Genomic DNA, 57,671 nt, shown 5'->3' with positions numbered 1-57,671 from the left:
CTCCTATCTCCCTAATCGATAAAAACTATGATGCAAAGTTTTAAGATAAAAATTTAAAGAATATCAATTTTTTCAATATCCTTCCCCTCGGTGAAACAGGCATCCTGCCTGTCTGACAGCCTAGAAGGCTGTTTTACGTTATAGGCTTCTCTGAATTTTTCTAACCGCCAATCGGTGATATTTTTCCTGTTATTATTTATTCCAGTCAGCAATATTCCATGTTTTTAAATCCCAAGGGGTTAATTCTACTCCCTGTAAATTATTGCTAACGGCTACGGTATCTCCTCTATGTACGATCGGAACTACTGCTGTATCTTTAATCAGTAAATCGTTTAGTTGTTTAAAAATAGTTGCCCTCTTTTCGGGGTTTAATTCTGTGGTGACAGTCGTTAAAAGTCGATCGAACTCTTGGTTACAATAACGAGAGTAGTTATTTCCAGACCAATTATTGCTCTTTTGGGGTATATTATCACAAGTATAGACTTGAAAGTAGGGAGTCGGATCGGGATTACCGTTACCAGTCGTAAACATTTGAACGTCCGCCGAAAAACGTTCTACGGTGTCGGTATTACTAGGATCACTAGAAAAGAAGACACTAGCATCGATCGTCTTTAATTCTACAGCAACCCCTAAAGATTGCCAACTCTGTTTAATGATTTCTTGGGTTTTTTGCCGTAAAGGGTTAACGGTAGTTTGAAAAACAACCTTCATTTCCACACCGTTTTTATCTCGAATGCCATCACCGTTACTGTCTTTCCATCCTGCATTATCTAATAATTCCTTGGCTTTTTCCATGTTGTATTCAGGGAAGGGAGTATCAGAAACGTAGTTAGGCGGTGCAAGTAAAAAGTTATTGGTGGGTTTTCCTGTTGTACCATAAAGTTGGGTTACGATCGTATTTTTATCGATGGCTAAAGCTAAGGCTTGTCTCACATTACTATCACTGAGAAAAGGATGAGGAAACTGTAAACTTGATTTTTCTCCCTCCGATGTGGCACGATTAGGATCAGTATAGTTTAATAATACCCTTTCACTATTAGAACCGAAATTAGTAACTATATTACCCTTTCCTCCCTTAATTAAATCTTGCAAAATATTAGATTCTACTTGTATGTTATAGGCAAAATCTGCTTCTGCGGTTTGTAAAACTGCCCTAGCGGCGGAAGTAGCATCTCCTCCTCCTTTAATTTCCACACTGTCGAAACTGAGTTTTTCGGGTTGACGATAATGGGGATTTTTTTGATAGATGACAGAATCTCCCGGTTTAAATTGCACCACACTATAAGCACCTGTGCCAATGGGGATAAGATTATATGGAGCTGATCGAGCATTTTCTCCGTTATACTCACTATAAAGGTGACTGGGTAAAATCATCCCCGCACTGCCCACAAACACGGAAAACCAAGCAGGATTTACTTCTTTGAAAGTCACTTTAACGGTATAGTCGTCTAAGGCTTCTACTTTTTCCACATTGAGATATTCTTTGGCATTGACACTGCCTACTTTCGGATTGGTGATAAATTCATAGGTGAATACCACGTCTTTAGCTGTAAAGGGTTGTCCATCTGACCATTTTACATCCTGCCGTAACTTCCATTCGATCGACTTTCCATCTTTAGCAATACCGCCATTTTCTACAGTAGGAATTTCTGAGGCTAATACTGGTATTAATTCACTGTCGGGGTTAAAGGTTGCTAAAGGCTCAAGGGTAATTCTACTAGCTTCTGCGTCTTTAAATCCTGTGGAGAGGTGAGGATTTAAAATAGTGGGTGCTTGCCAATAGATCATTTTTAATAGTTTATCATTCTCTGCCATGGAACTCGAAGCATCAGGATTCGGGGAAGAATTGCAACTAATTAAACTAAAACTGGCAATAACGAGGGAAATGTATTTGATGAAAGAAGAATAAGTCATAATTAATGGAGAATTGAAAATTGAGAATTGAGAATTAAAACATTACTCCCATTGAAATAGGCGGTTCATGATAAAATCCTCAAAATCCATAAATGTTGATTATACTTTAAACGGCTGAAAACTTAAGGAGACTACTCTCGATCGTTATTTGTGGCATAATTTATTCGCCAAATATTATAATATTAGTTATAACAAATTTTTGATAAGACAATGTTTAAATTAAAAGTAACTACCGTCGGTAACTCCACTGGGGTTGTTTTACCCAAAGAAATATTAGCCAAAATGCACATAGAAAAAGGTGATAATCTCTATCTCACTCCTACCCCAAATGGCTTTGAAATTACTCCCTATAATCCCGAATTTGAAAAAGAAATGGACACCGCACGAAAAGTAATGAAACAATATCGCAATGCCTTACGAGAGTTAGCCAAATGAATATTCATTGGTTGTCAGTTTCTTTGGCGATCGCCATCCACCAAGAACAAATCAGCGAATATGGAGGAGCAAATGGTTTAAGGGATAAAGGTTTGCTAGAATCAGCTTTAGTCCGTCCACAAAATCAATATTACTACAATCAAGTTATTGATATTCCCTCCTTAGCCTGTCGTTATACCTTTAGCATAGTCAAAAATCATCCCTTTATCGATGCTAATAAAAGAACTGGTTTTATTGCTGGAATAACCTTTTTAATGCTCAATGGTTATCAATTTATCGCCTCAGAAATAGAAGTAGTAAACATAATTCAAGCCTTAGCCAGTGGCACAATAAACGAAGAAGAATTACAAAAGTGGTTTATAATCGAAAGTAAGCCCATAAGTAACCTCAGTTCGACATAAAGAAAATGATGAAAACTAGACAGGAGGACAAGTGGACAAGTGGACAGGAAGAAAAATTTTCAATATTTGTACATTTTTGAGAGAATTTTATTGATTCACAAGAAATATAATCCCCCTGTCTGCCTGTCTGCCTGTCTTCCAAGTCAGTTCTCACCAATAATTTTATAGTTCACTCAGGTATAATACTACCCTGCTTTTTGAGCAAAAATTCCTAAAACTACGCACTTTTTTATTAACTTAACGATGCCCCAAGTCTTGATTTTAATAGCTTTCTGATTTATTCAGCAAACCCTAAGTAACTAAAATAAATCAGAAAGGTTGTTTTCGGCGACTCGAAAAACTTCTTCATCGCTTTTTTGTTGCCAATCTGTATCTCCGATTTCTGTATAAAAAGCATTATCATAGGGTCTAGTACGAACAACTACAGGCATGGGTACAGCATGACCTAATACTAAAGCCTGTTGTTTGGAGTCGAGTTTGGCTAATACCGATCGTAATCCACTAGCACCAGAAACGCCAGTAAATATTGCGTCTATGTCTTTTTCATCGTTGAGAAGGCAAGTTATTCTTGTGCCTACTTGAGACATTACTTCGTTATCAATGCCTGATGGTCTTTGATCTACAATCAAAAGAGTTACAAAATATTTGCGCATTTCCCGTGCGATCGTACCGAAGATAGTTTGATTGACAATTTTAGAATCGAGAAAACGATGAGCTTCTTCTATGGTAATGACTAATTGTTTCGGTCGATCGAGAATATTTTGAGTTTGTAAGAATTTCTCTGCTTTTTTCACATAGGCGTTATGGATACGGCGAGTAATCATATTTGTAACCAACATATAAGAAAGCATATTGCCTTGAGAGCCAAATTCAATGACAACGTGTTTTCCCCCGTCTAAAAGATCGAGGATTTCCTTGATATAATTATGAGGACAAGCCGATCGCATATATTTAAGACTCTCAAGACGTTTCAATTTTCTTTGTAGTGCCATAATTGAGCCTTGATGTCCTTGTTTTTCGTTACAAAATACCTGAATTTCCTCATTTGTCATGTTTAAGAGTTGATAAATCCAATCTCTGCCGTATTCCGAAGCCAAAACATTAGCATTATCTAAACTCGCTTCCGAGAGGTTTAATTCTCTGGCAATCAATCTTAAATCTTCAATTTCGATTTGATCATAACTTAAATACAATTCGTGGGCATGGGGTACACCTCGGCGATTAGTGGATTCGGCATCAAGGGTATAAATTTCCACTCGATGATGAAAAAGCTGTTTTAAACCCTTTACCATACTAAATTGTTTCCCTTCACTCACGGCAGCCCAACCATATTCGGAGTGCATATCAAACATGAGATTAACGGCGGCTTCTTTGTGAATAATGCCTGAAATTAACAACCGTGTTAAAAATGATTTTCCAGTACCAGATTTGCCGAAAATACCGTTACTTCGTTCCACAAAACGCCCTAAATCCATACACACAGGCACTTCCATATCTAAGGGTTGCCCAATGGCAAAATTACACTTATGAGGATCATTTTCCCACCCAAACACCGATCGAAAATCTTTTTCTGTGGACTCGTAAACCTGACTAAAATGACTAGGAATGGTTTTTACGGGTAATAGTTGTAATTCTGTTTCTATGCCATTTAAAGAGGGAATATTATCAAAATCATTAACATATTTTTCATCATTTGTCAAGGTTAACATTAACATGGGGGCAATTTCGATCGTGCCGTAGGTGTCACTACCTGCTAAGATGTCTAACCAGAAACTATCACTAGGATCGGGAGGATGGGTAAAGATACGAGGGTTAGAAGTACCTAACGACACATCCGTTAACAGACAGAAAAATCTCGATCGAGTTCCTTGTACTACTAAAAATTTTCCTACCCTCATATCTTCTACTGATATATCCGAGTGTAATCTTACCTCTAAACCTTCGCTTAAAGAGCCTTGAATCACTGATCCTAGTGGTTGTGGTTGATTAGATTTCATGCTGTTCGATCGATAACAATAATTTTAAGGTTCATTTGTTCTTCCCTAAAATTATTATACTGAGATTTCACTATTTTATCTTTAGCTGTCAGATTCGATCGAATTAGTGATTTTTGAATCGAGTTTAAGCATTAACACACCAAGGGGAGGTAAACACAAATCAAGGGAATCAGGATAGTTATGGAAGTACCATTTTTCTGTCCATTTACCGCCTAAATTACCCATGTTGCTACCGCCATAGTCACGGGAATCGCTGTTAAAGATTTCTGTGTAAAAACCCTCTTGAGGTACGCCGATACGATAATGGCTATGGGGTTGGGGAGTAAAGTTACAAACGATAACGATAAATTCACCATTTTTGGCACGACGCAAAAAGGCAACCACACTATGACGATTATCACTACAATCAATCCACTGGAAACCTTCTTCCTCAAAATCTAACTCATACAACGCAGGTTCGTTTTTATAGAGGGTGTTAATGTCAGCAAAGAATTTTTTGAGTTGTTGATGTTTTTCGTATTCTAGTAAGTGCCATTCTAAATCTGTCCACACATTCCACTCACTCCATTGTCCAAATTCCATGCTCATAAACATGGTTTTTTTGCCCGGGTGGGCGAACATATAACCGAACACACTCCGTAGATTAGCGAATTTTTGCCATTCATCCCCCGGCATTTTGCCGATCATGTTACTCTTACCGTGAACAATTTCATCGTGGGAAAGGGCTAACATATAGTTTTCGCTATGATGATACCACATACTGAAGGTAATGCTGTTTTGGTGAAATTGACGAAACCAAGGATCCATGCTGAAATAATCTAGCATATCGTGCATCCAACCCATGTTCCATTTCATGTTGAAGCCTAAACCTCCCATATAAGGGGGACGAGATACCATTGCCCATGAGGTGGATTCTTCGGCGATGGAAAGGATACCGGGGAAGTAATTAAAGATAGTACCATTTACTTGGCGCAAAAATTCTACCGCTTCGATGTTTTCTCTACCGCCGTATTGATTCGTTACCCATTCTCCATCTTCTCGATCGTAATCCAGATAAAGCATGGAAGCTACTGCATCAACTCTAATTCCGTCAATGTGATATTTATCAAACCAAAATAGAGCATTAGCAACTAAAAAATTACGAACTTCGTTACGTCCATAATCAAATACTAATGTACCCCATCCTTTATGTTCTCCCTTACGAGGATCACCATGTTCATATAAGTGTGTACCATCAAAGAAGGCTAAACCATGACCATCTTTCGGGAAATGTCCGGGTACCCAATCCACGATAACTCCAATACCTTCTTGGTGACATTTATCGATAAAGTACATTAAGTCTTCAGGGCTACCATAACGGGAAGTAGCGGCATAGTATCCTGTAACTTGATAACCCCATGAACCATCGAAGGGATGTTCGGCAACGGGTAATAATTCAATATGAGTATAACCCAACTCCTTAATATAGGGGATTAATTTTTCAGCAAATTCGTAGTAATTTAAAAATCGGGCGGTGGATTTTAATTCAGATACGGGAACGATTTCGGCGGTTTTTCCATATTGTTTTAAGGGTTGTTCGATCGAAGTATGCAACCATGAGCCTAAGTGCATTTCATACACAGAAACGGGCTGAGTGAGAGGATCAGTATTACGGCGTTTTTCGAGCCATTCTTCGTCATGCCATTGATAAGAGTCCAAATCAGCTACGATCGAGGCGGTTTTGGGGCGCACTTCTTGATAAAATCCAAAAGGGTCTGATTTTTCGTAAATATGCCCTTCCCAGTTTTTAATTTCATATTTATAATGAGTACCGTAGTCGAGAGCGGGAATAAAGATTTCCCAAATCATGTTCTGACGTTTACGCATTTGATGCTCTCGTCCATCCCAAGAGTTAAAATCCCCTAATACCGAGACATTCCGAGCATTGGGCGCCCATACCGCAAAATACACTCCCTTAACGCCATTTTGTTCAATAACGTGAGCACCCAACTTCTCATAAATACGATGATGATTACCTTCGCCAAATAAATGGATGTCAAAATCTGTTAGTTGTACTTCTTTAAACTGATAAGGATCATAAATTACTTTTTCGTGATCTCCTTCTTTTATCCGTAGTTGATAGCTATTTAATTCTTTTGCTTCGATTTCACACTCAAAAAAGTTGGGATGATGGTTCGATCGCATTTCGTACTCTTGACGACTGTCTGGAATAACTACAGAAGCACTGGTAGCTTTAGGAAGATATGCTCGAATTACCCATTGTTTTTTATTCTCTTTTTCTGACAGGAGATGACAACCTAGTATTTCAAAAGGATCATGATGTAAATTATGAACAATCTGATTAACTTGCTCAAAGGTTATAGTTGTAGGCATTTAATTCTCGATATTTAAACTTTTTTTATATTGTTCTAATCATGATACCTAGTTTTGTTATTGTGGGAATCAGTTTTTATATTTAGGGGTTTGCTTCATTGTTTTTTGATGAGGGAAGACTAGGAGACTAATTAGACAGAGAGGGGGAAGAGGGGGAGGAGGGGGAGGAGGGGGAAGATTGATTAATTTATTAATCATAAAATTATATGTAACTTAAATGCGTCTTAGCTTAATCATATCAGAGATGGTCTGTAAGTTTTGATCATGCTTCGATTAAGTTCGGAGTAGGGGTGTAAGGTTTACACCCCTAGAAATGTAAGGTTTACACCCCTAGAAATGTAAGGTTTACACCCCTAGAAATGTAAGGTTTACACCCCTAGAAATGTAAGGTTTACACCCCTAGAAATGTAAGGTTTACACCCCTAGAAATGTAAGGTTTACACCCCTAGAAATGTAAGGTTTACACCCCTAGAGCAGTGGTTACTGAATTTATGATTCTTCATTCTCAATTAATTTAAGAATATCTTTAGGAGATAAACGGTTTTTAAACCAGATTAAACGATGGGGTAAATCTTGAAAATTGACTCCTGCTTTAACTAAATTTAAACGCTCACACACGGCTAAAATTAAGTTATCAATTTCTGCACGACTGACTTGATAAAACTTTTTTTGTAAATAATTAGGATGCCAAAACCCCACAATTTCTAAGAGAAAATTTCGCCCGTCAGGATGCACTAAGCGAAAATCTGGTATCATTACGCTACCGGGTAGGGGAATTAAATCGACTTCTCTTTCTAAGCGCCATTCGGTGTTTAATTTATCCCAATTATTAGCAAAGGATTCTTCTAAAAGGCTGTCATAACTTTGATTGTTGGCATAATGACTGACTAAACCGCATTGATGATTTAGCTGAAAATAAAGAGTTTTTTCGCCACTGCCAAAACTATCTTTCATGCGCAATTTTGCTTCTAAATTCCACTTGCTAACGTGAAGTAAAGCTGGTATCATTTTGGCTAAGGCTAAACCATAACGAGTACTACTCTTAAATAAACTCGTCGGTCCATCGATCGTAATCGTAAAACCAGTGTCAGCATCTCCCTCAATATAGGACATCAACTGAAATAATTTTAAGTACCTAAATAATAGTTTATATTGTCCGGGGTCATTACGATAGGCGTTGATGACAATATTTGTCGCACGGTATAGAATGCCTTGTACTTGAGAAACATTATAACGGTGAATGAGAGCTTCAGGAGTTGGAGCTTCAAATTGGGTGAGGATACGATTTTCTTGTAAGTCTGCGTATAATCCTTGTTCTACTTCTGAGGGTAAGACTTCTTTTTTTAATTCTATCGTTAATTGGGATGCGATCGAGTCTAAAGTTTCTCCTCGATAATCGGGCAAAGGGGTATTTTCTGTTGCGAGGGTAAAGACTTTTTCCCGTAAGATAGTGGGATTAAGAGGGCTAATAATTTCAAACTGAGCAAAACTATTTTTCAATAAATGGGATAAGCCTCGTTTTATCTTATATTCTGGACTATCTCCCTCCAATTCTTGCAATTTTTCTTCTAATTCTCCTTGGGTTTTCCCGACATAATCTTGATAGCAGTATATTAGTTCTAGTGCCATATCCAGAAATTCTGGTTGTAGGGGTAATTTTTTGGGAATGATACCTTGTCCACTATAACGATAAATTAATAAATCACTTTTTAACATAATCCTCTTTGTCTATTAGACATCTCCAGAAAAGATTTTTTATTGGTTTGTAGTAAGGGCTTCAGCCCTCTAAATCAGAATTAATGGAGAAGTCTAATGGGTAATCAGGGTTTGCACATTTGTAACTAAAATAATTCTTACTACTATCTCCTGTCTCCTAACTCCTACCTCCCTCAAAAGACTATGGGGCAATGTCTAAATATGATTGACAATATTTGATTGTCTGCTCGATCGCGCTTGCGCCGCTTTTAGCGATCGAGCTTTCAAAATCCGTTATAATTGGACGGGGTAATCCATTTAATTGTGAAGGTTCGATGGAATTATAGGATGATATAGTTCTTAAAACCCAATCAATTTTTCTCACCGAAAGGGAGGGTTTTCGTTTAACTTGTGGTGTATTTTCAAACAATCGCAACCCCGTAGGTCGATCGACTCTATCTTCACTACGGGGCAATTTTGTAATAATATCTTTTTGATAAAATTCCCCAATTTTTTGAATAAAAAAATCTGAAAAATTTTCTTGATTGACAAGATTAATTAACACAACTTTTATTTGCTCATTGTTGAATATATCTACAAAAATACTGTTAAGATTTTCTTGTTTATCTTTGTTATTTCCTGAAAATATATAATAATAATTATGGGTTTTTTGTCCTTGATTAAGTAAACTATTAACCGTAAAAATACCTAAGTCCACACTATCGGAAATAACCGCTAAATTGCTAGTTTCATCTAACTTTAATACATTATAACTAGGGGAAGAATGACTAATATTTTCCTTACTTAAAGATGCTAATAATTTAGGGTGACGATTCAAGGCATAATCATTAATTCTAATTTTGCCGTCTAATGCCATAACTTCCCCGTTATTGTTTACCCCCAAAGGATTAATCTCAATGGCTTCTAAATCATAGTCGAGAAAAAGACGATACATTTTTTCAACAATTTTACTCACAGATGCGATCGAATTACCAGTTAATCCCATTTGTTTCACCAAACGACGGGCATAAAAAGGCGAAAAATCACCATCAATGACACAGGTTTGGAGATTTTCTAATAAAACGTCAATGTGAATGCCACCATACATCGAACCTAACAAAATGGGCTTTTTCAGAGTATAATCGAGCATAACCGCTAAAAATAGCTCATTTTCAGCATCATAACGAGCCTCCGCTAAAATAACTTCAGGATATTCTCCTTCAATCTGTAAATTAAAAATATATTGAGAAGCGGCAATGGCATCAATGGTATTTTCAACAAACTTCACACCGCCAAATTTTGCCCTTCCACTAGCTAAAACTTGAGATTTTAAAACTATCGGATAAGGTATTAACAGATTTTTTAAATCCTTAGCATGGGAAATCGACTGAGATGGTAATACTGGAATCCCTACCTCTTGAAATAGCTGTTTTGCCTGATATTCTAATAAATCCATGATATTTAATTGATTAATAAAAAATAGTACAAATAGACTTCTGGAAGAAAAGATTTTTTATTAGTTTGTAATAAGGGTTTTAACCTTTCTTTTAACAAATTTTCTCAGATGTCTCATGAAAATTGAAAATTACCTCGTTTTATGATGAACTTTATGATGTTTGTTATATTGGTTCATAGATAGAAAATAGAATTTGTGATTATTTTTATTTTCTCCCTATCTTTCCCGAAAATCTTTTTTCTAATTTATTCAACTTAAAACAACTTATTTTTATCTAACCATAAATAATATGAATATTAATTACTCACCAAAAAAAATATATGTAACTTTAGGTGTTTTAGTTTTATTTACAACTGTGATAATAGTTAATAAAATCTCAGAAAAACCAGCATCTCAAACTATGGTTAATCATAACGACATGAATCATAGCATGGATTTAGGTCCAGCAGATGCGAATTATGATCTTCGTTTTATTGATGCGATGATACCTCATCACGAAGGTGCTGTGATTATGGCACAGGATTTAGCAGAAAAAACCCAGCGCCCAGAATTACAAACATTAGCTAAAAACATTATCGATGCCCAAGAAAAAGAAATTGAGCAAATGAAACAATGGCGTAAACAGTGGTATCCTAACGCTATGACAACTCCCATGGCTTGGCATGGTGAAATGAATCACATGATGGCAATGTCAACAGAGCAAATTGAAGCAATGAAGATGAATGTAGATTTAGGTAGTGCAGATGCTGAGTATGATTTGCGTTTCTTAGAAGCAATGATTCCTCACCATGAAGCGGCGGTGATTATGGCGAAGGATTTAGCCGAGAAAACTCAACGCCCAGAGTTACAACAGATTGCTCAAGATATTTTAGCTTCTCAACAAGCAGAAATTGATCAAATGAAACAATGGCAACAACAATGGTACGAAAAATAGAGTTTATTAATTGTATATTAGACATCGACCATATTTCAGGTAGTAAAGGTTAAAACCTACGAACAAACAAATAAAAAATAGTACTTATGCTGTAATGAAAATTAAAGTTCTGAATTGCCTTGTTTTATACTAAAATTCTCATCTTTTTGTCTCTCTATTTGATTACTTTTTTCTGTAGGGATTATCGAACCAGTCTTTAGATAAAATAGCCTTTTTTGCTAACTTAATAGCTATATCTTTTGATTCTTGTTTTTGTAAATCTGGATCTGGAAGATTAATAATATTAACATGGGTATCATGATCATTATCCACCTCTAAACCTAAGTCTCTAATATCTTTTACCGATAATTTAATAATTCCAAAACATTCATTAATATATTGATAAGATTTTTTCTCTATCAAGTCACAGGATAATCCTTTCTCCCAACGTTGTTTGGTTTTTAGAAAACGTAAAGTAAAAGCCTTTTCATTAATTTCTCTGTCACGATCGAGCCATTGTTTTTTCGTAATCGCTCTATATAAAAGTGTATCATCGGTTAGTCTATTCACAATCTTTTATAAAATATAAAAAGAGTCCTCACTAAAAAGCCATTGAAGAAGTTTTGCAATTAATTTTATTTCAGGTTGTTGAATTAAGTGACTTGTATCTCCTTGTCGGTAATAAACAGAACTTTGAAAACTGTCATCCACAGGAAACTCAAACCAAACTTGCTTATCTAAAACCTTGTTTTTCCAAATTAAATCAACTCCACCTCTACTTTCTACCGAAGCAAAACCATAAGGAAAAGTATCACCTAGTATATGATAAAGTTTAATTAATAATTCAATACAACCAGAAAAAGCATAATCAGAAGGATAATAAATTTCATCTTCATCTTCTTCCTCTAAATCAGGATTTATTTCTTGCAAATCTAAAAGACTTTTAACAGTCATTTGAAAATCTAAATTATTTTCTATATTTTCTAGGTTAAAAATAGACGTTTTTTGAGGAATAACTGCGGGAGAATATTTAACGTATTCAACGGAAGGAATCGATCTCTTTAAATTAGTAGCTGAAATAGATGATTTTTCTTGTACATATTTTACTGGGTAATAATTTTTATTTATTTGATTTTTCTTTGCAATTATTTTTTCGGTATATATTATACTTTTTTGATTTTCCTTTTTATTGATGTCACACAAGATAGAATTGGAAATATAAGAATCAGTCTCATAAATAGGACTTATTATTTGAGTCATAATAATATTACTCTCCTCGATTTAATAAGCAATTATTAATAAGATTTTGATAATTTTCTAAATCTTTTTCCCAAAAATTTAAAAACTGCTTTATTTCTGTTCTTTGTTTCTCTAAATTTCCTAATTCAGAAAAATCTCGGTGAATATTTCCTGAAAATAAAATTACTGACTTATATTCATCAGTTGTTTCAGATTTAATTTTAGCAGGATTAATTGAGATGTTAATTGTATGATCTTCAAAAGGATAATTGAAAGAAAAAGACGGATTTGGATATATGTTCTTAAATTTTTTCCAATCTCCTGAACGTAAAATATATTCTCCAAAATAGTGATCAATTTCTTCTGAATTATCAGCAATAATATGGGATATTAAATTAATTCCTAAAGCATAGTAATTAACATGGGGTAAAACCTCTAAATATTTAATCGCTATATTAGCACTTAAACCTTGATAATTATTATTATTTATTGCCTCATTGAATATTAATCGATCTGTTTGTACTTGAATATTAATTTTATTTTTATAAGTTACTTGAGATATTTCTTCCGTTGTAAAAATAGGTGAACTAATTTCCCAATCTTGGGGAACAATTTGATTGATTTTTAAAAAGTCTGGATTAAGAATACTAGGATTATTATTCCTAGCTATAATGACAATAGAAAATTGTGTTAATTCAAGATTTCCGAACATATCGGATGATTAATTTATTACTAAACAATATTTAAAGATCAAAAAGATAATTACTCGTGAGAAAAATCATCTTTACTATACTATATCAAGTTCAGATGAATATTTACAAATTCTGTGGGTTTGAATCCGTAAAACCCAACCAACAAAACTTGTTTACTAATTATTTTAATAGCCTAAGTCAACGGCGATACGATGGGCGCAACTAAATCCAGAAAATGCCACTGCATTTAAACCCTGCCCCGGAAATGTGCTATCTCCCACACAGTAAAGATTTTTAATTCCTGTACGATTAAAGGGCATTGACAATAAACCGTTTAAACGTTTTGCTGGAATAGGGCCATAACTACCGTTAATTCTCCCCAAAAATTTTCTATGGGTGCGAGGTGTGCCAATTTCCATATAGTCTAAACCTGCGTCTAAGCCGGGGAAGATGGTTTCTAAGCGCTCTATCAATCGCCCTGCGGATTCTTCTTTTTTATATTCGTATTGTTTTCCTGATAACCCTTCCCAATATTCGATCGAACTTGGGGTAAAAGCATGAATGATATGATAACCTTCAGGGGCGAGACTAGGATCGAGTAAAGTAGGTATAGAAACAAAAATTGTACCTTGTTCCGCTTCCAAATTGTGCCAATTTTCGAGAATGATATGATGACATTCAGGATTATGAGCGAAAACTTTGGCTTCTACTCCTAAATGAAGACTGAGGAAACTAGGGGATTGACGATAATTTTTTTGCCATTTTATCTCTTTTTTCGGCTTCTTACTCTTGTCTATCAACTTATCAAAGGTATCCCAACGGGTAGCATTAGAGACGATTCTTCGGGCAAAATATTCTTCCCCATCAACTAATCTCACTCCTTTAGCTTGATTACCTTCGACAATAATTTCTTTCACCTTTGCCTGATACCTAATTTCACCGCCTATTTTCTCTAAACCTTCTGCTAAAGTTTCCCCTATTTTACCCACTCCCCCTTTAGGATAGTTGATTCCGCCGTAATGTCGATCGGAAAATACCATCCCTGCGTTAATCATGGGAGTTAAATCAGCTGGTACAACCGACCAACAATAACACTCCATATCAATAAACTTGAGTAACTCAGAATTTTTAATATATTTTCTCGCCACGTCTCCCACATTCAACGGTAAATATTTCAGTAAACCAAGACAGGATAAGGGATGTTGAAAAAATACCCTTGTTAAATAACGAATTTCCTCTAAAGAGAGTAACTCCATAGAGTTAAGACAGTTAAACACCTGCCAACATTCATCATAAAAAGCCTTTATCCCTTCTTTTTCTTCAGGGAAATGATTATATACTTCTTGCAAAAATTGTTCGTAATCTCTATGGACTTTTAAATCAAGATTATTGGGTAAGTGATAGTGTATTTGTACTGGATCGGCGATGATTTCGATTTTTTGATTAACCCCCGCTAAGGCACGGGTAAGGAGGTTAGTCGTGCCTTTTTCTCCAAAACCGAAAATCATGGAAGCGCCCACATCAAAACGATAACCCTGTCGCTCAAAATATCCGGCACTGCCTCCGGGGATGGTATAACTTTCTAAGACTAAAACTTTTATTCCCTTTGAGGCTAATTGAGTAGCTGTGACTAAACCGCCAATACCCGAACCAATTACAATGACATCATACTGACTCATAATCTCGATCGATAATTTCCCTTATATCTCGCCACTTTAAGTTTAGCCTTTTGTTGTCACAAAAATTAAGATTTTCTTAAAAAAGTCTTTTAGAGGGGAGAGGGGGGAAGAGGGAGGAGAGGGGGAGTTAATAATTGTTAATTATCATTTGTCATTTGTCATTTGTCATTTGTCATTTGTCATTTGTCATTCGTCATTTGTCATTCGTCATTCTTAATTCTTAATTCTTAATTCTTAATTCTTAATTCTTTATCTTCCACCGACAGTGATAGAATCGACTTTAATATGAGGTTGCCCTACGGTAACATAAACACTACCACTGACAGAGCCACAAAAACCCGCCGCTAATCCTAAGTCTTGGGATGACATAGAAATTTTTGTCATGATTTCTTTTGCAGTGCCGATGAGAGTTGCACCTTTTAAGGGTTTAGTGATTTTGCCGTTTTCCACGAGGTAGGCTTCATCAACGCCAAAATTAAACTCCCCTGTAGGACCGACACTTCCACCGCCCATTTTTTTGCAGTAAATGCCTTTATCTACGGAATTAAATACTTCATCGAGGGTATATTTTCCACAATCAATATAGGTATTGCGCATACGAGAAGCGGCGGCGAAACTATAGCCTTGTCTTCTACCGCTACCAGTACGGGGGTGTCCTGTGCGTATTGCACCTGCTCGATCGGCGATAAAGTTCTTTAATATACCATTTTCGATTAAAAGAGTGCGTTGAGGTGGCATTCCTTCATCATCCATGTCGATACTACCGAATGCTTTATCTGTCAAGCCTTCATCCCATGCAGTGAGATTTTCATGGGCAATTTTTTCGCCTTTTTTGTCCATAAAAGGGGTACTTTTTCTTTCGATTTGAGTGGTTTCGAGTAAATGCCCACAGGCTTCATGGAAGATTACTCCGCCGAATTGATTTGCCATGATAACGGGATATTGCCCTGATTCTACATAGTCAGCGTACAACATTTTTCCTGCGGATTCGGCTACTTCTTCGGCTACGGTGTCATAATTCCATGTGCGCAGAAAATCGGGGTTACTGGTGTCACCGTCGCGCTTCCCGATCGAACTTCTATTTTCACCATCAGCACACAATAGATTATAACCGACCGATTGAGTTAAGCGTATATCACGGGCAAAAGTGCCATCACTGGAAGCCACTAAAACTTCTTGCCAATCCCGAAAATAACTAGCGCGACGAGATTGTACATGATTAGCAATTTTATTTAATTTACTGTTAGCAGTGAGGAGAATTTCCCCCATTTCCTGTATCTTGCTACAGTTATTTAACCAAGTATCTTTATTTTTGGCGGTGGCGTAATCTCTGAACATTTCAAGGTTAATTTCAGGGATAAATGCACTACCTTGGGGCAAATTTAAACCTAGAATAGATAAGGCTTTTTCTAAGGCTTGTTTTAAACCATTAAAAGTTAAATCATTTGTACTAACGTAACAATCTTGTTTGCCACGAAATACGCGCACTCCAGCCCCGGTAGAGAGTCGGGGAGTTATGCTTGTGATGGTGTCATCTTCTGCTAAACAACTGATATAGTTCGTTTTTTCGAGGAAAAATTCCACAAAATCTGCTCCAGCGGCTCTTCCCATGCCTAATAATGTAGATAATGGCTTTTCCCATGTCAAGTCAAATCGATCGATACTGGGATGATAGGATAAATTTGGTATTTCACGGGAAACTAATAAAATTGGTGACATATTAACATTCTTTCTCTACAGTTATTTATTTATTGTACATCACTTTCTTTTTTTCTTCTCATGTCCAATATTATCAAGTTTCTATGGTGTTCACGAACGGAATATGATGATGCAAAATACTAATAACCTATTTCTTAGGGTGAATCTTCATCAATATCAAATTATTCCTATGGTTCGTATAAATTTAGGATAGAGTAAGTAATAAATATTTATCGCACATTAATTGTAATTTTTTATGTTTAATTGGTTTCGTCGTAATAAAGAAAATAAAGAAAATAATCCCATTACTGCTCCAGTTATCGAGAGTAAATCCCCAGAAACAAAAACCGAAGAAGTTACTACTCCTGTAGCTGATACAGCCTCCTTAGAATGGGCAAAAACTGCATTTGCCAATATTCAAAAACAAAAACAGCAACCCCAAGAAACAGAAGAAACAAAAACAGAAGAAAAAACTACTGAGTTTGTTTCTGAAACAATCACAGAAAAAATAGAATCTTCTACCGTTGAAACTGAAACTGTCTCTGGTAGCGATGTTGTTTTAGAAGAAAATGTGGAGGAAAATGTTCCTGCTTGGTTGCAAAAGTCCGATCGATTGGAAGTATTGAAAGAGAGTGCGATCGAGCCTGAGCAAGAGCTAGACGAAGATTTTTTATGGTCTGCACAAGTATTAGCCAATCAAGGACGATTACCCGAAGATGTGTCAGAAGATGAGTTTATTTGGCTGAAAAAACTCCGTCAAGGTTTAGGCAAAACTCGCCGTAATTTAATCAATCAACTGAAATCTGTTGTCGGACAAGGACCTCTTAATCAAGAAGCCGTCATGGAAATTGAGGCAATGTTATTAAGTGCTGACGTAGGAATCAATGCTACAGATTATATTATTACCACTTTACAAAATAAACTGAAAGAGGAAGCCTTACCCCCAGAAGAAGCTATCGCCTATTTAAAAGGAATTTTACAATCCGTCTTAGATGAACCTCTCAAAAAACTAACAAAAACTGAATTTGAACCCGAAGAAGGTAAACTCAATATTTGGTTATTAACGGGAGTTAACGGTGTCGGAAAAACTACTACGATCGGCAAATTAGCCCATTTAGCTCAAACATCTGGTTATAAATGCGTTATCGCCGCCGCCGACACCTTTCGGGCTGCCGCCGTTGAACAAGTGAAAGTGTGGGGTGAAAGAACAAATACTCCTGTTATTGCTAATCAAGGGCAAAATACCGATCCAGCGTCAGTGGTGTTTGATGGTATTACAGCTTCGATCGCACGGGAAGCCAATTTATTATTAGTGGATACCGCAGGAAGACTGCAAAATAAAAAGAACTTAATGGAAGAATTAACCAAAATTCGCCGAATTATCGATAAAAAAGCCATTAACGCTCATATTGAATCATTATTAGTCCTAGATGCCACTTTAGGACAAAATGGACTCAGACAAGCCCAAGTATTCTCCGAAGCGGCACAATTAACAGGAGTTGTCTTAACCAAATTAGATGGTACAGCTAAAGGAGGAGTTGCCCTTGCAGTATGTCAACAATTAAACTTACCCATTCGCTTTATTGGTGCAGGAGAAGGCATTGAAGATTTGCGCCCCTTCTCTAGCTATGAGTTTGTGGAAGCCTTGTTATCCGCTTAGTCCGAAAAGCGAGGTAAAAATTCTTTAGGGGTTGAATAATATTCAACTCTTATTATCAGTAAAAGTCATTTTTCAGTAATTATTCTCAAGTGTAAAATAAAATAAATTTAATTAACTCTAAATCATAAAATATTTCATCTATCTCAGAACACTAAAAACCTAAAAAATCTCAGTTAAATCTAACGTAAAATCAGGCAAAATATATTCTCCTGATAAAATTTTTGGATTATTTAAAATCTCTTTTTCTTGCCCTTGACGATAAATTTCTACTTGTTTTTTATCAGGATTAATTAACCATCCTAATTTAACTCCATTTGCTATATATTCTTCCATTTTCTCTTGAAGTGTTTTTAATGAGTCCGTTTTAGACATTAACTCTAACACAAAGTCAGGTGCGATGGGCGGAAATTTTATCTTTTCTTCTAATGTTAAATTATCCCATCTTTCTTTTTGAATATAAGCCACATCGGGCGATCGATTTCCCCCTTTTGGTAGTTTAAAACAGGTAGAAGAATCAAAGATATATCCTAGTTTCTTTTGACGATTCCAGATTCCAAACTCAAGATTTAATTCTGAATTGAATCTTCCTGTTTCTCCCCCTGTTGGTGGCATAATAATCAATTCTCCTTTTTGATTTTGTTCCAATTTTAGTTCAGGATTATGACGACAAAGTTGATAAAATTTTTCATCATCAATGGTCGAAATTACATCAAAGTTAATAGTGTAAGCAGTCATTATTATATTTCTCCGTTCGATCGTAAATAATGAGACTTTGTGATTATAATAACACATTAACACAAACGTCAAAAAGCACACCCTATATTAATGAGGATGTTTTATAGGCAGGTTATTTAGACAATTATAACGATATTCTGTTATTCCGAGGCACGAAGCAATCTCCTCTTTCCCTTATCAATAATCTCAATAGATTTTACTTACAAGGGTGATTTAGTTGGTTTTCCTACTTCCCTAGGATATTTTTTTTGGGTAAGTTTTACTTTTTCGATATAAATACAGTGACGAGTATGATTTTGTATGGGGGTATTTTGATTAGTTATTTTAATTAATTTACCTCCTAATTTATGACTAATTTCTGCGGATTTTAGCTTTTCTTCTTCTGTTAAATTACCTCGATATAAAATAGCTATGCCTCCAATTTTTAATAAGGGTAAGCTATATTCTAAACAGACTGAAACTTCTGCTACGGCTCTAATTAAGGCAAAATCATATTGTTTTCGATGGTTTTGATCTTGTCCTAGGGCTTCCGCTCGATCGACTAAAGTATTAATATTAGTTAAATTTAATTTTTTAGCTACTTCTTTAATAAAGTTAATTTTTTTCGCCACAGAATCCATTAACGTTAATTTAGAAGTAGGGAATACGATCGAGATAGGTAAACCCGGGAATCCTCCTCCAGTACCAATATCAATAATTTTTTTATCCGTTAAATCGTATTGTAAAATGGGTGCTAAAGAATCCCATAAATTTTTTTCCCAAAATTCTTCAGCAGTAGTAATTCTGGTCAAATTAAGATGTTGATTAATAACCAATATTTCGTTATATAATTCCTGCCATAATCTTAAATTTTCTGGGGAAGGTATCCAATTTATGGTATTTTTCCACAAGTTTTCATTGATAGGTAAAATATTATTTTCGCTCATAAATTAACTTAGTTGCCTCATAGTTTTTTAGGTGAGGGTAAGAGATAGGAGATAGGAGTTCGGAGAAATAGTTATAAATTAAGCTCTCAGAAGTTGTTTTAAAAGTTTTTGCTCCCCCTAAATCCTCCTTAATAAGGGACTTTCTGTCATATTTACGCCTTTTTCAAGCAGGGCTGTTTCATTTTCAAATTTTTAGTTTGGATAGAGTAATGAGTTTTGATAATTTACTATCATAAATTGATTATTTCAAGATTATTATTATTATTTAAAATCTGTAAATAAAAAATCCTCCTAATACCCTAACACCATAATCCCCCAATTTATTGGTGCATAGCGCGAGCTAATTCGGCGGCAACTTTGGGGCGAGAAAATTGAGGAGGGGGTAATTCTCCACGGCGTAACATTTCTCTTACTTTTGTACCTGATAGATGGATTCTTTCTTCTTTGGTAGCGGGGCTAGTTTTTGAAGTTGCCATTTGATCCGTTACGGTACAGTAGAAAGCGTGTTCAAACATCATGGGAGTAATACCTAATTCTTCAGGTTTGAACTCTCCGAAAATTAATTGTGCGTCATAAGTACCATAATAATCCCCTACTCCTGCGTGATCTCTACCAACGATGAAGTGAGTACAACCATAGTTTTTACGAATCAGAGCATGGAAAATGGCTTCCCTAGGACCAGCATAACGCATGGCGGAAGGGTTAATGGCAAGGATAACTCGGTTTTGGGGGAAGTAGTTTTCTACCATGATTTCATAACAGCGCATCCGCACATCGGCTGGAATATCATCGCTTTTGGTGGCGCCGACAAGGGGATGAAGGAATAAGCCGTCAACGATTTCTAAGGCACATTTGATGATGTATTCGTGGGCGCGGTGAATGGGGTTACGAGTTTGAAAACCTACAACTGTCTTCCAACCTCGATCGACAAACATCTTACGGGATTCGGCAGGATCAATTTGATAGCTTGGGAAGTAAGGGTGAGCGTCTCTTTGTAGTAACCAAATAGGCCCAGCTAGGTTAATTTCTCCCTGTTGATATACTACTTTTACGCCGGGGTGAGCTTCTTCATCGGTTTTATAGACGTTAACAGCTTCGTGGGTTTTGTTATAACGGTATTTTTGGGTTAATTCGAGGACTCCGATAAATCTACCACTAGGATCATCTAAACGTACCCAACTGCCTTCTTTTAAGGGTTCAGCTACTTCTGGGGTAACTGATAAGGTAACTGGCACAGACCAAGGTAAACCGTTCACTAGACGCATTTCTTCTACGACTCTTTCGTAGTCATCTTGTCCCATAAATCCATTAAGGGGACTAAAGCCACCAATGGCAATCATGACTAAATCTGAAGTGGCTCGATCGTCTAATTGTACTCTCGGTAATTTATCCGCTTGTGCCATAAACTCATCTCTTTCGGCAACGGTTGCAAGGCGGTTTACTAAATGCCCTCCATGGGGTGCGATCGTTTCTATAATTTTTGTCATATAAATTTTTTCATAAATTGATTCGGTTTTATCCTATCAAGCAATGACCTAATGAGCAAGAGAGAGAGATGAACAGGTGGACAGGTGGACAGGAAGACAAATGGACTGGGAGATAGAATGTTGAGTTTTTCAATAAAAATAGCTACACTCTTGCACTTTTTTTTGAGTGTAGCATTGCTTAACCTTTGATTTGTAATGGTTGTCGATTTATTCAGCACACCCTAAATATAGATGAGTATTGCTTGTATTAACACTATATACGGGGTAATATCTCAGAGTAAATCTTTTCTTTTTTATATGTGTAAAATCCTATAAATTTTTGTTTATTTTATGGTTAATAATTCATAAATAATAATTTTTATTAGTTACTTAAAATAGGAATAAAAAAATTTATTATTTTTACTAGAGATTCTTTCAACAAAAGATGTATAATGAAAAGCCCTGAAGAAAATGGTACTAATTATGTACTAAATGTTTAGTAAGATTGATTAACCCCATAATGAGTAAATTAAAGAGAAAAAATACAATCAATGGCAATGCTGAAAGTTCGATCGCACTCCTTTATAGTAGTAGTGAAGAAAATGAAGAAGAACTATTTTGGGAGAATATCAACGAACCTTATAAATCAATTTTAGAAGACTGTTATTATCTCAATGAAGAAGGAAAATATAATCAATTAAAACAAATTACTAATAGTATAAAATATAACCGAATTAACTATATAAAATTAGGATTGCAACTATATCAAGTCAAGTATTATCATTTATATAAAAATGAGTACAAATCCTTTAAAGACTATTGTGAAAAAGCAGTTTACTATCCTGTATGGAGAGCAAATCAAGTAATTGATTCTGCAAATGTTGCCATTAAATTAATTAAATTAGGCTTCAATATTATTCCTCAAAATGAAGCTCAAGCCCGTTTATTAATCAAATTAAATGAGGAACAATTAATGGAAAAATGGCAGGAAGTATTAAATACTTATGAACCCTATAAAATTACGGCAAATCGTATTGAAAGAATCGTTTTTGGGGAACAATCTTTTAAAAAAGGGACATTAAAATTACCTATTAAAGTTATTACACAAATTGAGTTTAAAGCCTTAGAAAATGGTATGTCAGCAGGAGATTTAATTACTAAAATGATGGCAGGAGAATTAACTATTAACTATGATGGTTGTGTAGAAACAAGGGTAATAGATAACGAAAATTATCGAGAAAATCCTACTCCAGAAATGATTAATCAATGGGAAAAAGATTTACAAAAATTAGCTTTTCAAGAAAGATCGATCGTTGATGAATTTGCGGAAGATTTAGCGGAAGAAGTAAAAAATACCGTCACAGATTTTAAAAAAGTAATTAAAAAATGTTTTCTCAAATCTTTTTTTCGTACCATAGTAGTTAATCCTCATTGACATCACCTGAGTGAACTATAAAATTTTAGGTGGTGTAAAGGTGTCGGGTGTCAGGTATTAGGTTAAAGAATTTATAAAAAATATATCTAAATTGATTTTATGATGTTCAATTCGGGAAATTAAATATTTAATGTTCGGAAAAAAAACCGCCAAACCTGCTACCTGATGCCTAAAACCTGCCCTTCTCCGATATTCTTACATCGAACTGAGGTGACATCAGCTACATTTGGTAAAATAAGGGTTTTAACCCTTACTACAAAAATGAATCTTGTACAGTAGATAAATTTACAGTTTGCATTTCACCTAACACCTAAAACCTAACACCTTCTCTCATCAAAATACTATGAGACAACCCCTAATTAATTAATCGTCAAGACGTAGAAGTTTACGATAAAATTTTTGAGAAAAATCCGTTTGACGAGTACTTTTAAAATTCTTAATTAATACAATCAAATATTCGATAAATTCAGAATTAGACAAATTTATTTCATAACTTAATTCTGCACTACCATTGAATTGAATACGACAACGAGTCGGTTCAGCAGGTAATTTTGAAACATACCAAATGGCTACAAAAGGAATATTTGCTTTTCCTTCAATAACTCTTTCTCCTTCAAGAAACCCTTGTTGATACAAACTTAAAGCATGGGGCAATATTTCGTGTAGTTCTTTTCCATAATAAGGTATATACATTAAAGTATCTCCCCTACTGGCAGGTTGCAATTTTTCGATATTTGACATCTGTTTTCCCTTGATGTGCCTTAATTTAAGTCAATGTTTAGTATAACCTTAACTAACGGTTTTGACAAGATTGACCCCAATGATTTGTTAATCATTCTCCCCTTTAATAAGCTGGGCATTTTTATCCTCACAATTCGAGGTGATTTAAAATCATAAATTAGAAGGAATCTAGTCATTTTTTCTGATTAGAAAATTAATTATTCTTACACTTAAGATTATAGATTTTGGCTCTTCTACAGTAGTTATGATAAATTAATAGAAAATAAGTGCTATAACTTTTATCAAATAATATTTATAGCAAAATTAAAAAAAAATTTATAATTTATTATTAAAAATTTACTTTTCTCTTTTCCCTCTTCCCTTTTCCCTATCTTCATCAACAATTTATCATACTCAAAGTAGAAGAACCTAGATTTTTATTATTTTAATATAGATAAAATCCAACTGCCTATAATAATCAGCAAAATAGTTAATTCTAATATTTTGAAATGGGGAGATAATTTTGCCCATTCTGTTTTGATAATTTTTCGCCAATTTTCCGTAAAAACTTTAAGATTATTAAGCCATAAATTCCAATTATCTTTTTCTCTAATGTGCCATTCAATCATGGAAATAAGTAAAGGATAACCGCCTATTTTAATACTAGATAAAATGTGAAAACCTATAGTTAATATGAGGATGAGTAATGAGATTAAATGTAAATAGTACCAAAAATGATTTAATTCACCTTGAGGCAACCATTTTTCATCCATCATTTTCCCGGTAAAAGTAGCAAAAGTTAGGGAAAAAATCATTAGGGTATTGACTACACGATGAAGGGAATACCACCAAATTGGTTTATTGATTAATTTTAGTTGAATAAAACTATTTTCTTGAATAAGTTTTTTATTGCCTCGATGAACAGTATAAACTACAAAAAAAGGTAATATTAATAAGGCAAATAAGCCAAAAGTGCCATGGATTCCTTCAATTTCTTGCCAATCTGGAAGCCACGATATTTTACCGAATCTACCATCATAGGTGTTATAAGTCCAAAAAGCTGTAATCATTGCTATCACCGCAAATATTCCTTGAGAATTATGGATTATTCTTAATAATAATGGTTGATAAGGTTGTGATTTAGATAATTTTTCTGTCATTTTTAAGAAAATTGTAAATAATAAATGTGGAATAAGCTAAAAGGTGTTTAACTTAGATTTTTTCTAATCATAACTAATTCTAACACTTTTAATTATTGTCTATTGTTATTCGTCAATTTAGAATTTAGATGCTTTGTTAGTTGACTATATTTTAGATTTATTGATAGCCGATAAAATGGTATTTTTGACTGATTCAAACTGTTTTTTTAGGGTAATTTTACTTAATTCTGATTGATTTTCTCCTCGAAAAGAAAGACTTTTATCAATAAATTCTTGCAGTTGTTTGGTTTTATCTAAACTTATTTTTACTGTTAATAATTGTTTATACTGAGTGGGTTTTCCTAATTCAAATAATAAAATATAATACAAGCCTTTATTAACTAAATTATTACTAATTTGATTACCTGTTTCTGTTTTTAAATCAAGGTAGCAGGGCAACCATTTTGGTTCATAATTGCGGTTATATAATAAGTTTACCCATAATATCATTGGATGGGGGTTTAGTTGAAACATAAAATGATTAAAACAGAGGGTTGTTTTCGGTTGAAATATATTAACTTCTTCTGATTCTAACATTGTCCATAAACTAGAAAATTCTCCTTCTTGAGAATCGGTTAAGCAGGGAAAAACTATTTTTTTTCGAGGTTTATCGCTGGGCCAATTACTTGTTAAATATAGTTGTTGTAATGATAAACTTTCTCTGTTTTGTGGAGTTCTAACGGCGGAATAACCAAAGGAATTATCTTCTCCATTAGGTTTATTATATTCTCTTTCTAGGGGAGTAATAACTCTTAAAATTTCTCCTATATTTTGAGGTCGATCGAGGGGTGATTTTGCTAGACACTTCATGATTAAAGAGTCTAAATTTTGAGGTAATTGTAGATAACTAGGGAGAGGTTGAGGGGTAAGTTCTTGATGAGCTTTATACCATGATTGAAAAGTCCTATTTTCTGCCATAATGGGCTTTTTTTGACTCAACATTTGATACATTAACACCCCTAAACTATAAATATCTGATGTGGGTGCTAATTCTTCTTCGGCCATTTGTTCGGGAGAACAGTATTCTGGTGTTCCCATGAAGTGTTGTTGTGTTGTGCCTTGACTGGGATCATGAACTTGAGCGATACCAAAGTCTAATATTTTGACGATCGTATTTTTGTCGGTATTTTTGGCTAAAAATATATTACTGGGCTTAATATCTCTATGAATAATGGGGGCTAATTGTCCATTAATTAAAATACCGTTATGGGCGCATTCTAACCCTAAACAAATTTGACGGGTTAAATATAAAAATCTGGCGATAGATAAGGATTTTTTCTTGACTAATTGATCTAAATCCTCTCCTTCCATATATTCCATTACATAAAAGGGTACTTGATCATTGCCGATGCCATAATCTTTTACCTTGACAATATGATTACTATGCTCCCCTAGTAGTGCGCTGATTTTGGCTTCTGTCTCAAATCTCGATCGCATTTTTTCGTCTAGCAATGCCTGAGATAAGAATTTAATGGCGACAATGATATTTCCAGAGGATTTGTCGATCGCTTTATATACTTGCCCCATGGCGCCCCTACCAATTTGATGAACCAACTGATAACGATTTGCCAATAAATTACCTGATTCATTGCCAAAAGATTTTACTAAATCTGATAGTGGTTTAAACATGGGGTTCGATCGTCGAGGCTATAGTAATTAGTTGCTTATTATATCACACTTGAGGATTGGGCAAACTAGGTAATTGACTATTATTGCTCTATCATAGCCCTCATCAGTGAATCAAAAAATATCACATCAAATAATTACAAAACAACTCAATTGATTAATTTTTGTTACGAATATGTAAGTTTTATTTTTCATTTTTATTATTATAAGCTATCATGAACTTTGTAATAACTTCATGTTCTCAAAAGTAAAATGTTCGATCGTACCCCACAAAAAAATATAAATAAAAATTATGACTACTTTACAAAATATTTTAAATAAACACTGCCTTGAACAAAAAACCGGTTTATTGCTTCTGAGTATGCCTACAGGTTTTGGAAAAACCCATAATGTTTTAGATTTTATTTATCATAATTATCAAGAATTTAAAGCCCAAAAAAGAAAATTTATCTTCATTACTAACCTGAAAAAGAATTTACCTTATCAAGATTTACAAAAGCGTTTTATTAGAGATCATAGAGAAAGTGAATACGAAGAAAATGTTTTATTTATCAATTCTAATTTAGATTTTGTAATTGACAATTTACTAAATTTGGAATATGAAATTCCCGAAGATTTTAAAAATAGTAAAAAATATCAAAATTTAACGAAACAAATTAAAAAATTACAACAAATAAAAGAAGCAAAACAATTTGATTCAGAGTTTCAGCAATGGATTAAAGATAAAATTAAAGATGAATATGAGCCTAGCTTTAGATATGAAATTATAGAAAAGTTAAAACAAAAATGCAAGAAGAAAGAAGGAGGTTTAGAATTAATCAAAAACGATCGTAATTATCAATGGATTGGTAAATTATACCCCACAGTTTTTACCGATGAGAGAACTGTTTTATTCATGAGTATGGATAAGTTTTTGTTAAAAAATTCTACCCTTGTTGAACCTGCTTATTATTGTTTCGATCGATTGGCAAAAAATGCCTTAATTTTTATTGATGAATTTGACGCTACAAAAGATACTATTTTAAATCAAATTATTGATGCAGGTAACAAACATAAAATTGATTTAATTAACTTATTTTTAAATATTCATAACCATCTCAAAAATACTGAATTTCCTGAATCCTTACTGAAAGATTCTGAAAAACGAGACAAATCATCTCAAAACAAAAATTGGAAATCTTTACCAGAAATCATCACAGAATTGAAAAGAGATTCTCAACAAATATTTGAAAAATTCAAGTTAGAATATACTTACAAATATTATCCATCGGAAAAAGATAATTCAAAAAAAACTAGAAATTTTTTATTTTATGACTATGAGTCTCATCATGTTCTCGATCGACGTTGTCATCTTATAATTGATACTGATCAAGATCATAAATCGAATTGGATCAAAAAAAGTTATCACAATAGCGATGATTATAAAGAGCATCAAACTATATCCTATTTATTAGGTCAAATAGCGGGTTTCTTGACGTATTTTCAAGGTGCAATTCGCATTTTAGCAGAAAACTACTATAACTTAAAAAAAGATGATGCAGAAGAAGTTTTTTCTTTGGAATCCGCTATTAGTACAGTCTTAAATGTTGGTTTTAAATTAGATGAAAAAAATATTAATATTTTAACTAAAAATATACTAGAAAATTATAATCCTTTTGCTCCAAAAACAGGAAAACAAATCAATCAATTACAAAGTTTTTATGAAGTGGGTTTTAAATATCATGATATTGTGGATAATGATAACCACGATTTAACCTCTAAAATTTATTTCTATAACTTTAACCAAACTCCCGAAGGTTTTTTAATGAAAATTTGTTCACAAGCAATGGTAGTAGGAATTTCAGCCACTGCTAGTATGGATACAAATATTGGTAATTATGATATTAAATTCTTAAAACAATATCTAAAAAACTCTTTTTATTCTCTTTCAGAAGATGAAATTAATCAATTAAAAAATGAATATAAAGAGATAACAAAAGGTTATAATCAAATCGAAATTAAGACTAAATTTATTGGTACAGAATCTCAATATGAAGCCTTAGAAAGACTTGAAGAAATAGTAGATGATGAAGAATGTGCGAATACTTTACTCACTCAATCTCAAGGAAATGAATATGTTTTTTGCCGATATGTCAGATTATTAGAAGCATGGCAATATTTTAATCAAAATGAAGATTGTCAGGCTTTTATCTGTTTTTTAAATAAGTTTCCTAAAGAGGGAGATGCAGAATTAGATTTAAAGATAATTAATAAATATTTTTGTTATGTCAATGGTTTTGATGCTGATAAAAATAATTTAAAATTAATTAAAAAGCAATATGTGATTTTAAATAGTGAAAACTTTGATCAAAAATTAAACAAATTAAAGGAAAGATTAGCTCAGGGAGAAAGAATATTTATTATTTCTACCTATCAAACTTTAGGAGCGGGAGTTAATTTACAATATGAAAAACCCAAAGATTTTACAACTATTAAAATTAATGATTTTGACAAGAGATTAGAAATGGATATTAATGGTGTTTATTTAGAAAAACCTACCCATTTATTAATTTCTCTTAATAACGAAGAAAAAAATCAAGATGAGAATTTTATTAAATATCTTTTCCAATTAGAATTTTTATTAGAAAATGGAGTGATGTCTCGTGAACAATTTAAAAGCAAATTAGATGAGGCTTTTCATAAATATATCGGCGAATCATATTATCGAATCAAACATGAAGCTAAAATTGACTTATATAAAACTACTCCTTTGACTAAATATTTAAACAAAGTCATCATTCAAGCATTGGGGAGAATTTGTCGTACAAATATGAAAGCATCAACTATTCATATTTTGGCGGATAATAGTATCAAAAAATATCTCAATCGTGTCAAATTACCCTCTGATATTATTCCCGTTAAAGAATATGAAGCATTAATAGAAAATTGTCAAGAATATTCGATGTTACCAGAGGAAATTAAAGAAGCAAAAATTAAAGCTGAAACTAATAGTCATCAGGCTTTTCAATATATTCAACGTCAATTAAATAATGCTTATAAAAGTTGGAATACTAAAGATATTGAAAAATGGAAATCTTTAAGAGAACAAGTTTTATCTCAGCCAACTATTGTCAATAAATTAGATTGTGAAAATCAATGGTTTAAAATTTATATCGATTTACCAAAATCGAATAATTATTATCGATTTACCCAAACAAATGATTATGGAGAAGTAGAAATTTTCTTTGATAATAATGAAGGCGAACAAAAAGTAAGTGAAACCTCAGCACGTTTACCAGAATTAATGAAAATTGAGCCATTAAAACAGTTATTTATTGAGAAGAATTATGCTACTAATTTTGAGAAAGCAGAATTAATAATTAGTCCACCAATTTTTAATAATATTTATAAGGGTGCATTAGGAGAAGTTTGTGGTAAATATATTTTAGAGGAATACTGTAAGATTGAATTATCAGAACTGGATGATCATGAATTTGAAAGATTTGATTTTAAAACAGCCAATGGTATTTATTTTGACTTTAAATATTGGGGTAAAAATTTTGATAAAGATGCAGAAAGTGAGTTAGAGAAAATTCGAGGAAAAATGAATGAAATTAACGCTAAAAAAGTTTTTATTATTAATATTTTAGCTGATACTGATAATCGCCCTTTTAATCCTATTTCTTCTGATGACAATCAAATTATTAGAATACCTTTTTTATGTCAAAATAATCAAATCAGTGAAAAAGCATTACATTATTTACGTCAGGAGTTAAACTAATGGAAATTATCACTAATCGCTTAAAAATAAACTTTAACATTGATAATATTAAAAATGATTTTATCTTTCTTCGTTTTACACGAACTGATAATAATAGTAAATGGTGGGGTGCAAAAGTATTAGATTATCTCTTAGGAGATGAGTATAAAGCCTTAGCGGTTTCTTATACAGGAGAATATGCTTTTGCTATGTTAAAAAAAGAGGAAAATAATGGTTATGACTTAGTACAAAAAATTAGAAATTATGATGATAATCTTCAAAAGTTTATTGTTAATGAAGTTCAACCAAAAGATATTATCAATAATGATGGAGAAGAAAATATTATCGATCGAGAAGCCTTAGCTCGTTTATTATTAAATTATCTTGGTTCATCAACATCAAGATTTAGTAATTTTCAGTTTTCTAATCTTACTGGTTGTTTGTTAAAAGTACCTCATTTAAACAGCAATAAATTAAATAACTCTATACAAGTTGGGGAAGTAAATCTTAATCATATCAACAATACTGACAATGAATTTTTATTAAATGTGAGTATGGCAACTTATCGTTTGAAAAGTGATATTTTATCGGAAGTAAAAAATGCTAAAGATGAGCGAAAAAAGCAATTACAAAAATATTTAAACCGTCCTGACTATGAAATATGTGAAGCAAAAAATATTTTAAAAAGATACTTGGGAGTAAAAGATAAAAATGATCCAAAAAAAACATATATTAAAGCTGGTATATATAGAAAAAAAGCCCATCAAGATTTTCTTAAATTTAAAAATATAAAAGATTTTGAAAGTAGTAGATTAGGTATTTTAATAATAGTAATTAATGATATTCAAAAAAAACTCAATAAATATTTAAACATAGAGTTTATCCCCTTAAAAATTGATAAATGTCTTGAGTTTAATTCAGAAAATTTAATGTTAAAAGATGCTAAAAAACTTCATTTTATTCTTGATAATCAAAAAATTAATATTGTTGATTTAGTTAAAGATGAAATTTCCGAAAAATTAGTTAATGATATTCAAGAATTATTGAATCCCTATTTTAAGGAGACAAAATTAATTTCTCTTAATGATCAAGAAATTAAAGGCATTTTCAATTTACGAATTATTCATGATAAAAACTATTATAAAAAAAATAATATTGAAGATAAATATTTACTATCAGATGATATTACCCCTAGACAAAACTTAACGATCGAATCTGTCAAAAAATTATCTAAAGCTATTATTAAAACACTGATTAAAGAATTAATTATTAAGCAAGATATTAGCAGAAAAAAAATAAGTCTTTTTGATTGGAATAATATCGTACAATCACATAAAAAGTGGATATTTGGAATGTATAAAGAAAATGATGAGGAAAATAAAGATAACTCGATTTTAACTTTTATGACTATTAATGCTGATGGAAGTTTTGTATTTGAAAATTTAGATACTGATGAATGTTTATTTAATGAACATAAATATCAAGATTATCATGATTATATTGAAGAAGCTATTAAAAAAGAACAAAAATCAAAATCATCTTTTAAATTTGAAGGTTTTGTTATGTCAGAAAATGGCGATATTAACCTAATTTTTTGCTCTGATGAAATTACTTTACCGCCATTAGAAAAGCTAGAATCTTTATTGAAAGACATAGAGAAAAAATTACCCGAAAACCTTAAAAATCCTGCAAAAATTATTCAGATTGTTGATGATTTTCTAAAGATTAATCCTAACTTAAAGAAAGAAAAATTTGAAGATTTCCGTAAGGTAATTAAAAATAATTATAACTTTGATGGTGTCTCAAAGAAAGAATTATATAATTTAATTCAACAATATTTAGGCTCACAACGTAACAATAAAGGAAAAATATCTTATACGGCTAATACTGATGAAGCAACTAAATTTAGAGATTACTTATTAGAAAAGTATCAAGTTAGATTTATTTTTCCTAAAGATAATGAAACTCTCGATTCTTTATTTGCTAATACTTTAAATATTAATTATTTTGGCGAAACTGACTCCGAAGCCTATTATTTTGTGGGCGATCGAACTGAGAACACTCAACACTCTTTCAAAGATGCTTGTCATATCCGCAAAATTATAGCTGTCAAAGGTTGTAAATTAATTTTTCAAGACTTATTAAAAACTATGGATGTTGACTTTGTGCGTACAGGACAAAGTACAGTTCTTCCTTTTCCCTTTAAATATATTCGAGAATATTTGAATCTTACCACTTGAAGTATCTTTAATTTATGTAATAAATTCCTTATGAGATACTTACTGTTTTAAAACGTCTTTTAATGTGTTAACAATACGCAAATATTGTCAATGGCTAGTTATGATGATTACAATACAACTTAAAAAGTTTTAATAAAATAAAACTCGAAAAATTACGATGAATCAATCGCAAATTGTTATAGCAAAACAACAAGAAATTAAAGCGATCGCTTTAAGATATAAAGCCGAAAATATTAGAGTTTTTGGTTCAGTAGCAAAGAAAAATTTTCATTCCGATAGTGATATAGATTTTTTAGTAAAATTACCCGATGAATGTAGTTTATTAGAGTTAATAGAATTTAAACAATCCTTAGAAGATTTATTAGGTTATTCAGTGGATATTGTAGAAGAAAATTGTCTTCACTCAATGATTAAAAAAGAAATATTAGAATCAGCCATAAGATTATGAAAGAAGATAAACTTTATTTATACTCATCAAGGTTATAATCTGATGTTGCAAAATGTACAGTTGCCTTTTGCCTACTTGCCTTTTGCCTACCTTCACCAAACTCAAGTTATACCCTCGCCAAGTATAACTCATATAAAAGAATGTATAGAAAAAATAGAATCTTATACTATTGAAGGAAAAGCAACCTTTGAGAAAAGTTCAATTATTCAAGATGCTGTCATTCGTAATTTTGAAATTATTGGAGAAGCAACGAAAAGATTATCAAAAGAATTAAGAGATAATAACCCAGAAATAAAGTGGCGAGAAATAGCTGGTTTTAGAGATGTTTTAATTCACGATTATCAGCTTGTAAATATACACAGAGTTTGGTTAGTAATTGAAAATAATTTACCCACTTTAAAACAAAAAGTTAATGATTTACTTTCTGATAATTAGTTAATATTATTTGATTTAAAAAAGCCCTTAATTCAAGTAAAAAATGCACAGTAATTAGGGTTGAACATTGTTCAACCCCCTTCTTGAAACCGCTTATTAGTTTAATATCTCACTTGTTTTGCGGTTTCAAAGAAAACCCTTACATTTTCTTCGGGTGTACCCACTAATACCCCATGACCAAGATTTAAAATGTGTCCACCTTTACCGGCTTTATTCACGGTATCATGGATTCTTTGTTTAATAAATTCGGGTGAACCAAATAACACCCCGGGATCGATGTTGCCTTGCACTTTCATTTGTGATCCGAGTCTTTGTCTTGCTTCTGCCATATCCACAGTCCAATCAACGCTGATAATATCCACGCCAGACTGTCCCATTCTTTCTAAAACCCCTGCACTACCACTAATATATAAAATCAATGGGGTATCGGGATGGGTGGCTTTCACTTGCTCTACTACTCGTTTTTGATAGGGTAAAGCGAAGGTTTCATAATCTTGAGGGCTTAATTCTCCTGCCCAAGAATCGAACATTTGGACAACTTGCGCACCACAATCAATCTGGTAACGCACATAGGTGGCGATCGAATCTGCTACTTTACCTAAGAATTTATGGAGAATATCAGGTTCAGAAAATGCCATACTTTTAATGACAGCATAGTTTTTCGAGCTTTTACCCTCAATGGCATAGGCGGCTAAAGTCCAAGGTGCGCCCACAAATCCTAAAACCGTTGATTTATTGCCAACTTCCGATCGTAAAGTATTAAGAATAGTTTTAATAAAAGGTAAAGATTCTTCAGGATCAAGAGGACGTAATTTTTCCACTTGTTCTAAACTACGAATAGGAGGATCAATAATAGGGCCTTTACTTTCGATAATATCAAAAGGAATACCCATACCGGGTAACGGTGTTAAAATATCAGAAAACATAATTACCCCATCCGGTTGAAACGCGCGCCAAGGTTGGAGAGAGATTTCGATGGCTAAATCGGGATTTTCCGATCGTTCCCTAAATCCGGGGTGTTTATCTCTTAAATCACGATATACTTTCATATAACGTCCAGCCTGACGCATCATCCATACTGGAGGACGATCGAGGATTTCACCACGGGCAACCCGTAATAGACAAGGCAATTCGCTCATTTTATATAAATTTTTCTTTTTAGTGCATTTTTCAGCATATCATTACACCTTTACACTCTCCAAAGAATGTAACGATGTGTGAACAACTCTAATGAATGGAGAATGGAGAATGGAGAATGGAGAATTGTAACATCTTTCATTATCCATTCTCAACTATCCATTAAATAACAGTATTATCTGAGATCGTAGCATTTTTGATAACTACTACAATACCACTGCGAATTAAGAATCCTTCGTCTTCTCGATTAGCTTCTTCGACTCTGTCTTTATTGGTGATAATGACGTTTTTACCAATTCGGGCATTTTTATCAACGATCGCACGTCTGATGGTAGAATCAGAGCCAATTCCTACGGGGATACCTCCTTGATCTATTTTACTCTGTCTGATAGCACCAGATTCATAAAAGTCTGCACCCATTAATAAGCTATCTTCTACGATACAATTTGACTCAATTCTCGTTCTTACACCTAAAACACAATGATTAATACGACATTCTTTAATAATGCAACCTTCCCCGATAATCGATTGAGTTACTTGAGAATTTAATAACTTAGTGGGAGGAAGATAACGAGAACGGGTGTAAATAGGAGCTTTTTCATCATAGAAACTAAAATCTGGTCTTGGTTGGTTGGTTAAGGCTAAATTTGCCTCATAAAATGCCTCGATCGTACCGATGTCTTCCCAGTAACCTTTATATAAATAGGCTTGTACTCGATAATCTTGAGCCGCCGCAGGGATAATTTCCTTACCGAAATCTGTTTGACTGGGGTTGTCTTGTAAAAGTTTTTCTAAAACTTCTTTTTTAAACACATAAATACCCATAGAAGCAATATAAGGGCTTTCTTGAGCTTTATCGGGACTCAAACCTAAAATAGAAGTATCCACCGCCATTTTTTTCAACTCATCCCCTTCAGGTTTTTCGCTAAAATCGATAATGCGTCCAGTATCATCAATTTTCATTAACCCAAAAGCAGAAGCTCTTTTTTCGTCAATGGGTACAACAGATAAAGTAATATCTGCACCCGTTTTGCGGTGATGTTCCACAAATTTCGTATAATCCATACGATAGAGATGATCTCCCGACAGGATAATATATTCATCAATATCCCACTCTTGAAACAGCCATAAATATTGACGTACAGCATCCGCAGTACCTTGAAACCACTCTGGATTTTCTTTAGTTTGTTGGGCAGCTAATACTTCCACAAAACCATCGCTAAACCCTGAAAAATTATAAGCACGACTGATATGACGATTCAAAGAAGCCGAATTAAATTGAGTTAAAACATAAATTTTTAATATTTCGGAATTAATACAGTTACTAATAGGAATATCAATTAAACGATATTTTCCCGCTAAAGGTACTGCTGGTTTTGCCCGTAACTTTGTGAGAGGATATAATCGTGTACCAGCGCCACCGCCTAAAATAATTCCGAGTACTTTTTTCATAAATTTATTTTGTGAAATTGCTTTTATTAGAAAGTTTATTGGTTAATGGTCAATCACACAATCAAAATTAGGTTAAGAGCAAAAATATTTTGTACCGTTGAGGTTACAAGTTTTAGGATTTTCACATTCAACTCAGGTTATGCTAAAGTGCTGAAAATTAGTTTTTTTTAGCAAGTAGTTACATTAGAACTATTCTCAATTAATATTCCTTATGAATAAAATTTTAGTAACGGGTGCGGCAGGTTTTATTGGTTTTCATTTATCCCTATCTCTAGTAAAGCAAAATCATCAAGTCATTGGCATTGATAATCTTAATGACTATTATGAAGTCTCTCTCAAGAAAGCTCGTCTTCAAGAATTAGAGCAATTTGATAACTTTCACTTTCACTTCATGAATCTGCACGATCGAACTGCCATTAATCGCCTTTTTGAGCAAGAAAAATTTGATCTAGTCGTTAACCTTGCCGCTCAAGCAGGAGTGCGTTATTCCCTTGAAAATCCCCATGTTTACGCTGATAGTAATGTAGTAGGATTTTTGAATATTCTCGAAGGTTGTCGTCATTATCCCGTTAAACATCTGGTTTATGCCTCCTCTAGTTCCGTTTATGGTATGAATACAAAAATACCTTTTAGTACAGAAGACCCCGTCGATCGACCTGTAAGTTTATATGCAGCCACAAAAAGAGCAAATGAACTCATGGCTTACACCTACAGTCATCTTTATAATATTCCTAGTACTGGTTTACGCTTTTTCACGGTTTATGGCCCTTGGGGAAGACCTGATATGGCATTATTTTTGTTTACTAAAGCGATATTAGCAGAAAAATCGATCCCTGTTTTCAATTACGGCAAAATGCAACGAGATTTTACCTACATTGACGATATTGTTTTAGGTATCGAAAAAGTAATGGATAAAATACCGTCAGGAGTTCCTCCCCATAAACTATATAATATCGGCAATAATCAACCTGTGGAATTATTGCATCTAATTGAAGTCCTCGAAAAAACTTTAGGAAAAACTGCCGTCAAAGAATTTTTACCCATGCAACCGGGAGATGTTTTAACTACCTATGCTGATGTGGATGATTTAATTGCCGATGTGGGTTTTAGCCCAAAAACTCCCATTGAAACAGGAGTCGAAAAGTTTGTTAATTGGTATCGTGACTATTATCAGCTAAGTTAATGAGTTCGATCGATCGAACCTAATCCGTTTCCTCTAAATGTTCAGCGACCGATCGATATAATTCTAAAACATGATGATCTAAAAGTCGATAAAAAACCTTTCTACCTCTTTTTTGATAGGCAACTAAACGCATGACTTTTAATGTCCTTAATTGATGAGATACCGCCGACTCACTCATATCTAAAGTAGCCGCTAAATCACACACACACAACTCCTGTTGCGCTAATACCGATAAAATTCTTAAACGGTTAGAATCCCCTAATAAACTAAAAAATTCCGCCATTCTTTGCGCCTTATCGTTACTTAATATTTGTGCCTTAAAAGTCTCGATTAATTCACTTTCAATATTATGAGGAGTACAAGGAATTAATTTCGTTTTTTCTTCGAGATAAGATATATTCATATTTAGCTGATTAGGTCGATTAATAATTGATATAATTATGATTCCCTGTTGTTCAGTTAGTGCCTTATGAATTTCACGCTCATGACGCAAAGACGCAAAGAATATTATCACTATATCATAACTATTCTTAACAAATTTATTATGTCAAAAAAAGCTATTGTTTTATTTTCAGGAGGTTTAGATTCCGCCACCAGTGCCGCCATCGCCCTTACACAAGGTTATGAAACCATCGCCCTGTCATTCCGCTACGGACAAAAACACGCCAAAGAATTGGAAGTAGCTCAAAAATTAGCCCCCAAATTAGGCATCTCCCAACATCATATCATCGATGTAAACCTTTCTCTCTGGGGAGGTTCTTCCCTTACTGACAACAATTTATCTATTCCCCAAGAAGGCGTTAAATCTGATGTCATTCCCTCTACTTATGTGCCGGGGAGAAACACCGTTTTTATTGCCATCGCCCTTTCTCTGGCAGAAGCAACCCAAGCAGAAGCTATTTATTTAGGCATTAATGCCATTGATTATTCTGGTTATCCTGATTGTCGCCCCGAATATTTACAGGTTTTTCAACAATTAGCCAATCTCTCCTCTAAAGTTGGTGTTGAAGGAAAAGCACCTCAATTAATTGCTCCTTTAGTCACCATGTCTAAGGTAGAAATTCTGAAAAAAGCCCTCGAACTAAATGTACCGATCGATGAAACTTGGTCGTGCTATCAAGGAGGAGAACTACCTTGCGGAGTCTGTGATTCCTGTCGTATTCGTAATGATGCTTTACTCAAGTTAGGTATTGAAACACTTAATAACTGATTAATTAAGGCTTGGGGAAAAGTTCGATCGAATTTCATTTAGATTAATTGTTATAGTACTAATGAACCCCATTTTCTAAGTCGGAAATGCCTTGAAAGTCCAGCTTCTCCTAATGATTCTAGTTGAGCAATAGAGAACGATCGATCAAAACTCACGCTAATATAGATAAACTAAGTAATAAAACTTAAAGATAGTTAATGTTTATCAATATTTATCAACTAAAAATTAAGCAATATATAGAAAATAACTTGTTATTCGGGAATAAACTCACCCCCGAATTATTTGCCATCCTAACGGTATATTTTGTACAGGGTATTTTAGGATTAGCTAGACTTGCCGTCAGTTTTTTCCTTAAAGATGACTTAATGTTATCCCCCGCTCAAGTTTCCGCTTTAATGGGAGTAGCCGCTATTCCTTGGGTGACGAAGCCCATTATCGGTTTTTTAAGTGATGGAAAACCCCTTTTTGGTTATCGCCGTCGCAGTTATTTAATTCTTTCTGGTATTTTAGGTTCGATGGCATGGTTAAGTTTAGGTACGATCGTACATAATGCTTGGGGTGCAACTATTGCCATCTTATTTACCTCCCTCTCCGTTGCCATGAGTGACGTAATTGTGGATTCTGTGGTAGTAGAAAGGGCAAAAAATGAATCCTTAGTTAAATCTGGCTCTCTACAATCTCTTACATGGGGAAGTTCCGCTTTAGGTGGCTTAATTACAGCCTATTTCAGTGGTGCATTATTACAGCAATTTAGTAACAATATCGTCTTTCTAATTACCGCTTGTTTCCCCTTATTAGTCGTAGGTATCGCAGGATTAATTATCGAAAAACCTGTAGAAAAAGAAACCATATCTAACCCTTTTCAAGGACAAATTAAGCAATTATGGCAAACCATTACCCAAAAATCCATTTTAGCACCAGTTATCTTTATCGCTCTTTGGCAAGGTACACCTAGTGCCGATTCTGCCTTTTTCTTCTTCTCTACCAATGAATTAGGATTCACCCCCGAATTTTTAGGCAGAGTTAGACTGATTACCAGTTTAGCCTCTCTTATTGGGATATTATGTTATCAAAATTGGCTCAAACAAATTTCCTTCCGTGTCATGTTAGGGTGGAGTGTGGTGTTATCTTCCCTATTGGGCATGACAAGTTTAATCTTAGTTACTCATTTTAATCGTACTTTAGGCATTGATGATCACTGGTTTAGCTTAGGAGATAGCCTTGTGTTAACGGTAATGGGACAAATTGCCTTTATGCCTGTATTGGTTTTGTCTGCTCGTCTTTGTCCTGAAGGTATCGAAGCGAGTTTTTTCGCCCTTTTAATGTCCATCTGGAATTTAGCAGGGTTATTGTCTCATGAATTGGGCGCTTTACTAACTCATTGGTTAGGAGTAACTGAGACTAATTTTGAGCATCTTTGGTTATTGCTACTTATCACCAATTTATCGAGTTTACTACCCTTACCACTGCTAAAATTATTACCTAATGAAGACCCTCAAATGCACAATTCTTTGAAAAATTTACCTGTATCGGAAATTTATGAACATCATACCCCCGGAGGGATGTTAGGTCAAGATATAATGCCAGAAGTTGTTTTAAGTAACATTAAAGAGTTAGGAGTTGAAAAAAAATAGGAAAACTTTGAAGACACTAAGAGGGGAAGATTAATTCCTTTACATTAAAAAATTGGGAAGATAGGGAATATACTTTAAATTTATGTCAAGCTCAAGATGTCATCAAATCTTGCTTATTTCCTGAGTTAAGTTTAACCGCCGAGCAAGTTTTTCAAGTCGGGCAATAATTAACGAAGTAAGGAGTAAGAAGTAAGGAGTAAGAAATTGCTAATTTGTGCTTGACATTTGAAAAATAGTTGATATACTTTCTTAATCGTCGATCGAATTAACCATGACATTGATTCGATCGATCAGAGTAAAGTACTTAAAATTAAGAATTTTTGATTATATATTTTAAAGTGTGTATTTGATAATTAGTTACTAAATTTTTGGGAGTTGTTTAAATATTTCTGTGTCTATTTTTAACTATAATTCCGTCAATTCAGAAAACATTAATGATGATTTAGCCGGGGAAGATTATACCCCTATTTTAGTATTGAAAGAATTAGTAGCGAGTTTACAAAAAGAACAAAATAAAATCCAAAATTTACTTAGTTCTTTAAGTTTTGCCCTCCGTAGTTTTAATAATTTGAATCAATTTTTAGAATTAACCCCTTTAATGGTAGCAAGGGTAACGGATGGTGAAGGAGGGGCTTTAATCCTTTATGGGAAAAATAATCAAGTCAAATTAGAACAAATTTACTGTCAAAATAATCAGTATCGTGATGAAATAATTAATTCATTTGAAACTGTCGTCAAAGATATTAATATATACTTAAAAAAAAGAGAAAAAAATGTTAATGATTTACCTGAAATAGATTCTTTATCATCTTTTATTCAAGATAAATTTCAAGAAAAATTGTCCCCTATTTTAAAAATTTTTAGTACCCCTATTTTAATTAAAAATATTGAAAGGGGAAGGCTATATATTTTTAGTCAAGATGCTGATTATTTATGGACTCAAACCCGTAAAAAACTAGCTCAATTAGTCGCTGATCAAACTGCGGTGGCGATCGCAAACCATGAGTTAACAGTTGAATTACGATCGAAAGAGCGTCAAGATCGAGAATTAGAGATTGCCTCAGAAATTCAATCCCGATTATTACCAAGAAAATGTCCTATTATCAAAGGTTTACAGATAGCCGCCAAATGCCAGACAGCTAATCGAGTTGGGGGAGACTACTATGATTTTATCCCCGTCAATTATGATCAATGGACAGAAAATACATCTGACATCAATAATGCTCCTTGTGAACCTTGGAGTATTGTCATCGGCGATGTGATGGGTAAAGGTGTACCCGCAGGGTTAATTATGACAATGACAAGGGGAATGTTACGAGCCGAAGTCTTAAACCGTCATTCTCCAGCACGGGTATTAGAGCATTTAAACAGAGTAATGTACGCAGATTTAGATAATTCCCATCGTTTCGTCACCTTATTTTACTCCGAATATGATCCTCAAAGTCATACTTTAAGATATGCTAACGCCGCCCATAATCCACCTTTGTTATGGCGTAAACAAACACAAAAAATTATTCGTTTAGATACAGATGGAATGTTAATTGGGTTACAATCTGATTCCAAATATGAGGACGATCGTATTAACTTAGAATTAAATGATATTATTCTTTACTATACCGATGGTTTAACCGATGCCGTAAACCAAAATAATCAGAGATTTGACGAAGATAATTTACATCTTTGTTTTGATTATGCCTGTCAAAATTATGACTCGGCGGAGGAGATTCTTCATTATATTTTCCGCAAAATTGAAGAATTTATTGGTTTTGGGCATAAAAACACTGATGATATGACTCTTATTGTAGTAAAATTTGACCCCAACGATTCGATCGTCTGTGCTGTCAGGCAATAGTTTTTTCTTCTATTTCACAGTATTACTAAATGTTGTAAAATTAAATGTATATTTTATTGAATAATAGTTGATGTGAAAATAGATGACAGAAACGAAAATTCGTAACTACTATGTAGATGAAGCAGGGGATTTAACATTATTTGATAAAAGAGGAAAGGTAATGTTAGGCAAAAATGGAGTTTCTAATACTTTTATGATAGGAGTTGTTAGACTATCAAATCCTATTTTAGTCAAAGAAACATTAGACAAATTAAGAGATAATTTATTACTTGATCCCATATTTAAAAATATATCTTCAATGCAACCATCAGCAAAGAAAACGGCTTTACTTTTTCACGCAAAAAATGACCATCCTCAAATACGTCAAGAGGTTTTTAACATTTTAGGTCAATTTGAAGCAAAAGTACAAATTGCTATTAGGAGAAAAAGTGAATTAATTAATTATGCTAAACATCTTCAAGAAGATAAACAAGAGAAATTATCAGAGGAGAAAATTTACGATAGTTTAGTGACTTTGTTATTTAAAAATATGTTGCATCAAGCCGATGAAAATAGAATTATTTTTGCTAGATTAGGTACATCTGAAAGACGAGAATCCTTAGCTAATGCTATTAGAAATGCTAAAAATAATTTTAACCAAAAATGGGGTAAAAATTATGATTCACCAACAATAATTGATGTAAAAAAATCTTCAGAAGAAGTAGGATTACAAGTTATTGATTATTATCTATGGGCGTTACAAAGATTATATGAGCGAAACGATGATAGCTTTTTCTTACCTTTAGCCCTCAATTATTCCTTAATTGTAGATGTAGATGATAAACGAAAAAGATGGTCTGGAGAGTGGTATTCTAAAAAAAATCCTTTAACCTTAGAAAAGATAAAGCCCTTAATAAGCTAGGTTCAAGGGGACTTGCCTCTCGAACACCCGGCATGAAGCCGACTTTCACCTACTAGCGAGCTTACTTTTATTATATACAGTTTTTGTCAAAACTGATGAGATTTTTTTGTAAATACACCTAAATAAGCTGTAAAAATCTTGGAATAATGGGGATTTAAAAGCAATTAGCGGAAATTTGTGGGTTATAGCTATTACTTATTACTTATTACTTATTACTAAACTTCAGAACAATTTTATCCTGAACTTTTTTTATTCATCCCACTTTTCAACTACGAGCAAATCACTAACAGGATCTTGCATAGAGAAACCGAAAGCTAATAACTCAGACTTCAAAAAAGACCACTCATTACCGAATAAGAGAGCTACTTTACCGATACTATCATGAGGTTGAATAATTTGTGAATTGACAAGAGAAGATACTTTTTGTTGCAACTTCACCATAGGGTGAATAACTTGCTTTGTAGGCATAAAGTTGATACTTTTAATAAAACGATAATAAATGAACAGGTAACATATTCATTCTCTACCTAAATACGAGAAAGTATAAAACTATTTATTGATTCTGGAAAAATCTCGTTTAGGAGGGAATTTTTTGCTACTGTAGTTATGAGCAACGGTGAATAGAAAATTGTTGCCATATGCTAACACTAATTATCATAACATATTTTTTTTCCATTCGATCGAACTAAGAGCAAATTATTTTATTTTTCTTGTTAAACAATGAATTTACCTCCCCACGCCCAAGACGTTAAAACTTTATTTAATCAAATTGCACCCGTTTATGATCAAATGAATGATGGTTTAAGTCTGGGTATCCATCGCATTTGGAAAGCCATGACAGTGAAATGGAGTCAGCCTTCTAATGGCGGATTAGCCTTAGATTTATGTTGTGGCAGTGGGGATATTACGTTTTTAACAGCAAAACAGATGAGAAACGGGAAGGTTATCGGGGTGGACTTTTCTTGTGAATTATTAACTGAGGCAAAAAGAAAACAAGCGGGAAAATTTTTAGTTAGTGATGTGGAATGGTTAGAAGCGGATGTGTTAGATTTGCCTTTTGAGGATAACTATTTTGATAGTGCCACTATGGGTTATGGTTTAAGAAATGTGATAGACATACCCACTTGTTTGCTCGAAATTAAACGGGTTTTAAAGCCTTGTGCTAAAGTGGCAATTCTCGATTTTCATAAACCCGAAGCGGATTGGATAGCAAACAGTCAAAAATGGTATTTAGATAACGTAGTAGTGAGAATGGCGGATTTTTTGAATATCAAAGCCGAATATGAGTATATTTACCCTAGTTTAGAGCGTTTTCCTGACGGGAAAGAGCAAATTAATTTAGCTTTGAATGCAGGATTCAACAATGGGATACATTACCCCCTATTAGGTGGTATAATGGGAGTTCTAGTATTAACTAAATAGCAGTTTACAAGTGGAAAAATCAAGAAACTGCTTATAGCTGATAGTGATATTGTTTATTGTTAATTATTGAGAATGCCCATAGAATTTAGTAATTGGTGGCAAATAATTATTCCCCCTGTCGCAGGTTCAATTATTGGATATTTTACCAACGATTTAGCTATAAAAATGCTATTTCGTCCTTATAAACCGCTATATTTTTTTAAGAAACAATTACCCTTTACTCCGGGTTTAATTCCTCGTAATCAAGAGAGATTAGCGAAAAGAGTTTCTGATACGATTATGAGTTCGTTATTAACTCCTGATGAGTTGCAAAAATTGGCAAAAAGATTATTGCAAACAGAAAGAGTGAAAGGTGCTATTTTATGGTTATTACAGTTAGCTTTAAAACAAATTAAAGAAGATAAAGAACAAAAAACTGCTAAAATTTTAGCAGATATTTTAAGAGATTTGTTTGGGGATTCTTTACCTAAGTTATTAAAAGTTATTGCTAGAAAAGATGAGTTTTTACAAAAGCAAATAGATCAAATTTTCGATCGAATCTTACTAGAGTTTAAATTAACGGAAATTCAAGCTAGACAACTATCTGACTGGTTATTGGAAGTAATTTTTGCCCCGGATTTATTACGTTTAGCTTTGATTAACTTTTTGAGCGATCGAAATATTAGTGTTATTGATGATGGTTTCAAAGAAAAAACAAGCGGTACTTATTGGGTAGTGGCTAATTTATTCGGTGTAAAAAATGCTTTAAGTCGTCTGCGAACTTTTTGTTTAGATGAAAAAGAAATAGCTAATACAAGAATCAAAGAGTTATTACTATCTTTGGAAATTAGAAACAGATTAAAAGAGTTTTTTCTAACTTTTTCTTTACAAAATTTACCCGTTGCTACGGTTAATCAATTACGTCAAACGACTAATAAAGCAGTACGGGATTATATTCAAGAAAAAGGAGCAAATTTTATCCATGAATTTAGTAGTTCGATCGAGTGGCAGAAAGTCTCAATCTTAATTATTAATCGTTTACAGGCTTCCAGTGTCGTTAGCAATTCTTTAGGTTTAATTAGTGAAGAATTAGCCCTAATTTTAGAGCGTTATTTAGAAGAAGATTTAGAAAAAATTGTCGCAGAAGCCATCCCCATTTTATCGATCGATCAAGTTATTATCGATCGTATTAAAGCAACAACTCCCGAAAATTTAGAGGAAGCTACCCAAAGTATAGTTAAAAGTGAATTACAGGCGATCGTCAATTTAGGGGGAATTTTAGGCTTTATCATCGGTGTTATGCAAAGCGTCATATTGTTTATGAAATAATTTGCGCTACTAATTCTCAATTCTCTATTAGTTGCTAAAATTGTTGAGTTATCAAGATTACCTCTTTATTGAGAAAACCCTAATTATGAAAATCTCTATTATTGTTGCAAGTACAAATACAAATTTAGCCCTTGCGCAACAACTTAACACCATCGCTTTAGAAATGGGGCAAACAACCCAAATCATTAACTTAGTCGAAGAAATTTTACCTTTATACACAACTAAAGTTCAAACTCAACAAGGTATTCCTGATAAAGTCAAAGAATTAGCTCAAACCTTGATGAATACCGATGCCATGATTTTTGTTGCCCCCGAATATAACGGAGGCATCCCTCCCACTTTAACGAATGCGATCGCATGGTTAAGCGTAAGCGGTGACGATTGGCGAGGATGCTTTAACGGTAAACCTGCCGTAATTGCCACCCATAGCGGAGGCGGTGGGCAATACGTTTTGTCAGCCATGAGAAATCAGTTAGCCTATATAGGAATGAACGTAGTAGGAAGACAAATTTTAACCACCAATAGTAAACCCCTCAATTTAGATTCTGCTAGGGAAGTGATCACACAATTGATCAAGTTATCTTCTTAATCTATATAAAATATTTGTTATCCGTTTGTAGTGAGGGTTTTAACCCTTACTCATCAATTCACTTTTAATCAATCATACTAATTTTATAGACAAATATCCATTCAATTAGCTTTATGGTTATATTACGAAGTCCACTATCGAATCCTTAATCCTTTCGATGAAATAATCTAATAACTAATTAAGCGTCAAGGAATTGTACAATATAAATTTGAGAAAGTTTAACACAAGTACTGAGTAATGGATATTAAAGACGGCTTTGTAGGAACTATTGGCAATACTCCTTTAATTCGCTTAAACAGTTTTAGTGAAGAAACAGGATGCGAAATCTTGGGAAAAGCGGAGTTTTTAAATCCGGGAGGTTCTGTGAAAGACAGAGCCGCATTATATATAATTCAAGAAGCTGAAAAGCAAGGGCTATTAAAACCGGGAGGTACAGTGGTAGAAGGCACTGCTGGAAATACGGGGATCGGTTTAGCTCATATCTGTAATGCTAAGGGTTATAAGTGCGTCATCGTCATTCCTGAAACTCAATCTCAGGAAAAAATGGACGCTTTAAGAACTTTAGGCGCTGAAGTTCGGGCTGTTCCTGCTGTACCCTATAAGAATCCGAATAATTACGTTAAATTATCGGGGAGGATTGCACAGGAAATGGATAACGCCATTTGGGCAAATCAGTTTGATAATTTGGCAAATCGTCAAGCGCATTATGAAACAACGGGGAAGGAAATATGGGAACAAACTGACGGTAAAGTCTCCGCTTGGGTAGCCTCTACGGGTACGGGAGGAACTTTTGCAGGGGTTTCTCTATTTTTGAAGGATAAAAATCCTGACGTTAAATGTGTTTTAGCTGATCCTCTTGGTAGTGGCTTATATAGCTATGTTAAAACAGGGGAAATCAAAATAGAAGGCAATTCCATCACTGAGGGCATTGGTAATAGTAGAATTACCGCAAATATGGAGGGCGTAACCATCGACGATGCTATTCAAGTTACAGATCAGGAAGCCGTCAGGGTAATTTATCAGTTATTACGCAAAGAAGGCTTATTTATGGGAGGTTCGGTTGGTATTAATGTGGGAGCGGCAGTTGCTTTAGCTAAACAATTAGGACCGGGTCATACGATCGTAACAGTATTATGTGATGGTGGAGGACGTTATCAATCTCGTCTTTATAACCGTGAATGGTTAGAATCCAAAGGGCTTTTTATTTCTGAAAACCCGTGAAAATGAACAAGGGGGATAAACCCCCTTGCTACTCCCGTCTCCTGTTGTTCCCTTTCTCCAATTAATATTATACTTTAAATTGAGCAATTTTGGAAAATTATGCAATTTATTCGCCAACAAATCGTTCCCTTCGTGACAATTTTGATCGCCTTATTCGCTTTAGTCACCGTGTCTGCTCGTAGTTTTATTGATGCTGATTTGGCACAACCAGCACCCTTAGAACAATTAACTACTAATTCATCTTTAAGTAATCCTTAATTAATAATTCGTTACATTAAAATCTATGAAAATATTTTTTTTGATGGTGTTTGGTTTAAGTACTTTGTTGGTAGGGTGCGATCGCGCTACCTTAGATGGATTAAACTTAAAAGTAAATGCTGATATAAAATCTGGTTATGACAAAGAGTCAGAGGAAGCAAATAAAGATCAATCTTCTGAGACTTCCATCGAAATGACTGATAAAACTCCCTCGGAAATGGCGGAAAGTCTGACTAAAGCGGTACAAAAAACTATTGAGACAAAAAAAGAAACTCAATCCACAGAAAAAGTTGCGGAAAATAAACCAGTATCGGAGAATAATGTCAAGAATGATGCCGATGAACCGATGCCGTTTAAGGAAATTGCTCAATGTTCAAAAGCGGGAATTACTGCTAAAACTAACGAAATTTTTTACGCCGATAACTCTAATGTGAAGTCGATCGATTCCAAAAACGAAAAACAAGTAAAAGCATGGAAAAAAATCTATAGTCAAGTAGAGCAAGAATGTAATAAATAGGGGTTGTTGAAAAAGTTTTCTGATGATGATAGGTGTTAGGTATCAGGTGAAATGCAAACTGTCAATTTATAATTTATAATAATTGCATTTTTAAAATTATCAAAACTATTGTAGAAAAGCCAAAATTTTGAGTTCAATTTATTGAACGTAAGCTGTTAGCCGTGTAATTCATTACACGGTGAGTGAATAATTAACAACTAATTCCTCATTCCTCATTCCCCATTATGACTGAACCGATTATCGAATTAAAAGGCGTTTGTAAAGCCTTTGGAGATAGAGTTATTTTGGATCATGCCGATCTCAAAATCTATCCCAATGACGCTTTAGTGATTATAGGACCTAGTGGAACGGGAAAATCTACCATTTTAAGACTAATTGCTGGTTTAACCGAACCTGATGAGGGGGAAATTTATGTGAAAGGAAAGAAAAGAATCGGCATGATTGATGATCATCAAGAACTCATGGCGATTAGTATGGTATTTCAACAAGCGGCGCTATTTGATTCTTTGACAGTGAGAGAAAACATCGGTTTTTCTTTATATCAACATTCCAAACTTTCCCATCACAAAATCGAAGAAATAGTCGATCGAACCTTAGAAATGGTAGGGTTATCTCCAGAAACCGCAACTCTTTATCCTGCGGAATTATCAGGAGGAATGCGAAAAAGAGTCAGTTTTGCGAGGGCAATTATTTTTAACCCAGAAAAAGAAGAAGAAAGACCCGAAGTTATATTATATGATGAGCCAACCGCAGGACTAGACCCCATTGCTTCCACTGTAGTAGAAAATTTAGTTGGTCATTTACAAAGGGCTTTTTCTGGCTCTAATGCCTATGTGATGGTAAGTCATCAAAATAGCACCATTCGCCGTACAGGAAAAAGATTAGTTTTTTTGTATGACGGGAAATTTCAGTGGGAAGGTCATGTCAATGAGATTGATAATACTGATAATGCTTTAGTTAGACAATTTTTTAGTGCGAGTACCGAAGGACCTATAAAATAAGCTGAAACACATCTAAATTTAGTAAATAAATCTAAAAAATCAATATCTGATAATTTTGAGTCAAATCTTAATATTATTTTATCGATAGATTATATAATTCGATCAAAGAATTGAAGATAAAAAAATCAATTAGGATATATTTTTTGTCAATTATTTAACTTAATACCTAATACCTGACACCTGACACCTTTACAGCACCAAAAATTTTATGGTTCACTCAGGTTCTAACTGAGGTAATATCAAATTATTTCCTTGCTGAGTATAATTTATAATAATAGTTTGAGATTCTGTGTAAACTTTACGGGATGAAATGTGATGCGATCGAGATTATTTAGAGAAGGTTCAGTGGGTTTATTCTTATTACTAGGATTAGCTGTTTTTGGGGGTATCATCTTTTTCTTGAAAGGTTATAAATTTCAAAACGATACCTATCAATTAAAACTACTATTTGAAAACGCAGGGGGATTGAGAGAAGGGGGGAGAGTTTTTTTTCGAGGAGTGGGAGTTGGTAGGATTGTGGGTATTAATCCTAGTAGTAATGGAGTGGAAGTTGTCACAGAAATTGCCAATGGTTTACAGATTCCCACAGACATTAAAGTTTCCACCACTCGATCGGGTTTATTGGGAGATGTTAGTGTTAATTTAATCCCCCAAACAGAATTAACAGAAGATGCAAAACAAATTAGTCCATTAAGTGAAGAATGTACCAATCAACAATTAATTCTTTGTAATCAAGAAACAATCAATGGTCAAGCAAGTCCCGATTTAGTGGAAAGTTTAAGCCGTTTAGCCAATCGATTTGACGATGATAGCTTATTTAAAAATATCAATGATGCAGTGTTAAACATTAATAAAGCAGGAGAAAAAGTTGCTAAATTAACCGATGAGATGTCTTCTTTTACAAACACAGCTCAAAAAGATTTAGCCTCCATTTCTCAAGCCGCCAATAAAGTAGGTAACACAGCACAAGATTTTTCTCGCACTGCCGACTCTTTTGCTCGTACTGCCGATATTACAGGAGAACAAATTAAACTTTTAAGTGAAGATTATCGTACTATCCCCGCCGAAATTACCACTCTTACCACGAATCTTAATCAAGTTATTAATGATAATCGATCGAGCCTCAGTAGTGCCATCGCTAGTTTGAGTGAAACCACAAAAAATGTGAGTCAACTAGCACAAAATACCGATCAATTAGTCACCAGAGTTAATAATAGTGCTGATGTGGAAAAAATTGCTAAAAATCTCGAAACCAGTAGCGCCAACCTCACAGAAATAAGTAATAACCTCCTCACCCTCTCTAAAGAATTAAACAATCCCACCAATTTAGTCACCCTACAACAAACCCTCGACTCCGCTAGAGTTACTTTTGCAAACACCGCTAAAATCACATCTGAAATAGAGGAGTTTACAGGTGATCCCGAATTTAGGAGAAACTTAAAAAATTTAGTCAACGGATTAAGTAATCTGGTTTCCTATACAGAATTTTTAGAAAAACAGGTAGAATTAGCCACTGTATTAGAGGAAATTAATGATTATGAATCGAAAGTAGAAAAAGGTGAATTAATCGTCAAAATTCAAAAATAATTAAGAATTAAGAATTAAGAATTAATATCCAATTCCCTAACACCCCTCAGCCCAACACCCTAACCCCCTACCCTCATTTATGATTGAATCAAGTTATGTAAGTGCGATCGTAGCCATGAGTGTTGATGGTAAAATTAGTATCGCATCGGATAAACCTGCAAGATTTAGTAGTAAAGCTGATTTAGAACATTTAGAAACTCAAATATCTGGCTATGATGCGATCGTATTTGGAGGAAATACTTTACGAGCCTATGGTACAAGTTTAGTAATCAAAAATCCTCAATTATTAAAACAAAGACAAGAAAATAATCAATCATTACAACCATTAAATATAGTTTGTTCACCATCAGGGAATATTCAACCCATATTACCTTTTTTCTCTCAATTTTTACCTCGTGGATTGTTAACAACCCCAGAAGGTTTAATCAATTGGCAAAAAAATATTAATAGTTTTAATACCATCAATAATGATAGTTTTTTTGATAAAATCTTTACTTTTAATACTCCTTTTAATTGGACAGATATTTTTGAGCAATTATATAATTTAAACTATAAAAAAATTGGTATTTTAGGAGGAAGTCAATTAATATCCTCTTTACTAAAAGAAAACTTAATTAATGATTTATGGTTAACTATTTGCCCTTTAATTATCGGCACAAAAACCGCTACTAATTTACTAGATAATAGGTTATTTAATAGCTCGATCGAACTTAAATTAATCGAAGTAAAACAAATAGATCAAGAAATTTTTTTACACTATCTTGTTAATGGAGAATTGAGAATTGAGAATTGAGAATTGAGAATTGAGAATTGAGAATTGAGAATTGAGAATTGAGAATTTAAAACTTCAAACTTCAAACTAACAAATTTTAACCTCTCTCTGTCTCCCTGTCCACCTGTCTCCCTATTTCCCTATGTAGGTTCGCCGAAAATGATGACCGATCGAGTAATTTTCTGCATTACTTCAGTGGTAACATCACTAACCGCTAAACCACCAGCAGTGCGACGGCGGACAGAGCGTAAGATAACAAGATCATAGTCATATTTTTCTACCGTGTGTAGAATAGCTTGGGCTGGATTGGGATAGCGTAATGTTTTAATCGTAACAGGTATTTGAGAAGCTATCTTTTCCATCGCAGTATTTAAAGCAGATTTGAAGGTTTCAATTTGATGCTTTGTCACTTTTCGATCGTGCACATGAAGCAAAGTTAAACTAGCTTGATTATTATTAGCAAAAATCGAAGCAAAACGAATAGTATTAAGGGTTTTTTGATCTATATTTTTGACAGGTACAAGAATTTGATGGATATTGATGGGATCATCTAATAATTGCACCACAGCAACAGGACAATGAGAACACCAAAAAACATTGTCAATCAAGTTACCAAATAAACGGGCTTGAATGGTACTATTAGGACTCCAACCCATAACAATAAGATTAGCTTGATTTTCCCTAGCGGTACGACTAATACCTTCGGCTAAGTCGTCATCAATACGAATAAGGGGTTTTAAAGATACTGCAAATTGTTCACTATATTGTTTCGCCCTTGTCAATAACTTATTACTATTGCGTAAGGCTATATTTAATTCAGGTTCGTCCATGTGAACATGAGCTTTTACAATAGATAAAGGTATCACTAAACCTCCTTCCGATCGAGCTAAAATCGAAGCAATTTCGATCAACATTTTCTCGGTTTGAGGGTTGGAGATAGGTACAACCACAGAAAAAAGAGCACGAGATTGTTCTTGAGTAATAACTTCGTCATCATCAGGTATATTAACAGAGTTAATCAGAGAAACATCCACATCAGGTTGAAATAACTTACGAGCATATTTTCCTGTTAAAATAGGACCAACTACGGAGGTTATTAACATCATTACAATTACCGCATTAAATACCGCATCGGATAATAAACCTGCTTCTACTCCCACTAAAGTAGCCGCCAGAGTAGCCGCCACTTGAGGTAAGGATAATGACCACATAGTTAAACATTGATCCCAACTATACTTATATAGTAATTTGGGAATTAAAGCCGCTAAAAATTTTCCTAAAAATAATCCTCCCACGATGGCAAGGGTTAAGAAAAATTCTTCCGTTAAGGTGGAAATAAAACCAGATATTTTGAGGATAAGTCCGATCGAAACGAAAAAACATGGTATAAATAGAGTACTCCCCACAAACTCGATTTTTTCTTTAACAGGTCCTTTTCCTACCACATCATTAATGGCTAAACCTGCTAAAAATGCACCTACAATCTTATCCACATTGATTAATTGAGCGCCGACGGAAGCCAAAAACACCGCTAATAAAACGAATAAAAATTGATTGCTTTCTTCATCTCCTGTGCGTCTAAAATACTCTTTCCCTACTCGATCAATGCCCCATAAAACCCCAGCGCAATATAAAGCTAAACTACCTAACTGTATAATCAAAGTACCAAGGGTAAATTCTCCACCATGAATAGAAACACAGATAGCCAACACCAACAAAGCGCCAATATCCGTAAAAATAGTTGCTCCAATGGTGATAACTACTGATTCGTTACCCACCACACCTAAACGGTTAACAATGGGATAACCTAAAAGAGTATGGGAAGCTAACAACGAACCGAGTAAAATAGAAGAATTTAGCCCCATGTTAAAGGTTAAACCGATTAAAGTACCAATTGTCAGAGGAAAAATAAAAGTACAAAACCCGAAAGTCAGAGAACGATTTTTACTCTTACGGAAGTCTTCCAAATCAATTTCTAACCCTGCCACAAACATTAAATAAATTTTGCCGATGTCTGCTAAGAGTTTCACCGATTCGCTTTTTTCATCAAGTAATCCTAAACCTTCACCGCCAAAAATAACTCCAGCGACTAATAAACCAACTAACCCCGGTAATTTAATTTTTTCAAAAATGGGAGGAATAGTGACAATTACCAATAACAGAATGGTAAAGGTTATTAAAGGACTATCGGGAATTGTCTTTAAAAATTGTTCCATGAATATTTTTATAATTGAGAATTGAGAATTGAGAATTGAGAATTGAGAATTGAGAATTGAGAATTGAGAATTGAGAATTGAGAATTGAGAATTGAGAATTGAGAATTGAGAATTGAGAATTGAGAATTGAGAATTGAGAATTGAGAATTGAGAATTGAGAATTGAGAATTGAGAATTGAGAATTGAGAATTGAGAATTGAGAATTAAAAACTTCAAACTAACAAATTTTAACCTCTGCTTGTCTTCCTGTCTCCTAGTCTTCCTGTCTCCTATTCTCTCCCTAATTAGTGAATACATTTTTCTCAGTTCACGTTAAAATTAGAAAATTATTTTAGAAGTCAAATTTAACCTATGAGTAGTTTAAAAGGTAGAGATTTATTAAGTATTGCTGACTTAACCCCCGAAGAAATTAGAACTATCCTTGATTTAGCTTCAGATTTAAAAAAGGGTGAAATACAATTTAACAGTAACAAAACTTTAGGACTTTTATTTTATAAAGCCTCTACTCGCACAAGGGTTTCTTTTAGCGTTGCTATGTATCAATTAGGGGGTAATGTTATCGACTTAAATCCTAGTCGTACTCAAGTTGGTAGGGGTGAACCTCTGGAAGATACCGCAAGAGTACTCGATCGATATTTAGATATTTTAGCAATTCGTACCTTTGCTCAAGAGGATATACAAACCTTTGCTAACTATAGTAAAATTCCCATTATCAACGCCCTAACAGATTTAGAACATCCCTGTCAGATTTTAGCAGATTTACAGACGATCGAAGAATCTTTTGGATGCCTAGAAGGTTTAACTCTCACCTACTTAGGAGACGGGAATAACGTGGCGCATTCCTTATTATTAGGGGGGGTTTTAATGGGGATGAATGTGCGAATAGCTGCGCCCGAAGGCTATTTACCCGATGAAAATGTAGTAAAACAAGCTCAAGCCTTAGCCACAAAACCCGAACAAGTAGTTGTCACCCAATCCCCCAAAGAAGCCGTAGAAAATGCCCATGTTTTATATACAGATGTATGGGCAAGTATGGGACAGGAAGAAGAAACCGCTCAAAGAGTCCCCATTTTTCAACCCTATCAAATCAACCAAGAATTAGTTAACCTAGCTGATGATAGTGCCATTATTTTACATTGCCTTCCTGCCTATCGTGAAAAAGAGATTACAACGGAGGTAATGGAAGGGCGACAATCTCGCATTTGGGATGAAGCAGAAAATAGAATGCACGCCCAAAAAGCCTTAATGGCTTGTCTCTTAGGCTTAAATGAATAATAAAAAAGTTCGTAGGGGTGAATGGTATTCACCCTCTACAAAATGGTATTCACCCTTTACAAACAAAAAATTTTATTATTCCTCATGGGTTATTTTCCCCCTGTGAGGGAAATGGTGGCGACTCCAAGGGTTTTCAATTTGGCGTTGCTTAACACTTTTATCCCTTCATTGACGGTTGTACCCGTGGTATAAATATCATCGATAATGAGAATTTGTTGCATTTTGTTGATTTTTTCATAGTCTTTGCCAATACTAAAGGCTTTCTCCATGTTCGCTTTTCTTTGTTGAGGAGTGAGGCTAAACATGGCTTCTGTGTTTTTCACTCTGATTAGTAATTGTGTTTTGAGGGGATAACCCGTGACATCACAAAAACCCCTTGCAATTAATTCGGCTTGATTGAATCCCCTCGTTTTCAATTTTTCGGGATGTAAGGGGATGGGTATAACCGTTAATTGAGCATAGGTTTTTTTATATCCTGATTCTAACCATGCTTTTCCTAGCCAATTTCCGAATAATTCCCCTATTTCTTTATTTTTATCATATTTGAGGGAGGCGATCGATCTTCTTAAATAATCATCATATTTACCCCACGAAAATAACAGATAATTTTGAAGACTAAATTGTTTATACTTGGTAAGTTGACAATGGCGTAATTTTTGCTCACAATATCGACAAATAATCTTATCGCTCGATCGTTGACAAAGAGGACAATTTGATTTAAGAAATAAAGATAAAAAATTGTTCAACATTTCTTTAATTTAGTCAATAATTTTACTGTTTAAGCAACTTAAAAAATGGAAATAAAGTTTAGAGAATTTAACCCTTTTGATATATGGTTTTGGATCGAATTTGATCATGTACCATCGGACATGGAAAAGCAATATATAGAAGAATTATTTAACTCATGGTTTTATCTAGGAAAATTAGGAGCATTTAATGCCGAAAATTTACAAATTCAAGACTTAGGTATTGATATTAGTTACATGGATTATGATCACGATTTAGCCGAAAATTCTCTGATGTCTCCTATGCACAATATGGGAGAGTTTGAGTTTTTAAGTAATTGGGGAAGATGTTGGTTTGATTTAGGTACTAGCGATTTAATCGGCATCGATATTTTAATCAATGCGTTACGAGAATTAGCTAAAGAATATGTAGGAATTAATCAGTTTATTATTGGGGGAGAAAATGAAGATTGGCGCGTAAATAAAAAAGATGATTATGGTTTTTCCGAAGAAGATTAACTTTTACAAAATTAACTCACTTTAGTAGAGTTTAGCTGTTAGCAATGAAATTTATTTCTTTGTAGGGTAATGATTTTTACCTATAACCTATAAATTAGTTGTAAAATTTTCGCCCCCTAACCCCCAAACTTGGGGGAATTAAAGGGAAATTTTCAAAGAGTTTTTAAGGAGAAAATTAGACATTTTTATTTCTCATTTCTCCTATTTTTTTGATAATCCAACTCAATAATGCACCCAAAAATAAAATGCCAATGGCTGGGTTAAATACAGGTATCCATAGTTGATACCATATATCCCATACCAAAGGGAATCCCATCGATCGACCTACAATGGCGATCGCAAACCAAAAAAAGGCAATAATAACTAAAAATACATCAGCAATTAAAAATCGATCGAGCCACATTAATAACTTTTCTTTCATAAGCAAAATAAGATAATTTTAAATAGAGAAGATATATAATAAATACTATAGTGATGATATAGAGTAAAAGCTAATGACAGAAACAGAAATTAAGAATATCATTCAACAACAATTACCAGAATTAATCAGTAAAGACCCACTAATTCGGGATTTTATTCTTCGTACTGTATCAGAATATTATGCACCGAAACAAGAAACCGAAAGTAAATTTGACAGAATTTTAGCAGAATTACAGCGCGATCGAGAAGAACAAGCCCGTAAATGGGATGAACAAAATCGTAAATGGGAGGAAAACAATCGAGAAATCAAAAAAATGCAAAACCAGATTGATGACAGTTTGGAAGAAATCAAAAAACTCTCTAAAAAATATGAAAGTACCATCGGTGCTTTGGGTTCAAGATGGGGTTTATATTCTGAAGCTAGTTTTCGTAATGCCCTCAAAGGTATTCTCGAAGATTCTTTTGGGGTACAAGTTTTGAATGTCAATGAATTTGACGATGAAGGAGAAGTTTTTGGCAGACCCGATCAAGTGGAAATTGATGTTATTGTAAAAAATGGTTTATTGATTCTTTGTGAGATCAAATCTTCCATCGATAAAGCTGGAATGTATAGCTTCGATCGAAAAGTGGCTTTTTATGAAAAACGTCATCAACGTAAAGCCGATCGAAAATTAGTAATTTGTCCTATGGTGGATGATCGTGCGAAACCTGTTGCTAAAAACTTAGGCATCGAAATGTATAGTTACGCCGACACCGTAGAATTAAATTAATCACCTTTTTTCTGTCTCCCTGTCTTCCAGTCTTCCTGTCTTCTTATCTCCTCTAAATTCAATATCTTTTCCCTTGATATAAGCCAAAGTCAATGATAGGATAACCACATAATCTTATCAAACTTAGATTTATGACTCAAGATTGGTCAAATTTACTCACTCAATTACTCGATCGACAATCTTTAACCGAAACCCAAGCCTCCCACTTAATGGAAGGGTGGTTAAACAATGAAATTCCTCCCGTTTTGTCTGGGGCAATTTTAGCATCTATTCAAGCTAAAGGTGTGAGCGGTACAGAGTTGGCAGGAATGGCTCAAGTATTACAAGCTCAGTGCCGTAACTCAGAAAATATCACCCATGCTTATCCCGTGATCGACACTTGTGGGACAGGGGGAGACGGAGCTTCCACCTTTAATATTTCTACGGCGGTGGCTTTTGTGGCTTCGGCGGCAGGAGTTAAAGTAGCAAAACACGGAAATCGATCGGCTTCTAGTAAAGTTGGTTCGGCGGATGTATTAGAATATTTAGGGATCAAGTTAAACGGTGAAGAAACTCAATATAAACAAGCCTTAGAACAAGTG

Annotated in this window: 51 protein-coding genes (1 of these 51 only partly in view); 27 read left to right on the top strand and 24 right to left on the bottom strand. The window is 34.0% G+C overall.

Features of this window, described 5'->3' with window-relative positions:
* Positions 1 to 53 precede the first annotated feature (53 nt).
* Both SYN6308_RS25030 and SYN6308_RS19340 read right to left on the bottom strand, forming a co-directional pair.
* Positions 54 to 212, bottom strand: coding sequence for a hypothetical protein (locus SYN6308_RS25030; RefSeq protein WP_158412771.1), 159 nt, complete (start codon positions 210 to 212; stop codon positions 54 to 56).
* Complete coding sequence (locus SYN6308_RS19340) at positions 193 to 1,914, bottom strand: peptide ABC transporter substrate-binding protein (RefSeq protein ID WP_017296109.1); 1,722 nt, start codon at positions 1,912 to 1,914, stop codon at positions 193 to 195. Before SYN6308_RS19340 ends, SYN6308_RS25030 begins: the two co-directional genes overlap by 20 nt.
* Positions 1,915 to 2,124: 210 nt before the next feature.
* Here SYN6308_RS19340 and SYN6308_RS19335 point away from each other — a divergent pair, with 210 nt between their 5' ends.
* Together SYN6308_RS19335 and SYN6308_RS19330 are read left to right on the top strand one after the other, a co-directional pair.
* The gene (locus SYN6308_RS19335) at positions 2,125 to 2,349 is read left to right on the top strand and encodes an AbrB/MazE/SpoVT family DNA-binding domain-containing protein (RefSeq protein ID WP_017296108.1); all 225 of its coding nucleotides are present in this window, start codon (positions 2,125 to 2,127) and stop codon (positions 2,347 to 2,349) included.
* A complete protein-coding gene (locus tag SYN6308_RS19330; protein WP_017296107.1) occupies positions 2,346 to 2,750 on the top strand; it encodes a type II toxin-antitoxin system death-on-curing family toxin in 405 nt (134 codons plus the stop codon). Before SYN6308_RS19335 ends, SYN6308_RS19330 begins: the two co-directional genes overlap by 4 nt.
* A gap of 299 nt (positions 2,751 to 3,049) precedes the next feature.
* Here the strand turns inward: SYN6308_RS19330 and SYN6308_RS19325 are convergent, their stop codons facing one another.
* The 4 genes from SYN6308_RS19325 to SYN6308_RS19305 form a co-directional block, all read right to left on the bottom strand.
* Positions 3,050 to 4,747: a helicase HerA domain-containing protein gene (locus tag SYN6308_RS19325; protein WP_017296106.1), complete on the bottom strand. Its 1,698-nt coding sequence runs from the start codon at positions 4,745 to 4,747 to the stop codon at positions 3,050 to 3,052.
* Between the two features lie 81 nt (positions 4,748 to 4,828).
* Positions 4,829 to 7,120 carry a 1,4-alpha-glucan branching enzyme gene (glgB, locus tag SYN6308_RS19320; protein WP_017296105.1) on the bottom strand — a complete coding sequence of 764 codons (2,292 nt, stop codon included), beginning with the start codon at positions 7,118 to 7,120 and terminating at the stop codon, positions 4,829 to 4,831.
* Positions 7,121 to 7,609: 489 nt separating this feature from the next.
* The gene (locus SYN6308_RS19310; protein WP_017296103.1) at positions 7,610 to 8,836 is read right to left on the bottom strand and encodes a DUF790 family protein; all 1,227 of its coding nucleotides are present in this window, start codon (positions 8,834 to 8,836) and stop codon (positions 7,610 to 7,612) included.
* A 181-nt stretch (positions 8,837 to 9,017) separates the two neighbouring features.
* The gene (locus SYN6308_RS19305; protein WP_017296102.1) at positions 9,018 to 10,271 is read right to left on the bottom strand and encodes an ATP-grasp domain-containing protein; all 1,254 of its coding nucleotides are present in this window, start codon (positions 10,269 to 10,271) and stop codon (positions 9,018 to 9,020) included.
* Positions 10,272 to 10,560: 289 nt separating this feature from the next.
* Here SYN6308_RS19305 and SYN6308_RS19300 point away from each other — a divergent pair, with 289 nt between their 5' ends.
* Positions 10,561 to 11,205, top strand: coding sequence for a DUF305 domain-containing protein (locus SYN6308_RS19300; RefSeq protein WP_017296101.1), 645 nt, complete (start codon positions 10,561 to 10,563; stop codon positions 11,203 to 11,205).
* 162 nt (positions 11,206 to 11,367) lie between these two features.
* Here the strand turns inward: SYN6308_RS19300 and SYN6308_RS19295 are convergent, their stop codons facing one another.
* From SYN6308_RS19295 to SYN6308_RS19275, 5 genes are all read right to left on the bottom strand, one after another.
* A complete protein-coding gene (locus SYN6308_RS19295) occupies positions 11,368 to 11,754 on the bottom strand; it encodes a hypothetical protein (protein ID WP_017296100.1) in 387 nt (128 codons plus the stop codon).
* Positions 11,755 to 11,760: 6 nt separating this feature from the next.
* Positions 11,761 to 12,444, bottom strand: coding sequence for a hypothetical protein (locus SYN6308_RS19290; RefSeq protein ID WP_017296099.1), 684 nt, complete (start codon positions 12,442 to 12,444; stop codon positions 11,761 to 11,763).
* A gap of 7 nt (positions 12,445 to 12,451) precedes the next feature.
* On the bottom strand, positions 12,452 to 13,135 hold the full coding sequence (locus tag SYN6308_RS19285; RefSeq protein ID WP_017296098.1) for a hypothetical protein: 684 nt from the start codon (positions 13,133 to 13,135) through the stop codon (positions 12,452 to 12,454).
* A gap of 165 nt (positions 13,136 to 13,300) precedes the next feature.
* On the bottom strand, positions 13,301 to 14,797 hold the full coding sequence (gene crtH, locus SYN6308_RS19280; RefSeq protein ID WP_026102174.1) for a carotenoid isomerase: 1,497 nt from the start codon (positions 14,795 to 14,797) through the stop codon (positions 13,301 to 13,303).
* Positions 14,798 to 15,043: 246 nt separating this feature from the next.
* Complete coding sequence (locus SYN6308_RS19275; RefSeq protein WP_017296096.1) at positions 15,044 to 16,513, bottom strand: TldD/PmbA family protein; 1,470 nt, start codon at positions 16,511 to 16,513, stop codon at positions 15,044 to 15,046.
* 235 nt (positions 16,514 to 16,748) lie between these two features.
* On the opposite strand from SYN6308_RS19275, the gene ftsY reads away from it, so the two are divergent.
* Positions 16,749 to 18,152, top strand: a complete 1,404-nt coding sequence (gene ftsY, locus SYN6308_RS19270) for a signal recognition particle-docking protein FtsY (protein ID WP_017296095.1) — start codon at positions 16,749 to 16,751, stop codon at positions 18,150 to 18,152.
* Positions 18,153 to 18,311: 159 nt separating this feature from the next.
* Here ftsY and SYN6308_RS19265 read toward each other — a convergent pair whose 3' ends face one another.
* The 3 genes from SYN6308_RS19265 to sat form a co-directional block, all read right to left on the bottom strand.
* A complete protein-coding gene (locus SYN6308_RS19265; protein WP_017296094.1) occupies positions 18,312 to 18,887 on the bottom strand; it encodes a Uma2 family endonuclease in 576 nt (191 codons plus the stop codon).
* 200 nt (positions 18,888 to 19,087) lie between these two features.
* The gene (rsmG, locus tag SYN6308_RS19260) at positions 19,088 to 19,813 is read right to left on the bottom strand and encodes a 16S rRNA (guanine(527)-N(7))-methyltransferase RsmG (protein ID WP_017296093.1); all 726 of its coding nucleotides are present in this window, start codon (positions 19,811 to 19,813) and stop codon (positions 19,088 to 19,090) included.
* Between the two features lie 320 nt (positions 19,814 to 20,133).
* Positions 20,134 to 21,300, bottom strand: coding sequence for a sulfate adenylyltransferase (sat, locus tag SYN6308_RS19255; protein WP_017296092.1), 1,167 nt, complete (start codon positions 21,298 to 21,300; stop codon positions 20,134 to 20,136).
* 499 nt (positions 21,301 to 21,799) lie between these two features.
* Here sat and SYN6308_RS19250 point away from each other — a divergent pair, with 499 nt between their 5' ends.
* Positions 21,800 to 22,714, top strand: a complete 915-nt coding sequence (locus tag SYN6308_RS19250; RefSeq protein WP_017296091.1) for a hypothetical protein — start codon at positions 21,800 to 21,802, stop codon at positions 22,712 to 22,714.
* A 363-nt stretch (positions 22,715 to 23,077) separates the two neighbouring features.
* Here the strand turns inward: SYN6308_RS19250 and ebsA are convergent, their stop codons facing one another.
* The 3 genes from ebsA to SYN6308_RS19230 all read right to left on the bottom strand — a co-directional run bounded on the left by ebsA (position 23,078) and on the right by SYN6308_RS19230 (position 26,262).
* A complete protein-coding gene (ebsA, locus tag SYN6308_RS19245) occupies positions 23,078 to 23,455 on the bottom strand; it encodes a type IV pilus biogenesis protein EbsA (RefSeq protein ID WP_017296090.1) in 378 nt (125 codons plus the stop codon).
* A gap of 419 nt (positions 23,456 to 23,874) precedes the next feature.
* Positions 23,875 to 24,594, bottom strand: coding sequence for a cytochrome b/b6 domain-containing protein (locus SYN6308_RS19235; RefSeq protein ID WP_017296088.1), 720 nt, complete (start codon positions 24,592 to 24,594; stop codon positions 23,875 to 23,877).
* Between the two features lie 144 nt (positions 24,595 to 24,738).
* Positions 24,739 to 26,262 carry a serine/threonine protein kinase gene (locus SYN6308_RS19230; RefSeq protein ID WP_017296087.1) on the bottom strand — a complete coding sequence of 508 codons (1,524 nt, stop codon included), beginning with the start codon at positions 26,260 to 26,262 and terminating at the stop codon, positions 24,739 to 24,741.
* A 289-nt stretch (positions 26,263 to 26,551) separates the two neighbouring features.
* Between SYN6308_RS19230 and SYN6308_RS19225 the strand changes: the two genes are divergently transcribed.
* The 4 genes from SYN6308_RS19225 to SYN6308_RS19210 all read left to right on the top strand — a co-directional run bounded on the left by SYN6308_RS19225 (position 26,552) and on the right by SYN6308_RS19210 (position 33,121).
* A complete protein-coding gene (locus SYN6308_RS19225) occupies positions 26,552 to 30,019 on the top strand; it encodes a hypothetical protein (RefSeq protein ID WP_017296086.1) in 3,468 nt (1,155 codons plus the stop codon).
* A complete protein-coding gene (locus tag SYN6308_RS19220; RefSeq protein WP_017296085.1) occupies positions 30,019 to 32,238 on the top strand; it encodes a hypothetical protein in 2,220 nt (739 codons plus the stop codon). Before SYN6308_RS19225 ends, SYN6308_RS19220 begins: the two co-directional genes overlap by 1 nt.
* A gap of 157 nt (positions 32,239 to 32,395) precedes the next feature.
* Positions 32,396 to 32,686, top strand: coding sequence for a nucleotidyltransferase family protein (locus tag SYN6308_RS19215; RefSeq protein WP_017296084.1), 291 nt, complete (start codon positions 32,396 to 32,398; stop codon positions 32,684 to 32,686).
* 60 nt (positions 32,687 to 32,746) lie between these two features.
* Positions 32,747 to 33,121, top strand: coding sequence for a HepT-like ribonuclease domain-containing protein (locus SYN6308_RS19210; protein WP_390090372.1), 375 nt, complete (start codon positions 32,747 to 32,749; stop codon positions 33,119 to 33,121).
* Positions 33,122 to 33,222: 101 nt separating this feature from the next.
* Here SYN6308_RS19210 and hemE read toward each other — a convergent pair whose 3' ends face one another.
* On the bottom strand, positions 33,223 to 34,260 hold the full coding sequence (hemE, locus tag SYN6308_RS19205; RefSeq protein ID WP_017296082.1) for a uroporphyrinogen decarboxylase: 1,038 nt from the start codon (positions 34,258 to 34,260) through the stop codon (positions 33,223 to 33,225).
* 160 nt (positions 34,261 to 34,420) lie between these two features.
* A complete protein-coding gene (locus SYN6308_RS19200; RefSeq protein WP_017296081.1) occupies positions 34,421 to 35,710 on the bottom strand; it encodes a glucose-1-phosphate adenylyltransferase in 1,290 nt (429 codons plus the stop codon).
* A gap of 211 nt (positions 35,711 to 35,921) precedes the next feature.
* Here SYN6308_RS19200 and SYN6308_RS19195 point away from each other — a divergent pair, with 211 nt between their 5' ends.
* Entirely contained in the window at positions 35,922 to 36,893 is a 972-nt protein-coding gene (locus SYN6308_RS19195) for an NAD-dependent epimerase (protein ID WP_017296080.1), read from the top strand.
* A 19-nt stretch (positions 36,894 to 36,912) separates the two neighbouring features.
* Here the strand turns inward: SYN6308_RS19195 and SYN6308_RS19190 are convergent, their stop codons facing one another.
* On the bottom strand, positions 36,913 to 37,296 hold the full coding sequence (locus tag SYN6308_RS19190) for an ArsR/SmtB family transcription factor (protein WP_017296079.1): 384 nt from the start codon (positions 37,294 to 37,296) through the stop codon (positions 36,913 to 36,915).
* Positions 37,297 to 37,437: 141 nt separating this feature from the next.
* Here SYN6308_RS19190 and queC point away from each other — a divergent pair, with 141 nt between their 5' ends.
* From queC to SYN6308_RS19170, 4 genes are all read left to right on the top strand, one after another.
* A complete protein-coding gene (queC, locus tag SYN6308_RS19185; RefSeq protein WP_017296078.1) occupies positions 37,438 to 38,103 on the top strand; it encodes a 7-cyano-7-deazaguanine synthase QueC in 666 nt (221 codons plus the stop codon).
* A 197-nt stretch (positions 38,104 to 38,300) separates the two neighbouring features.
* A complete protein-coding gene (locus SYN6308_RS19180; protein ID WP_017296077.1) occupies positions 38,301 to 39,737 on the top strand; it encodes a folate/biopterin family MFS transporter in 1,437 nt (478 codons plus the stop codon).
* Between the two features lie 391 nt (positions 39,738 to 40,128).
* Entirely contained in the window at positions 40,129 to 41,589 is a 1,461-nt protein-coding gene (locus tag SYN6308_RS19175; RefSeq protein WP_017296076.1) for a GAF domain-containing SpoIIE family protein phosphatase, read from the top strand.
* Positions 41,590 to 41,671: 82 nt separating this feature from the next.
* Positions 41,672 to 42,490 carry a DUF3800 domain-containing protein gene (locus SYN6308_RS19170; protein WP_017296075.1) on the top strand — a complete coding sequence of 273 codons (819 nt, stop codon included), beginning with the start codon at positions 41,672 to 41,674 and terminating at the stop codon, positions 42,488 to 42,490.
* 249 nt (positions 42,491 to 42,739) lie between these two features.
* Here SYN6308_RS19170 and SYN6308_RS19165 read toward each other — a convergent pair whose 3' ends face one another.
* Positions 42,740 to 42,958: a DUF4327 family protein gene (locus tag SYN6308_RS19165; RefSeq protein ID WP_017296074.1), complete on the bottom strand. Its 219-nt coding sequence runs from the start codon at positions 42,956 to 42,958 to the stop codon at positions 42,740 to 42,742.
* Positions 42,959 to 43,210: 252 nt separating this feature from the next.
* On the opposite strand from SYN6308_RS19165, the gene ubiE reads away from it, so the two are divergent.
* The 9 genes from ubiE (at position 43,211) to SYN6308_RS19120 (ending at position 51,186) form a co-directional block, all read left to right on the top strand.
* Positions 43,211 to 43,912, top strand: coding sequence for a bifunctional demethylmenaquinone methyltransferase/2-methoxy-6-polyprenyl-1,4-benzoquinol methylase UbiE (ubiE, locus tag SYN6308_RS19160; RefSeq protein WP_017296073.1), 702 nt, complete (start codon positions 43,211 to 43,213; stop codon positions 43,910 to 43,912).
* A gap of 72 nt (positions 43,913 to 43,984) precedes the next feature.
* On the top strand, positions 43,985 to 45,220 hold the full coding sequence (locus SYN6308_RS19155; RefSeq protein WP_017296072.1) for a DUF445 domain-containing protein: 1,236 nt from the start codon (positions 43,985 to 43,987) through the stop codon (positions 45,218 to 45,220).
* A gap of 85 nt (positions 45,221 to 45,305) precedes the next feature.
* On the top strand, positions 45,306 to 45,809 hold the full coding sequence (locus SYN6308_RS19150) for an NADPH-dependent FMN reductase (RefSeq protein ID WP_017296071.1): 504 nt from the start codon (positions 45,306 to 45,308) through the stop codon (positions 45,807 to 45,809).
* Positions 45,810 to 46,046: 237 nt separating this feature from the next.
* Entirely contained in the window at positions 46,047 to 47,030 is a 984-nt protein-coding gene (locus SYN6308_RS19145) for a cysteine synthase A (RefSeq protein ID WP_017296070.1), read from the top strand.
* Between the two features lie 99 nt (positions 47,031 to 47,129).
* On the top strand, positions 47,130 to 47,288 hold the full coding sequence (locus SYN6308_RS25210; protein WP_017296069.1) for a hypothetical protein: 159 nt from the start codon (positions 47,130 to 47,132) through the stop codon (positions 47,286 to 47,288).
* Between the two features lie 25 nt (positions 47,289 to 47,313).
* The gene (locus tag SYN6308_RS19135; RefSeq protein ID WP_017296068.1) at positions 47,314 to 47,805 is read left to right on the top strand and encodes a hypothetical protein; all 492 of its coding nucleotides are present in this window, start codon (positions 47,314 to 47,316) and stop codon (positions 47,803 to 47,805) included.
* A 224-nt stretch (positions 47,806 to 48,029) separates the two neighbouring features.
* Positions 48,030 to 48,806 (top strand): ABC transporter ATP-binding protein, encoded by a 777-nt coding sequence (locus SYN6308_RS19130; RefSeq protein ID WP_017296067.1) that lies wholly within the window; start codon positions 48,030 to 48,032, stop codon positions 48,804 to 48,806.
* A 315-nt stretch (positions 48,807 to 49,121) separates the two neighbouring features.
* The gene (locus tag SYN6308_RS19125) at positions 49,122 to 50,393 is read left to right on the top strand and encodes an MlaD family protein (protein WP_017296066.1); all 1,272 of its coding nucleotides are present in this window, start codon (positions 49,122 to 49,124) and stop codon (positions 50,391 to 50,393) included.
* 79 nt (positions 50,394 to 50,472) lie between these two features.
* Positions 50,473 to 51,186, top strand: coding sequence for a RibD family protein (locus SYN6308_RS19120; protein WP_017296065.1), 714 nt, complete (start codon positions 50,473 to 50,475; stop codon positions 51,184 to 51,186).
* 119 nt (positions 51,187 to 51,305) lie between these two features.
* Here SYN6308_RS19120 and SYN6308_RS19115 read toward each other — a convergent pair whose 3' ends face one another.
* Complete coding sequence (locus SYN6308_RS19115) at positions 51,306 to 53,381, bottom strand: cation:proton antiporter domain-containing protein (protein ID WP_017296064.1); 2,076 nt, start codon at positions 53,379 to 53,381, stop codon at positions 51,306 to 51,308.
* A 351-nt stretch (positions 53,382 to 53,732) separates the two neighbouring features.
* Between SYN6308_RS19115 and argF the strand changes: the two genes are divergently transcribed.
* Positions 53,733 to 54,656, top strand: coding sequence for an ornithine carbamoyltransferase (argF, locus tag SYN6308_RS19110; protein WP_017296063.1), 924 nt, complete (start codon positions 53,733 to 53,735; stop codon positions 54,654 to 54,656).
* An 89-nt stretch (positions 54,657 to 54,745) separates the two neighbouring features.
* Here the strand turns inward: argF and SYN6308_RS19105 are convergent, their stop codons facing one another.
* Positions 54,746 to 55,405, bottom strand: coding sequence for a ComF family protein (locus SYN6308_RS19105; RefSeq protein WP_017296062.1), 660 nt, complete (start codon positions 55,403 to 55,405; stop codon positions 54,746 to 54,748).
* A gap of 45 nt (positions 55,406 to 55,450) precedes the next feature.
* Here SYN6308_RS19105 and SYN6308_RS19100 point away from each other — a divergent pair, with 45 nt between their 5' ends.
* Positions 55,451 to 55,900, top strand: coding sequence for a DUF3531 family protein (locus tag SYN6308_RS19100; RefSeq protein ID WP_017296061.1), 450 nt, complete (start codon positions 55,451 to 55,453; stop codon positions 55,898 to 55,900).
* Positions 55,901 to 56,075: 175 nt separating this feature from the next.
* Here the strand turns inward: SYN6308_RS19100 and SYN6308_RS19095 are convergent, their stop codons facing one another.
* On the bottom strand, positions 56,076 to 56,321 hold the full coding sequence (locus SYN6308_RS19095; RefSeq protein WP_026102171.1) for a hypothetical protein: 246 nt from the start codon (positions 56,319 to 56,321) through the stop codon (positions 56,076 to 56,078).
* A 73-nt stretch (positions 56,322 to 56,394) separates the two neighbouring features.
* On the opposite strand from SYN6308_RS19095, the gene SYN6308_RS19090 reads away from it, so the two are divergent.
* Positions 56,395 to 57,090 (top strand): PD-(D/E)XK nuclease family protein, encoded by a 696-nt coding sequence (locus SYN6308_RS19090; protein WP_017296059.1) that lies wholly within the window; start codon positions 56,395 to 56,397, stop codon positions 57,088 to 57,090.
* Positions 57,091 to 57,221: 131 nt separating this feature from the next.
* On the top strand, positions 57,222 to 57,671 hold the start of the coding sequence (trpD, locus tag SYN6308_RS19085) for an anthranilate phosphoribosyltransferase (protein ID WP_017296058.1). The gene runs 582 nt beyond the window's last position; only the first 450 of its 1,032 coding nucleotides appear in the window; the start codon lies at positions 57,222 to 57,224; the stop codon falls past the right edge of the window.

It is taken from the genome of Geminocystis herdmanii PCC 6308 (assembly GCF_000332235.1).
GTDB lineage: Bacteria > Cyanobacteriota > Cyanobacteriia > Cyanobacteriales > Cyanobacteriaceae > Geminocystis > Geminocystis herdmanii.
This window is presented reverse-complemented; position numbering and strand designations above follow the sequence as displayed.

What these genes read in the sequence shown, in the direction of transcription:
- SYN6308_RS19340 (WP_017296109.1), bottom strand. Translation starts at nt 1,914, where the DNA reads ATGACTTATTCTTCTTTCATCAAATACATTTCCCTCGTTATTGCCAGT.
- SYN6308_RS19335 (WP_017296108.1), top strand. Translation starts at nt 2,125, where the DNA reads ATGTTTAAATTAAAAGTAACTACCGTCGGTAACTCCACTGGGGTTGTT.
- SYN6308_RS19330 (WP_017296107.1), top strand. Translation starts at nt 2,346, where the DNA reads ATGAATATTCATTGGTTGTCAGTTTCTTTGGCGATCGCCATCCACCAA.
- SYN6308_RS19325 (WP_017296106.1), bottom strand. Translation starts at nt 4,747, where the DNA reads ATGAAATCTAATCAACCACAACCACTAGGATCAGTGATTCAAGGCTCT.
- glgB (WP_017296105.1), bottom strand. Translation starts at nt 7,120, where the DNA reads ATGCCTACAACTATAACCTTTGAGCAAGTTAATCAGATTGTTCATAAT.
- SYN6308_RS19310 (WP_017296103.1), bottom strand. Translation starts at nt 8,836, where the DNA reads ATGTTAAAAAGTGATTTATTAATTTATCGTTATAGTGGACAAGGTATC.
- SYN6308_RS19305 (WP_017296102.1), bottom strand. Translation starts at nt 10,271, where the DNA reads ATGGATTTATTAGAATATCAGGCAAAACAGCTATTTCAAGAGGTAGGG.
- SYN6308_RS19300 (WP_017296101.1), top strand. Translation starts at nt 10,561, where the DNA reads ATGAATATTAATTACTCACCAAAAAAAATATATGTAACTTTAGGTGTT.
- SYN6308_RS19290 (WP_017296099.1), bottom strand. Translation starts at nt 12,444, where the DNA reads ATGACTCAAATAATAAGTCCTATTTATGAGACTGATTCTTATATTTCC.
- SYN6308_RS19285 (WP_017296098.1), bottom strand. Translation starts at nt 13,135, where the DNA reads ATGTTCGGAAATCTTGAATTAACACAATTTTCTATTGTCATTATAGCT.
- SYN6308_RS19275 (WP_017296096.1), bottom strand. Translation starts at nt 16,513, where the DNA reads ATGTCACCAATTTTATTAGTTTCCCGTGAAATACCAAATTTATCCTAT.
- ftsY (WP_017296095.1), top strand. Translation starts at nt 16,749, where the DNA reads ATGTTTAATTGGTTTCGTCGTAATAAAGAAAATAAAGAAAATAATCCC.
- SYN6308_RS19265 (WP_017296094.1), bottom strand. Translation starts at nt 18,887, where the DNA reads ATGACTGCTTACACTATTAACTTTGATGTAATTTCGACCATTGATGAT.
- rsmG (WP_017296093.1), bottom strand. Translation starts at nt 19,813, where the DNA reads ATGAGCGAAAATAATATTTTACCTATCAATGAAAACTTGTGGAAAAAT.
- sat (WP_017296092.1), bottom strand. Translation starts at nt 21,300, where the DNA reads ATGACAAAAATTATAGAAACGATCGCACCCCATGGAGGGCATTTAGTA.
- SYN6308_RS19250 (WP_017296091.1), top strand. Translation starts at nt 21,800, where the DNA reads ATGAGTAAATTAAAGAGAAAAAATACAATCAATGGCAATGCTGAAAGT.
- ebsA (WP_017296090.1), bottom strand. Translation starts at nt 23,455, where the DNA reads ATGTCAAATATCGAAAAATTGCAACCTGCCAGTAGGGGAGATACTTTA.
- SYN6308_RS19235 (WP_017296088.1), bottom strand. Translation starts at nt 24,594, where the DNA reads ATGACAGAAAAATTATCTAAATCACAACCTTATCAACCATTATTATTA.
- SYN6308_RS19230 (WP_017296087.1), bottom strand. Translation starts at nt 26,262, where the DNA reads ATGTTTAAACCACTATCAGATTTAGTAAAATCTTTTGGCAATGAATCA.
- SYN6308_RS19225 (WP_017296086.1), top strand. Translation starts at nt 26,552, where the DNA reads ATGACTACTTTACAAAATATTTTAAATAAACACTGCCTTGAACAAAAA.
- SYN6308_RS19220 (WP_017296085.1), top strand. Translation starts at nt 30,019, where the DNA reads ATGGAAATTATCACTAATCGCTTAAAAATAAACTTTAACATTGATAAT.
- SYN6308_RS19215 (WP_017296084.1), top strand. Translation starts at nt 32,396, where the DNA reads ATGAATCAATCGCAAATTGTTATAGCAAAACAACAAGAAATTAAAGCG.
- hemE (WP_017296082.1), bottom strand. Translation starts at nt 34,260, where the DNA reads ATGAGCGAATTGCCTTGTCTATTACGGGTTGCCCGTGGTGAAATCCTC.
- SYN6308_RS19200 (WP_017296081.1), bottom strand. Translation starts at nt 35,710, where the DNA reads ATGAAAAAAGTACTCGGAATTATTTTAGGCGGTGGCGCTGGTACACGA.
- SYN6308_RS19195 (WP_017296080.1), top strand. Translation starts at nt 35,922, where the DNA reads ATGAATAAAATTTTAGTAACGGGTGCGGCAGGTTTTATTGGTTTTCAT.
- SYN6308_RS19190 (WP_017296079.1), bottom strand. Translation starts at nt 37,296, where the DNA reads ATGAATATATCTTATCTCGAAGAAAAAACGAAATTAATTCCTTGTACT.
- queC (WP_017296078.1), top strand. Translation starts at nt 37,438, where the DNA reads ATGTCAAAAAAAGCTATTGTTTTATTTTCAGGAGGTTTAGATTCCGCC.
- SYN6308_RS19180 (WP_017296077.1), top strand. Translation starts at nt 38,301, where the DNA reads ATGTTTATCAATATTTATCAACTAAAAATTAAGCAATATATAGAAAAT.
- SYN6308_RS19170 (WP_017296075.1), top strand. Translation starts at nt 41,672, where the DNA reads ATGACAGAAACGAAAATTCGTAACTACTATGTAGATGAAGCAGGGGAT.
- SYN6308_RS19165 (WP_017296074.1), bottom strand. Translation starts at nt 42,958, where the DNA reads ATGCCTACAAAGCAAGTTATTCACCCTATGGTGAAGTTGCAACAAAAA.
- ubiE (WP_017296073.1), top strand. Translation starts at nt 43,211, where the DNA reads ATGAATTTACCTCCCCACGCCCAAGACGTTAAAACTTTATTTAATCAA.
- SYN6308_RS19155 (WP_017296072.1), top strand. Translation starts at nt 43,985, where the DNA reads ATGCCCATAGAATTTAGTAATTGGTGGCAAATAATTATTCCCCCTGTC.
- SYN6308_RS19150 (WP_017296071.1), top strand. Translation starts at nt 45,306, where the DNA reads ATGAAAATCTCTATTATTGTTGCAAGTACAAATACAAATTTAGCCCTT.
- SYN6308_RS19145 (WP_017296070.1), top strand. Translation starts at nt 46,047, where the DNA reads ATGGATATTAAAGACGGCTTTGTAGGAACTATTGGCAATACTCCTTTA.
- SYN6308_RS25210 (WP_017296069.1), top strand. Translation starts at nt 47,130, where the DNA reads ATGCAATTTATTCGCCAACAAATCGTTCCCTTCGTGACAATTTTGATC.
- SYN6308_RS19135 (WP_017296068.1), top strand. Translation starts at nt 47,314, where the DNA reads ATGAAAATATTTTTTTTGATGGTGTTTGGTTTAAGTACTTTGTTGGTA.
- SYN6308_RS19130 (WP_017296067.1), top strand. Translation starts at nt 48,030, where the DNA reads ATGACTGAACCGATTATCGAATTAAAAGGCGTTTGTAAAGCCTTTGGA.
- SYN6308_RS19125 (WP_017296066.1), top strand. Translation starts at nt 49,122, where the DNA reads ATGCGATCGAGATTATTTAGAGAAGGTTCAGTGGGTTTATTCTTATTA.
- SYN6308_RS19120 (WP_017296065.1), top strand. Translation starts at nt 50,473, where the DNA reads ATGATTGAATCAAGTTATGTAAGTGCGATCGTAGCCATGAGTGTTGAT.
- SYN6308_RS19115 (WP_017296064.1), bottom strand. Translation starts at nt 53,381, where the DNA reads ATGGAACAATTTTTAAAGACAATTCCCGATAGTCCTTTAATAACCTTT.
- argF (WP_017296063.1), top strand. Translation starts at nt 53,733, where the DNA reads ATGAGTAGTTTAAAAGGTAGAGATTTATTAAGTATTGCTGACTTAACC.
- SYN6308_RS19105 (WP_017296062.1), bottom strand. Translation starts at nt 55,405, where the DNA reads ATGTTGAACAATTTTTTATCTTTATTTCTTAAATCAAATTGTCCTCTT.
- SYN6308_RS19100 (WP_017296061.1), top strand. Translation starts at nt 55,451, where the DNA reads ATGGAAATAAAGTTTAGAGAATTTAACCCTTTTGATATATGGTTTTGG.
- SYN6308_RS19095 (WP_026102171.1), bottom strand. Translation starts at nt 56,321, where the DNA reads ATGAAAGAAAAGTTATTAATGTGGCTCGATCGATTTTTAATTGCTGAT.
- SYN6308_RS19090 (WP_017296059.1), top strand. Translation starts at nt 56,395, where the DNA reads ATGACAGAAACAGAAATTAAGAATATCATTCAACAACAATTACCAGAA.